Origin of the sequence: Candidatus Rhodoblastus alkanivorans, assembly GCF_022760755.1 — a bacterium.
GTDB lineage: Bacteria > Pseudomonadota > Alphaproteobacteria > Rhizobiales > Beijerinckiaceae > Rhodoblastus > Rhodoblastus alkanivorans.
Genome location: NZ_JAIVFP010000001.1, coordinates 2,752,464 through 2,808,813, shown reverse-complemented (window position 1 = coordinate 2,808,813; position 56,350 = coordinate 2,752,464). Strand labels below are relative to the sequence as shown.

Below are 56,350 nucleotides of genomic sequence, written 5' to 3'. Positions count from 1 at the left end.
CTTGCGCGCGCGCCTTGGAGATCGCGGCCTCGATCTCCTTCTCGTCATGGCCGTTGACGCGGATCGTGTTCCAGCCGCAAGCCGCGAAGCGCGCGACCTGGTCGGTCGAGGTCGAGAGATCGGTCGAGCCGTCGATCGAGATGTGGTTGTCGTCCCACAGCACGATCAGCTTGCCGAGCTTCAGATGGCCGGCGAGATCGATCGCCTCGTGGGAAAGGCCCTCCATCAGACAGCCGTCGCCGGCTATCGCATAGGTGTAATGATCGACGAGGTCGTCGCCATAGCGGGCGTTCATCATGCGCTCGGCGAGCGCCATGCCGACGGCGGTGGCGATGCCCTGGCCGAGCGGTCCGGTGGTGGTCTCGATGCCGAGCGCGTGGCCATATTCGGGATGGCCGGCGGTGTGGCTGCCGAGCTGTCGGAATTTCTGCAGCTGTTCGATCGGCATGTCGGCATAGCCGACGAGATAATGCAGAGCATATTGCAGCATCGAGCCGTGCCCGGCCGAGAGCACGAAACGGTCGCGGTCGGGCCAGGCGGGATCGGCAGGGTTGAGCTTCATGAAACGGGTGAACAGCACCGTCGCGACGTCGGCCATGCCCATGGGCATGCCGGGATGTCCCGATTTGGCCTTTTCCACCGCGTCCATGGCAAGCGCGCGGATGGCGTTGGCCATGTCGCCGAAGGAGGGGCCCGCCGCCGAAGCGCGTTCCGCGAGCATTGTCTCGTTCATCGCGAAATCCTTGTCTAGAGGGTTCACTTTGTGCGCCGGCTGCGCTCGGTCAGGCGCAGTATCATCGGCGTCAGGATGAGCTGCATGGCGATGTCCAGTTTGTCGCCGGGAATGACGATGGAATTGGCGCGGCTCATCCAGCTGTTATTGATCATAGACACCAGATAAGGGAAGTCGATTCCGCTCGGATTCCTGAAGCGGATCACCACCAGAGACTCGCCCGCCGTCGGGATCCAGCGCGCGATGAAGGGGTTGGAGGTGTCCACCACCGGCACGCGCTGGAAATTGATGTCGGTATGGGTGAATTGCGGGCAGATGACATGCACATAGGAGTGCATGCGCCGCAAAATCGTGTCGGTGACCGCTTCCGTCGTATAGCCGCGGGAGGCGCGGTCGCGGTGGATCTTCTGGATCCATTCGAGATTGATCACCGGCACGACGCCGATCTTGAGATCGGGGTAGCCCGCGACGTTGATGTTGTCGGTCTTCACCGCGCCGTGCAGGCCTTCGTAGAACAGCAGGTCGGAATTTTCTCCGATGTCGCGCCATTCGGTGAAATGGCCGGGAGGCACGCCATGGTGTTCGGCTTCCTCGGCGTCATGGACATAGGTGCGCGAGCGGCACTTGCCGGTGTCCGCATAGGACTTGAACGAGCTCTCCAGCTCCTCGAGCAGATTGGCGCTTTCGGAGAAATGGCTGAAGGTGTGGTCGTTGGCGTCGCGGTGTTTGGCCATTTCGGCCTTCATCTCGGCGCGGTCGAAGCGATGGAAGGCGTCGCCCTCGATCGAGGCCGCGACGATGCCCTCGCGGCGGAAAATCTGGTCAAAGGTGAACTTGACCGTGCTGGTGCCCGCGCCCGAGGAGCCGACGACGGAGATGATCGGATGTTTGATGGACATTCTTGCCGGTCCTCAGTTGTGGAACAGTCCGCGTTCGCCGAACAGCGGGGAGTGGGCGCGTTCGAAATGAGCGTCGGAGAAATAGCTGGCGATTCGCGCGACCTTTTCAATCGAGCCGAACACCAGCGGGGTGCGCTGATGCAGCTTGTCGAGCTTTTTCGACAGGATGCGCTCGACGCCGTCGGTGGCGCCGCCGCCCGCCTGCTCAACGAGCATGGCGACCGGGAAGGCCTCATACAGCAGCCGCAAGCGACCGCGCTGATAGCCGGGGCGATCGTCGCCGGGATAGAGGAACACGCCGCCGCGCGAGAAGATGCGGTGGGCGTCACCGATCATGCAGGCGAGCCAGCGCATATTGAAGTCCTTGCCGTGCGGGCCGCCTTCGCCCTCGACGCAATCATCGATGAAGGCGCGGATCGGATCCGGCCAATGGCGATAGTTGGAGGCGTTGATCGCATATTCGCGGGTCGAGGGCGCAATGCGCACGTTGCGCGAAACCAGTATGAAGCGATGGGTCGCCGGATCGAGGGTGAAGTGCGCGACGCCTTCGCCGAGGGTCAGCAGCAAGCCGGTCTGCGGCCCGTAGATGACATAGCCGGCCGCGACCTGCTCCTCTCCCTTGCGGAAGAAGGACGCCGTGGCGTCGCCGGGCGTCGCGCGGAAAACGCCGAAGATCGTGGCGATCGGCATGTTGCAGTCGATGTTCGACGAGCCGTCGAGCGGGTCGCAGGCGACAGCGTATTCGCCCGCCGGATCGAGGGTGAGGATCGCCTCTTCCTCTTCGGAGGCGTAATAGGCGGTCGGCGTCTTGCGCAGGGCGTCGATGATCAGGCCGTCGGCGATGACGTCGAGCTGACGCTGCTTGTCGCCGTCCGCGTTCTGGCCGCCGACTTCCGAGCCCAGCGCCCCGTTCAGCGGTCCGCCCGCGATAATCTGCGAAAGGGCGATCCCCGCCTGCGCCATTCCGGCGATCGTCCGCGCAAGATTGTCGCGTCCCTCGCCCGCGGCGGCCCAGGTCGTGAGAAAGGCGTCAAGGCTTTCGCCCCCGGCGGAAACCGCCGGCGATTCAATAGTTGTCATGGGCATTCCTCCGCGCCAGCTTTTTTCCGCCGGCTGAAAGCAGCTTTATCGGTTTGTGTCGAAAAAGAAATTTAAAAATTCAGAAGAGCCTGTTAGATTATCTAAATGACCGATCTCAAAGCACTGACCCGCAAGCAACTACGCGTCCTCGCCGCCACGGTCGAGCGTGGCTCGGTCAGCGGCGCCGCGACGGTGCTGCATGTTACGCCGCCAGCTGTGAGCGTCCAGTTGAAGTCTTTGGAGGAACTCGTCGGGGCGCCTTTGTTTCTCCGCTCGGGCGACGCGCCGTTCACGCCCACCGAAATCGGCCAGGAATTGCTGAGCATGGCGCATGATGTGGAGCGGATGGCGGCGCGCATCGGCGAACGGATCGCCGCGCTGAAAGCCGGGGCCTCGGGCTCGATCGTGTTCGGGGTGGTGAGCACGGCGAAATATCTCGCGCCCTCCATCGTCGCCGCCTTCCAGCGCGAATGTCCCGGCGTGCGGGTGACGCTCGCGGTTGGCAACCGCGGCGAAATTACGCGCGGGCTGGAGCGCAACGAATATGACCTGACCATCATGGGCCGTCCGCCGGCCCATATCGAGGCCGAATCGGCGACCCTCGGCGACCATCCCTATATTCTCATCGCCCCGCCGGACCATCGCCTCGCCGGCGATTCCGACATTCTCGCCGAGGACCTTTTGCGCGAGCGGTTCCTGGCGAGGGAGGAGGGGTCCGGCACGCGGGCCCTGATGGAGCGTTTTCTGGAGCGGATCGGGGGCGGGCGAGTCTTCGAGATCGTCGAAATGGGCACCAACGAAACGATCAAGCAATCGGTCATGGCGGGACTCGGGATCGCGATGATTTCGGCGCACACCTGCCTGACGGAAATCGCCGACGGTCATCTGGTCACGCTTCAGATCGCCGGCTTGCCGCTGGTGCGGCAATGGTTCCTGCTCCATCGCTCGGACCGCGAATTGAGCAAGGCGGCGCAGAAGTTCCGCGATTTCGTCATCGAAAGACGCGCGAAGCTGCTGCCGAAGCTTCCAGCCTTCTGCTTCTGAAATTCAAAAAAAAGCCCGGATCTCCCGTTGCGGGCCGGGGGCGGTCCCACGCGGGAAATCCGGGTTTCTAGCCTGTGTGGCGCAGGAGCGCCTATTTCGTGTCCTTCAGCCCCAACTTGCGGAAGGCGAAAGAGGGCGGGCAGAAGCCGGTGAAGGCCGACTGCACCAGATTGAGGCCGATGAAGGCGGTGAACAGCAGGAACCAGGGCGACACGTAATAGACGAGCGCGACGGAAAGAAGCACCATGGCCCCCGCCAGAGCCCGCACCGCGTCATTGATGGTCATCGTCGTAAGCCTCTATAAATGCGTATATGCGAATATACGCATTAACTGGCGCCTTTTCAAGCCGGATTCACCGGGTGAGGGGCATCTCGTGCCGGCGCCATTCGGAAATGCCGCCGCCGAGATGGCCGTCGGCTTGCCAGCCCATCTTCTTGGCGTGGCCCAGAGCAGTGCGCGAGCGCATGCCGGACGCGCAATAGAAAACGAGCTTCTTGTCCTTGGGGATGTCGGCGATCATCGACGCGAAGCGCGATAGGGGCGCATGGACGGCGCCCGGAATGCGGCCGCCGGCCCATTCGTTATGCTCCCGCACATCCACCAGGATGACGGCGCCCTTTTGCTCGCGCATCAGGTCGCGCAATTCCCCGGGCGTATAAGTCTTATGGTCCCCGCCCAATCCGAACCAACCGAACATTGCCAAATCTCCTTGAGCACTCAGGTTTCGGGCGCGCCGCGGCGCGCAACGCCACCTCTTCATATATTGTGATATTCGAAAATATTGAAAGTCAATGGCGATGTGAGACAAAAAGCCGCATCTTTCCCCCGGACAGGCCAATCGGAAACCGGCAAGGCTTCCAGAGCAGCTGCGCGTGTAGTGGGGGGAGCGCGCCGACGGGACCGGCGTGGAAAAAATTGCGGGCGTCAGGGAGCATGCGCGACGCGGCCGCGCTTCAAGGCCTTATGACCGATTGAATTTCACGCGCCGGCGCCCCTGAGGAGGTCGGTCCCGGGCCTTTCGCAAAAAACCGCGTGAATCGCAGTGAGAATGGTGCGTATGTCGCTGTTCGCCAGCCGGTAATAAACGTTCTTGCCTTCGCGGCGCGTCGTCACCAGCCCGTCGAGCCGCAACCGCGCGAGCTGCTGCGACACGGTCGATTGCCGTTGCGCCAAGATGGTTTCGAGATCGCCGACCGATTTCTCGCCCTCGGCCAGGATGCAAAGAATGAGCAGGCGCGCCTCATGGGCCAGCGCCTTCAAGAATTCGCTCGCTTCATGCGCATTTCGCGCCATGATCTCCAGATCCGTCGAGACCTCGAGATCCTTCAATGCAATCAAAACCATCGACGCCCTTTCAGCATCAATCATATCACGATTGATGAATAAACTCGAATGTCTCGATAGTAAAGTCTTATGAGTTGAATCTAAGATATATTGAAGTGGTGATATGTCGGCCGGGCAAAGTCGTTCAATCCCGCGTCCGACGACAATCTCGCGCAAGCTCTCGGGCTTAAAGCAGAATCCGCCTCGTTCAGACAGGCGACTTACGGAGGAGCAGCCAATGGCGTGGCGTGCATCTCGCCAGCATGAGGGCCGGCCGCCGACCTTGGCGGCGGTGGTGGCAATCCCGGTCTCGGCCGGCGAACTGATTGACAAGATTACCATTCTCACGCTGAAAACCCGACGCGTGCGCAACGCCCGGAAACGGCTGATGGCGGCGCAGGAACTGGCGATGCTGCGGCTGGCCGCCGGGCCTGTGTTCGGCTCCGGCGAAACGGGGGCGATCTCCACCCTGATCGCCAGCCTGAAAGAGGTGAACGGCGCGCTTTGGGATGTCGAGGACGCCTTGCGCGCCATGGAGCGCGATCAGGATTTTGGCCCCGCCTTCATCGAGGCGGCGCGAAAGGTCTATCGCCTGAACGACGAGCGCGCCCGTCTCAAGAACGAGGTCAACGCCCTTGCCGGCTGCGCGCTGCGCGAGGTCAAGGAACATCCCGAATATTGAGCGCGCCGGTGTCGCGCCGCGATCCGTGGCATAGTCGCGGCAAGAGATTCGCGAAAAAGCGATTTGCGGATGGCCTCGCCATGACTGACTGGATTTCACGCAATTTCGTCGCCGCCGCCGCGGCGCTCTATGCCTTCCTGGCGCTGACCGGCGCGGCGATGCTGGCGCGCTTTTACAGTCTGCACGTCTGGTCGATCCACCGCCTACTCGGCTTTGTCGCGGTCCCGGTCACTCTGGCTCTGGCCTGGCGCTATCGTCGCGCGCTGCGCGCCGAGGCCGGGCGGATCGTTCTGTTCGTCGCCTTGTTCGCCGCGGTGGGCCTTGGCGCGCGCCTGCTGCGCCGGCCACAGCCGGCGTCGCCGCCGATCGATTCCACCAATGCCGTCATCCATGCGCTGGCCACGACGCCGCTGGCCGATCTCGCGCCCATCTACCGCAGCGATCCGCAAAGCCTCGTCGCCCGCCTGCGCGAACTCGGCTTTTCCGTCGCGGGGCCGCGCCAGTCGCTGTCGCAGATCGCGCGCGCCAGCGGCCGCGACGATCGCGAGGCTCTCGGCGCGCTCACGGAATTCCTGCGCGGCGGCCGTTAGGCCGAGGCCGCCTCGTCCCTGGGCTGCTCTTCGCCCTGGTCCTGCGCCTCATGCCATTCGAGGGTGACGACGCGATTGTTCTCGACCGTCAAAGCGAGCCTGCCATGCTTGAGCTGCAGCGCCTTGGCGCCGAACAATTCTCGCCGCCAGCCCTTCAGCGCCGGAACGTCGGCCTTGTCGTCGGCGGCGAGCAGCTCCAATTCGTCGGTGGTGGCGATCATCTTGGCGGCCACGCCCTGCTTTTCCGCGACCTGACGCAGCAGAACCTTCAGCAGTTCAACCGTCGCGCCGCCTCCGCTGCGCCGCTCACGCTCCAGCTTGGGCAGGCTTTTCAGGTCGCGGGCAAGGCCGCGTTCGATCGCCGCGAGGATCTCGGCGCCGGCGCGCGACCTTTCCATTCCCCGCGGAAATGCGCGCAGATCGCCGAGCGCCTCGGCGCTGCGGGGGGCGGCCGAGGCCACCTCGAAGAGAATATCATCCTTGAGTACGCGCGAGCGCGGCACGTCGCGGGTCTGCGCCTCGTGTTCGCGCCAGGCGGTCAGCTCCATCAGCACGGCGAGGTCGCGCGGTTTGCGGGCGCGGTGGGCGTGGCGCTCCCAGGCGCGGTCGGGCCGCTGCTCATAGGTCTCGAAATTGCTCAGGCCCGCCATTTCATCGGTCAGCCAATGCAGCCGCCCCGAGCGCTCCAGCTTTTGCCGCAAAGCCTTGTAGATGTCGCGCAGATGGGTGACATCGGCGATGGCGTAGTCGATCTGGGCGTCGGAGAGCGGGCGGCGCGACCAGTCGGTGAAGCGCGAGGATTTGTCCAGCGTCACCTTGCAGATGCTCTGCGCCAGCTCGCCATAGGCGATCTGATCGCCGTAGCCGCAAACCATGGCCGCAACCTGGGTGTCGAACAAAGGCGCCGGAACCATTTTGGCCAGATTCCAGACGATTTCGATGTCCTGCCGCGCGGCGTGGAAGACCTTTACAACGTCCCTGTTGGCCATGAGGTCGAAAAAGGGCGCAAGATCCATATCCTCCGCCAGGGCATCGACGGCGATGGCCTGGTCCTCGCTGGCGAGCTGGATCACGCAGACCTTGGGCCAGAAGGTGGTCTCGCGCAGGAATTCGGTATCGACCGTAACATAGGGATATTTCGCAAAGGACTGGCAATAGGCCGCCAGTTCGCCGGAATCGGTTACAAGGCTCATGGAATGTTCATAATCCATGGCCAAGCGGCGGGCTAGTTACCACGTAGGATAATGTTTCAGCCGCGATCCGCCAGCAGGCGCACGGAATGGCGGCGAATTTCGCCCGATATTCCAGGGAGGACCAATCCGGCGAGTCGTCCTCGTCGATCCGGTCGGGCCCATGCGCGGCTTCTCCATTTCTTGCGCCATCATTTTTTCGCAAGGGCGCGCCTGCGCCGCGCCCCCTTCACGTGCGGGCAAAATTCCGCTAGGCAGCGGCCAGACTTTTTCGCCCGGATTCCCATGCACGCTTATCGCACCCATACTTGCGGAGACCTCCGCACCGACCACATCGGCCAGACCGTCCGTCTTTCCGGCTGGTGTCACCGCATCCGCGACCATGGCGGCGTGCTGTTCATCGACCTGCGCGACCATTACGGCCTCACCCAATGCGTGGTCGATCCGGATTCGCAAGCCTTCAAGCTGGCGGAAACCTTCCGCTCCGAATGGGTGGTGCGGCTCGACGGCGAGGTGCGCCGCCGCCCCGAAGGCACCGACAACGATGACATGGCGACCGGCCACATCGAGGTCTATGTCCGCGACGCGCAGGTGCTGGGGCAGGCGGCGGAACTGCCGCTTCCCGTTTTCGGCGAGCAGGACTATCCCGAGGAAACGCGCCTCAAATATCGCTTCCTCGACCTGCGCCGCGAGCGCATCCATAACAACATCATGCTGCGCGGGCAGGTGATCGAATCCATGCGCGCCCGGATGAAGGCGGCGGGCTTCAACGAATTCCAGACGCCGATCCTCACCGCCTCCTCGCCCGAAGGCGCGCGCGACTTCCTCGTTCCCTCGCGCATCCACCCGGGAAAATTCTACGCTTTGCCGCAGGCGCCGCAGCAATATAAGCAGCTCCTGATGATGGCCGGCTTCGACCGCTATTTCCAGATCGCCCCCTGTTTCCGCGACGAGGACCCGCGCGCCGACCGCCTGCCGGGCGAATTCTACCAGCTCGACTTAGAGATGAGTTTCGTCACCCAGGAAGACGTGTTCGAGACCATCGAGCCGGTCATTACCGGCATTTTCGAGCAGTTCGGCGGCGGCAAGCCGGTGACGAAGAACTGGCCGCGCATTCCCTATGCGGAAGCCATGCGCAAATATGGCTCCGACAAGCCCGACCTGCGCAACCCCCTGGTGATGCAGGACGTCTCGGAACATTTCCGCGGCTCGAACTTCAAGGTTTTCGCGCGCATGCTCGAATCCGAGAAGAACCAGGTCTGGGCCGTTCCGGCGCCGACGGGCGGCCAGCGCACTTTTTGCGACCGGATGAATTCCTGGGCGCAGAGCGAAGGCCAGCCGGGCCTGGGCTATATTTTCTGGCGCGAAGACGGAGGGGCCGGTCCGATCGCCAACAATATCGGCCCGGAGCGCACCGAGGCGATCCGCGCCCAACTCGGCCTCAAGGCGGGCGACGCGGCCTTTTTCGCGGCGGGCGACCCCGACAAATTCGCCAAATTCGCCGGCATGGCCCGCCTCAAGGTCGGCGAGGATCTGAACCTCGTGGACAGGGACCGGTTCGATCTGGCCTGGGTCGTCGATTTCCCGATGTACGAGTACAACGAGGATGAAAAGAAGATCGACTTCGGCCACAACCCCTTCTCGATGCCGCAAGGCGGGCTGGAGGCCCTGCAGACGCAAGACCCGCTGACGATAAAAGCCTTCCAGTACGACATTACCTGCAACGGTTTCGAGATCGCCTCGGGCGGCATTCGCAACCACAAGCCGGACGCCATGGTCAAGGCCTTCGAGATTGCCGGCTATGGCGAGGACACCGTGGTCGAGCGCTTCGGCGGCATGTATCGCGCCTTCCATTATGGCGCGCCGCCGCATGGCGGCATGGCGGCGGGCGTCGACCGCATCATCATGCTGCTCGCCGGCGAGCATAATCTGCGCGAGGTCGCTTTGTTCCCGATGAACCAGCGCGCGGAAGACATTCTGATGGACGCCCCCGCGCCGGCGACGCCGAAACAGCTGCGTGAGTTGCATCTGCGGGTGAATGCGCCGGAGAAGTGAGGGCGTTCGCCGGCGCCTCAGGTGAAAGCCGCCTCCAGCGCCTTCAGCCCCACTTTCGGGTCCATCAGGCCGTGATAGATCGGCGGAATCTCTTTCTTCACGCCGAAAGTTTCATAGACCGCGATCATCGCGCCGTGGACTGAATATTCGACGGTGAACACGGTGTCCTCGGGGATTTCGACGAACTGGCCGAGAAAGGCGAAGTTTCGCGCGCCCTCGGGGATGACGGGCGGACGGTCCTTGATGTCGCGGCGGCTGAAAAGAGCCGAGGCATAGGGCATTATCACCGTCGTCACGTTGGTCGTGGCGAGAACCTCATCGAAAATGTCGTCGAAGCCGAACTGGCGCAGCAATTCGGTCAGGATTTCCTTGCCGGTGCATTGCGCCATCGGCTTGCGCACGTAATCGCCCTGGCGGTCGATGAAGAGGCCGTAGCCCCACATCGTAAACGTCTCGGGCGGCATGTCCGGGAAATGCGGCTGGTAGGCATTGACCAGCGACATCAGCCAGCTCGACTCGAAAAAGGTCATCAACCCGCCCGTGCCCGGCTGGTTGCCAGTGAATTCGACGATGCGCTTGAGAAACGTTTCGCCATGAAGGGTCAGCGTAAAGCTCTCCCATTTGTTCTCGTCGATATTGCCGAAGAAGGTGTTGGGCCGGCCGAAATCCTTGCCTTTGTCCGCGATCCTTTCCCACAGCGCCCAGCCACCGTCGCGCCGGTCGCGGATCAGTTCGGGAACGGAGTCGTTGCCGCCATAGGCCGAATCCGAGGTGATCGACCCGAGGGTCACGAAGGTCGCGTCGTCCGGTCCCAGGTCGATGGTCGACTCGCCGGCTTTTTCGCGCAGGTGAAGCCGGATGGCGCGGCGATGACCTTCCGGCTTGTCGAAATCGACATCCACCACCCGCGCGCCGGAACGCACGTCCACGCCCTGCGCCGTCAGCCAGTTCCGCAGCGGGCGGATGATCGAGTCATATTGATTGTATTTGGTCCGCCTGATGCCCGACAGATCGTGCAGGCGCGGAAACTCCTGAATGAATCGCAGGCAATAGCGTTTCATCTCGATGGCGCTGTGCCAGGTCTGAAAGGCGAAAGTGGTGCGCCACATCTGCCAGAACAGCGTCTGGAAGAAATGCTCGGAAAACATGTCCTCGATCCGCCGCGCGCCGAGCAGGCGCTCCGGCAAAGCGAGCAACCGGGTCAACTCCAGCCGGTCGCGATTGTCGAGCCCATAGGCGGCGGCGTCCACGATTCTGTGGCTGCCGTCGATCAGCCGGGCGAAGGAGCGGCTTTTGACCTCTTCGTTGAACGCGACGATTTCGCGGTAGACCGAAACCTCCGCGTTTTCCAGCGACGGGATGGAATCGAGCAGGTTCCACAGGCACCGATAGGCCTCATATTCCAGCATGCGGCCGCCGCGCGTCACATAGCCGTCCTGGACGGGAGAGCGGGCGCCGTCCATGGCGCCCCCAACAAGGCCGGTCTCTTCGAGAATATGAACCCGCGCCGCCGGAACGCCGGCGTCGCGGACAAGGAACGCCGCCGCCGCGAGGGATGCGATTCCGCCGCCAACCAGCCAGACTTCAGCTTTCGTTGGGTCCAACATGACGCTGCTCCTTCAGGGCGCCTTCGCGCCTGGCTCCGGCCTCATCGTTCCGCTGGATTATGCGCGGCGTAGCCGCGCCCGCAATGCGCCAGATCAGCCGGCGGGCGAGTTCTGCTTGCAGGAACGCAACTTTCATTTCCCGCGGCGTCGATTGCCGCGGGCGCGGGAAGTCGTACATTGCGGCAAACCGGGCGTCTTCGTGGATGAAGGCGTCAGGCGAGGCGCATCGCGAAAAGGAGCTGGGGCATGGTCAAGGCGATCCGCGTGCATGAAGCCGGTGGGCCGGAGGTTCTGCGCTACGAGGATTTCGAGTTGGCGCCGCCCGGCCCGGGCGAGGTGCAGATCCGCCAGCATGCCGTCGGCGTGAATTATATCGACGTTTATTACCGCAAAGGGGCCTATCCCGTGCCGTCCAAGCCGTTCATTCTCGGCAATGAGGGGGCGGGCGAGATCGCGGCGCTGGGCGAGGGGGTGACGAAGTTCAAGATCGGCGACCGCGTCGCCTATGCCGGCCCGCTCGGCGGCTATGCGCAGGCGCGCAATATCGAGGCGAAATTCGTCGTCCCGCTGCCCGAGAACGTCTCCTATGAGACGGCGGCGGCGATGATGCTCAAGGGCCTCACCGCCGAATATCTGCTGTTCCGCTCCTATAAGGTCCAGCCCGGCGACACCATCCTCGTCCATGCGGCGGCGGGCGGCGTCGGCCTCATCCTGTGCCAATGGGCGAAGGCGCTCGGCGCGACGGTGATCGGGACGGTCGGCAGCGAGGAAAAGGCCAAACTGGCGCGCGAAGCCGGCGCCGATGAAACCATTCTCTACCGTCAGGAGGATTGGGTCGCGCGGGTCCGCGAAATCACCGGCGGCAAGCTGTGCCACGCCGTCTATGACAGCGTCGGCAAGACGACCTTCCCCGGTTCGCTCGACTGCCTCAGGCCGTTCGGCAGCTTCATCAGCTTCGGCTCGGCCTCGGGGCCGATCGAGGCCTTCGACATCGGCCTTCTCTCCCAGAAAGGCTCGCTCTACGCCCAAAGGCCGAGCCTGTTCACTTATATGGCGGACGAGGCGCGGCTGCGGGAAATGGCGGCGCGCCTGATGGAGGCGGTCGGCTCCGGCAAGGTGAAGATCGCGATCAACGCCCGCTATAAGCTTGAAGACGCCGCCCAAGCCCACCGCGCCCTCGAAGGCCGCGAGACGACCGGCGCGACGGTGCTGCTGCCCTGAACATCATTGGAAGGGCGGCGGCTTGGTCTAAACCGCCGTCCCGTGCAAATCGTAAGCCTCGGCGCGGTCGATCTTCACCGTGACGATATCGCCGACGCGCAAGGGACGGCGGGACGAGATGAAAATCTTGCCGTCGATCTCGGGGGCGTCGGCCTTGCCGCGGCCTTCGCCGCCGCCGGCAAAAGCCTTGTCGATGAGCACGGGAAGCCTCTTGCCGACCTTGGCCTTCTGGCGGGCGAAGGAAATCTTCTGCTGCTTTTCCATGAACCGCCGCCAGCGGCTCTGTTGAACCTCGGGCGGGACGGGCGCGAGGCCCAGGTCATTGGCCGCCGCGCCGGCGACCGGCTCATATTTGAAGGCGCCGACACGGTCGAGCTTCGCTTCGTCCAGCCAGTCGAGCAGAAACTGGAAATCCTCTTCCGTCTCGCCGGGGAAGCCGACGATGAAGGTCGAGCGCAGGGTGAGGTCGGGAACCAAGGCCCGCCAGGCCTTGATGCGCTCAAGCACTTTTTCGACATTGCCCGGCCGCTTCATCGCCCGCAAAACATTCGGCGCGGCGTGCTGGAAGGGAATGTCGAGATAGGGCAGAATTTTCCCTTCCGCCATCAGCGGCAGAACCTCGTCCACATGGGGATAGGGATAGACGTAATGCAACCGGGTCCACACCCCGAACCGCCCCAGCTCCGCGGCGAGATCGAAGAAGCGAGCGCGCACCTCCCGGCCGTCGTAAGCGCTTGAGGCGTAGCGCAGGTCCTGCCCATAGGCGGACGTGTCCTGCGACACGACGAGCAGTTCCTTCACCCCGGCCTTGACCAGCTTTTCCGCCTCGCGCAGCACGTCGGCCGCCGGGCGGGAAACGAGATCGCCGCGCAGTTTCGGGATGATGCAGAAGGTGCAGGAGTTATGGCAACCCTCTGAAATTTTTAGATAAGCATAATGACGGGGGGTGAGCTTCACGCCCTGCGGCGGCACAAGGTCCACGAAAGGATGGGGCGCCGGCGGGGCGGCGCGATGCACCGCCGCCATGACGCTCTCATAATCCTGCGGCCCGGTGATCGCGGAAATGTTTGGAAAAGCGTCGAGGATCGGTCCCGGCTCGGCGCCCATGCAGCCGGTGACGATGACCTTGCCGTTTTCCTTGAGCGCCTCGCCGATGGCCGCCAGCGACTCGGCCTTGGCGCTGTCGAGAAAGCCGCAAGTGTTGACGATGACCGCGTCGGCCCCATGATGATTGCGGCTGATCGCATAGCCCTCGGCGCGCAGCCGGGTGAGAATGCGCTCGGAATCGACCAGGGCCTTGGGGCAGCCGAGCGAGACGAAGGAAATCGTCCGGCTCTCCGTCGCGTTCGGGTCCATTTCCACGGCGCTGTCGTTCATTTCTGCGGCTTGATCCGATGTGTCGAAGGCGCTCTGTTAAAAGATTGGCGCGCAAATAGAAAGACGATGCGGCGTTAATGAGGCCACGCCGCGCCCAGGCTCTTGCCTTTCGCCGGCAAAGCGGCCAGAACGCGCGAGCGTTTTCGGAAGGGTGGCCGAGTGGTTTAAGGCAGCGGTCTTGAAAACCGCCGTGGGCGCCAGCCCACCGTGGGTTCGAATCCCACCCCTTCCGCCAGATGTACGTAATAACTTATTGAAATAAAACAATAAGCGGATTAGAGCAGAACTGCGGTCCTATGTCAGGTCCCACATTTGAAGCTGGGCCTTCATGGTCTTTGATGGACGGTCGTCCCTGTTTGCTACCGCTAATAGGATACCCTCCATTACGGCTCAAATCTCAGGGGATAGCCAACCCTACCACTCGAATGACGATCACCACGTGCTAGGCTTTGCAATGATTCGGCTGCGATGCATGCGGGGCGGAAACTTGGGCGGACGTTCGGAATTAAAAAGATCGGAGGCTGGAGCAGGGATTCGTGTTTTGAGCCTTTTTACGGGAGCCGGCGGCCTCGATCTTGGCTTTGAATTGCAAGGGTTTGAGACTGTATATGCCTCCGACATCGATCAGATATGCTGCGAGACACTCGAGCTTAACAAAGGCTCATTCATTTCGCCTACGTGTCGAATTCAACGAGCCGATATCCGCGAGCTAAGCCCAGAAACACTACCGGGTTCGATTGATCTCATAATCGGCGGCCCTCCCTGCCAGTCTTTTTCGGCGTCCGGTCGGCGAGCAGGAGGCGCACCTGGTCGGCTTGACTCCAGAGGAACACTGTTTGAAGCCTACTGTCGAATTGTCGGCGCAGTGAGGCCCAAGGCATTTCTATTTGAAAATGTCAGGGGGATCCTTGGGACCAGCAAGGGAGAGGATTGGGCCGCAATCGTCAAAACCTTCGGCCAGTTGGGCTACAGAATAAATTACCGGATTCTTGATGCGCTCGACTATGGCGCACCACAGCAAAGAGAGCGCCTCGTTCTCGTAGGGCATACCAGTTCCGAAGACTTTTTGTTCCCGCGGCCAATGTTCGGCCCCGATTCGACGGCGCAAAGCCCTCACGTTACGACTGAACAGGCATTGGACGGCCTCATCCATAGCGAGGAAGAGCTGGCGGAGCTTGCTATTTCAAGTGGGAAATATGCCCACCTGCTTCCGCTTGTTCCGCCTGGAAGCAATTATCTTCATTTCACCGCCAAACGTGGCTACCCGAGTCCAATATTCGCGTACCGCTCTCGGTTTTCTGACTTTCTCTATAAAGCCAACCCCAAAACCCCCATCAAGACACTGATTGCGCGACCAGGAAAATATACAGGACCGCTCCACTGGGAAAATCGATACTTCTCCCTAAACGAGTACAAACGACTGCAAGGTTTCCCCGACTGCTACAAGTTCTCAGGCTCACACGACGATGTTATTCGGCAAATTGGCAATTCTGTGTCGCCCAAGCTATCCGGTGCGCTCGCTCTTGCAATAGCCAAACAAATATTTCAGCGGACGAGCGACATTGAGCTTCTTCCTGCTCACGTTCAGTTATCGTTCGACACCAGAAAGGGATTGAAGGCCAAAAGAACCCGGTTATTGCATCAAAGCGTACAAGATCAGCGAAAAGAAACCAAGCTGTTCAAGCCCCGCTCTTACATAGCAAAGGTGGAGCCGTTTGCCGGTCTTCGGCCGAAGAATGGGAACGTTCGCACAACGAGCAAAGGCACCAAGTCGCGGATAGAAGTCCACGCGGACAATTCGGGCGTTCGTTTTGCGAGCATGCAGATTAAGCTGGGACGCTCAGAAGCGGAAATTGGCGGACATCAACTGCCGGAGGTGATACTTAACGTGGAGCTTTTCGGGCAGGCTGATCACGGGATCCAAACAATGTGGAACGCTGTTGATGACTGGGTTATCAGATCAAGCGGTTTTCACTCTCTTTTCGAGCTATACGGACACTTCACAGAACCTCATCCAATATTTGAGATCTCCGACTTCAAACTATTCAATACGTCACCCGTAGCTCGCTTTGCGCAACATGTTTCTCACTTTGCTAATTGTTCTACCTACTACCCTCGCTCGCACCTGGTTAAACTGTTCGGTAATCACTTTCACCAGAAACACTTTGTCCAGCTCACGAAAACGCTTCGGTCTCTTCGCTTTGATATCCGGTGCCACGAGACAAATGTGGCGATTGGCAAGGACGTGTACATGGTCGCGTATCCATTCACGCTGCCCATGAGGCGGCAAATGAATTTCTCAGTCGCACAACGTGAACAATTATCATTGGAAGGTGCCGAATAATGGCAAAATCATTGAAAAAGACCGGGGAGGCTAGTCAGGAAAAGAAGGAAAATGTCCGCATAGCACTTGAAGACGCACTCAAGTTAGTAGAGGTATACTTTATAAACGGCGCACCTCTCCCGCACGGACTATCGTCGCAGATGACATCATCATTAGATGTCTTGAATGCTAACGCAGACAAAGCAAGTTCTGGCTTCACCAATATAATCACATGCTTAGCAATTAAATCCGCGCAGCCTGATATAGATGTTAGATACCATCAGATGCAAATACAGAAGGATATTACCAATGGAGCGGGCTTTAATTTCAGAGGTGTAAGCGAAGACATCGTGTATCCATGGCTAGACAAGCAGTCGTTTTCGGGAGCCAAGTCCGGATGGCAGACTAGAACGTTTGAGCGCCCGAAGCCATATATGCTTAGCTACGAAGAGAACATCGGAGCGATCAAACATGACTTCCTGAACGTGTTCGACCGGCTTGAAACTCATGGTGAGCAAGCTAACGAGGCGCTCGCATACTTATTGTATCGACAATTGGAGGCGCGAGAAAAAAAGAAGCTGGCGCTCTTCATTCCGAAAACCAGAGATGTAGGCGTAATAACAGCGCTACTTCAGGATCACGTTTTCTATCAGTACAAGAATTCGAAAGGGGCCTCGCGCCTTCCTGTCCTTGCCATCTACGCTATTTACTTGGAGATGATGGATGAACTTTCGCGCTATAAGGGCAAGACACTCAAGCCGTTGATGGAACATTCCGCAGCCGATTCGCAAACAGGCGCGATAGGCGACATCGAGATTTCGTCCGCAGACACGATTTTCGAGGCAATTGAAATTAAACACGGCATCCCCCTGAGCGCGGGCCTGGTCCGTGATGCTTCAAAGAAGATCGGCGGATTGCATTCCTCTGTAGATCGTTACTACATTCTGACGACCAGCGCATCCTGCCAACCTGACGCTGAGACTTTGGCAGCTATTGAAAATGTTAAGGCGAGATTGTCTTGTGAAATAATTGCCAATGGCGTCATCCCCAGCATAAGATATTATCTGCGATTGCTGAAGGACCCGAGTAACGTGTTTTTACATTATGTAAGACTATTAGCCGAAGACAAGGCAATTGCCCATGTGTTGTAGCCCCTTAAGTTTCGGACAGACACTCTCCGGCTTCGGCGGCCAAGCGATCCGCGATGAACTCGCGGGGTGAACGATAGCCAAGCGCGCGATGCGGATGGCGTGTGTTGTAATGCTCGAACCACGACGGCAGCAAGCGGATCACGGTTTCGGCGTCCGGCAGTGGCGACACGCGCGCGTAATCGCGTTTGATCGTGCGGACGAAGGCTTCGGCCATTCCATTCGATTGGGGGCTTTCGACCGGCGTGGTCAGCGGCTCAAGGCCGATTTCGCGGGCAAAATGTTTCGTGTCGCCAGCGATGTAGCAAGACCCGTTGTCGGTCAGCCATTCGATCGGGCTGGGCAGGCGATTGACCGGGCCAAAGCGATATTCGACGGCGCTGACCATCAGGTCGCGGATGTCCTCGCCCTTGACGCCCGCCGTCGTGGCGACATGGCCGAGGGCTTCCCGGTCGCAGCAATCAAGCGCGAAGGCGACGCGGACTTTTTCGGCATTGTCGCAAGCGATCTCGAAGCCGTCGGAACACCAACGCAGGTTGGAGCGCAGAACGGCGATCTTGCCGTCATGCCGGCGGTTTTCGCCGCCGCCGGCATGACGTTGAAGCAACAGGCCGTGCGCCCTCATCACCCGATAAACCCGCTTGCGGTTGACCGGCGCCGCGCCCTCGGCGCGTCTTTTGCGGCGCAGGTCGGCCCACACGCGGGCGTAGCCCCAGGACGGCTGTTCGGCGATGATCCCCTTGATCTCGCAGAGCAGATCGTCTTCCGGCAGGGGCGGTCGGCCCATGCGTTTGGCCGCGCCGCCGGCAATGCGCGCGGCGACATTCGAGCGGGCGACGCCGAGGGTTTCGCAGACGGCCTTCATCGCGAACCGTCCCGTGGATTGAGCGTCGGCAGCGACAACGACCGCAACATCCGTTTTTTTGAGCCTACGGCGACTTCAAGCGCCTCTTTGAGGATTTCGGCCTCCATCGACTTCTTGCCGAGCAGGCGCTGCAGTTCGCGCACCTGGTCGACCAAAGCCCTGTAGGCGGACGCCGGAACGACGTCCTCCTCGGCCTGCGTCGCGGTCAGGGCGCCTTGGTTCGCCAGCCGCCGCCAGGTGAACAGCTGATTGGGGGCGATGCCGTGACGGCGCGCGACAAGGCTAACCGTCATGCCCGGCTCCATCGTCTCGGCAATGATCGCCAATTTCTCCGCCGACGTGCGCCGACGCCGTCGTTCTCGGCCCGGCAGGACCTCACTCTTCGGATTGTCACCAGTCATAAACACCACATTACTCCTACCTCTTAGCGAAGTGGGAGTGCCTGTCCGGCGACTTACGGGGCTATTTCACCATGAACACAGGGAGGTTTGGAACAAGTTAGCTACGACGTGAATAGGATGTGAAATGAAGCGGATTGGAAGCCTTTAGCTAGCGCTCGAACGAGCGAGCAGGCCCTAAGAACTCGATCAACCGTTCGATCAAAATTTTCGCGTCACGTAACTCGCATTCCCAAATTGTCATTATCAACCACCCCCCTAACAGCAACTCGGATCGGACTTTCTCGTCACGGATAACAGTGGCTTTAAGCTTTGATTCCCAATACTCTTTCCTAGTAGCCGGAACCTTGGCTGCCCCGCACGCTTGGTGCGAATGCCAAAAGCAGCCGTGCACGAATATAATCTTCTTTCTACGAGTGAACACGAAGTCAGGCTTACCGGGTAACGCAGGAACATTCCTCCTGAACCGATAGCCGAGTCTGTGCAATACGGAGCTCACCCGCCTTTCAGGCGCGGTGTTTGAGCCGCTGATAGCCCGCATCACTCGTCTGCGAGTCGGCGGCACATCTGCAAACAACTGCTTCCGAGGGATCACTTACGAACACCCTGCTTCGTCGCGCTGATCAAGATGGCAATCTCACGTTAATTTTCGCGTCCTATCGGCCTAGCGCTGCACAAATTAGCTGAACAACGCAGCGGTAGGGCTTTAGCGGCTTTTTTGAAGGCACTCCGTGGGGTCTATTTTAGAAAATGAGTTGCTGCCGGTTTCGTGGACAGGCGGTTAAGTTAATCCCACCCTGACAGGCAAGAGTTGGCGGCGATGCGTCATCGCTCCACGATGATTTTTGTGATCAGTTCCGCGACATTCTTCACCCCGAGCTTACGCATGATCGAGGCTCGGTGCACCTCGATGGTTCTCGGGGAAAGACCCAACTCGCGGCCAATCTCCTTGCTGGTGAGGCCGTTGACGATGCGACGCATCACCTCCCGTTCCCTAAGGGTCAGCGCCGACTCGGTCGGGCGGCGGTCCTTCACCAGTTCGAAGGTCCAGACCATGAGCTGAAACGGGTCCTGCGGCGTGAGCGTCCGACCCCGCGCGCGCATCCACAGGATCTCGCCGTTGCGGTGCTGCATGAAGCGCTCGTCTTCATAGCGCGGCCGGCTCTCGAGCCAACGATGCCAGCGCGCGCCGGTCTTCTCATAATCGAAATTCGACGGGTAAAGAACGCGGATCGACTGGCCTTCCAGCTCAGCCGCGCTCCAGCCGAACAACTCCTCGATCTCGGCGTTCACTTTCATGATCCGGCGATTGCTGAGAATCATGATCCCGATCGGCGCATCCATGAAGCCGCGAAGGCTCAATGCTTCGTCGGACACTTCCGCATAGTCCATTGCGAGCGCTCCTCGTCGTCTCCGCCGCCGCGGCGAGGGGAGCTTACTACGTAATTTATACGTAGAAAATTACGTGAATCAACGAATGCCGGCCGCCCGCCCTTTCCTCGAAGATCACGGCGGGAGGAAACACGAAAACCGAATTCCCGAACCCTTGCCAGGCGCGCTCGTCATTCCCCGACAGCTTTGTCGGACCGGGAACAAGGCGACCATTCCATATTAGCGCGGCGACATGAGCCCTCTTCAGGGAATGTTGCGTCCATGGCGCCTGCACAAGCCCGACGTTTCTTTCCGATATTGCGGCCAGGAGGCGCGACGTGTCGAAAAATGACATTTACATCATCGGGAGCGGCCACACGCCCTTCGGCCGTCTCTCGCAAACGCTCGAGGAACTGATCGTCGCCGCCGCGCGCGAGGCCGTCGCCGAGGCGCAGGTCAATCCCGGCGAAATTGACGCCCTTTGTCTGGGCCATTTCAATTCGGGACTCGTACCGGACGGCTTCGCGTCTTCGCTGATCCTGCAGGCCTTTCCCGAACTGCGCTTCAAGCCGGCCACGCGCTATGAGAACGCCTGCGCCTCAGGCGCCGCGGCCCTCCATGGCGGCCTGAACCTCATTCGCTCGGGAAGCGCGCGCCGCGTCCTGGTCGTCGGCGTGGAGAAAATGACGCACCGGGCGACCGAGGAGGTGACGAGCGCGCTCGCCGGCGCCGGCTACCAGAACGACGAAGCCGAGGCGCGTCTGAGCTTCCCGCAAGTCTTCGCGCTGGCCGCCGAGCTTTATGGGGCGCGTTACGGCGATCCGAGCGACGTCATGGCGCGCATCGCCTTCAAGAACCATGCGAATGCAATGCGCAATCCCTTGGCGCAGATGCGCAAACCGGTGACCTTCGAATTTTGCCGCGAGGTCAGCGAGAAAAATCCTCTGATCGCGCCGCCGCTGCGCCTCACGGATTGCTCGCTGGTGAGCGATGGCGCGGCGGCGGTCGTCCTCAGCTCCGCCGACGCGGCGGCCTCGGCGCGGCAAAGGGCGCGCGTCGCCGCCGCCGTCCATTGCTCGGATTTCCTGCCCATGAGCGGCAGGGATTTCGTCGCCTTCGAAGGGCCCGAGCGCGCCATCGCCGAGGCCTATCGAACGGCGGCAATCGGCCCGGATGAGCTTGATTTCGCCGAGGTGCATGACTGTTTCACCATCGCCGAACTGCTGATCTATGAGGCCATGGGGCTGGCGCCGAAAGGGCGCGGCGCGCGCGCCATCGAGGACGGAACCGTCATGGCGGAGGGAAAGACGCCGGTCAATCTCTCCGGCGGATTGAAGGCCAAGGGCCATCCCGTCGGCGCGACGGGCGTCTCGATGCACGCGCTCTCCTTCCGGCAGTTGACCGGTCAAGCGGGGGACATGCAGCGGGCGGGCGCCGAATGGGGGCTGATCTTCAACATGGGCGGGGCGGCGGTGGCCAATTACGCCACCCTCCTGCAAGCCGATCGAGCGTAGGCGGCCATGAATATCGCCAATTGGTTATATCAGACGGCCATGAGCCGCCCCGAGCGCGACGCCATCCTTGTCGGCGCCGAGTTGCGCCACAATTACGCGAGTCTCCTGCAAGCGATCTGCGCGCGGGCGGCGGAGCTTTCCGAACGCTATCGCGTCGCAAAGGGCGACAGGGTGGCGATCTTCGCCAAGAACTGCCCGGAATATATCGAGCTTCTGCACGCCTGCTGGTGGATCGGAGCGGTCGCGGTTCCGGTGAACTGCAAGCTTCATCCAAGCGAGGCGGAATGGATCCTGCGCCACGCGGGCGCGACCCTCGTCTATACCGATGGCGGCGGCGTGTTCGGGCCGAGCGAATATTTTCGCGAAGCGGCGATCGCCGCCAGGACCGAGACCGGAGCGGACGTGGTCCGCCCGATTGCGCTGGAAGATGGCGAACTGGCCTGGCTCTTTTACACGTCGGGGACGACGGGCAAGCCGAAGGGGGCGATGCTCAGCCACGGGAACCTGCGCAACATGGCGTTGTGCTACACGGCCGACGTCGACAACGCCTCCGCGGCGGACGCCGTCCTCTATGCCGCGCCGATGTCTCACGGGGCCGGCCTCTATATGTTCGCGCATCTGCGCGCGGGCGGAGCGCATCTCGTACCGCCGTCGCGCGGATTCGATTGCGACGAGATCATCGATCTGGCGATCACTCGCGGCGACCTAGTCTTTTTCGCGGCGCCGACGATGGTCAAACGGCTGATCGCGGCGTCGCGTTTGCGCGGATTCGACGGCGCGGGGATTCGCACCATCATCTATGGCGGCGGCCCCATGTATCTGGCCGACCTCGAAGAGGCGCTCGAACTCTTTGGCCCGCGCTTCGTCCAGATTTACGGCCAGGGCGAGACGCCCATGACGATCGCCGCTCTTTCGCGCGACCTGATCGCCGACGCCGATGAGTGCCGATCGCATCGACGGCGCGCTTCGGTCGGCGTCGCGCAAAGCTGCGTCGAGATCGCGATCGTCGATGGCGACGGAAACGCGCTTCCGCCCGGCCGAACGGGCGAGATCTGCGTGAAAAGTCCGACGGTAATGCTGGGCTATTGGCGCGACGACCGCGCCACCGCGGAAACCATCCGCGACGGCTGGCTCCATACCGGCGACCTTGGCCATATCAGCGGCGACGGCTTTATCTATCTGACCGATCGTTCCAAGGACGTCATCATCTCGGGTGGAACGAATATCTATCCCCGTGAAGTCGAGGAAGCGCTGCTCGCCCATCCCGCCGTGTTCGAAGTCGCTGTGGTGGGCGAGCCCGAGTCGGAATGGGGCGAGCAGGTCGTGGCGCATATCGTCCTCGCGCCCGACGAGAGGGCCAGCGAGGAGGAACTCGACAACTGGTGTCGGCAGCGCATGGCCGCGTTCAAGCGTCCCAAGAAATATGTCTTCGTCGTCGAGTTGCCCAAGAACAGCTATGGCAAGATCTTGAAAACAGCCTTGCGGGCGAACGCGCCAGCAGGTTGAACAACGGTCGCGGCCCGGCGTCGCCGCTTTTGCGCCTGTGCCGCTGAGAACTGGGAAACTCGCCATCACTCGGCACGAGGCGTTTACGAACTACAATGACATGATGCGAATTCCTGAAATCGAAGTGCCGAACACTGCATTGGCTATGCGGGCGACAAATGCTCTTTCCGCATGGCGCCGGCGCGCCTAAACTCAGGCTTGGGCGCTGCGATATTGCGCGATCGGAGACGATGGGGCGCGTGATGAGGCCAATGCCGACGATATTATTCGCTCTGGCGCTCTGCGCCGCTCAGGCAGTTCGCGCGGAAACCCTCGCCGCGCATTGCGCCTCGATAGGCGACGACGATCGGACCAGGCCGATTCCGGCCGAGACGGTTCCGGCGGCCCTGAAACTTTTCAAATTTCCCGCCGACGCCGCCGGGTTCGTCCAGGCGAGCACGGTTTACCGGTGCATGGGCGGCGCCGTCTGGCTGTGCAATCACGGCGCGAATCTGACTTGCGCCAAGGCGGACGTCAGCCGCGCATCCAAGGGCGCCGAGGCTTTCTGCCGTCAAAATCCCGGCGCGGCCGTCGTGCCGATGGTCGCGACGGGTCACAATACGATCTATTCGTGGAAATGCGTCGGGGGAAAGCCCCAAATCGCCAGCGCGGAAAAAGTCGATCGGCGCGGCTTCATCGCCAATCAATGGAAACGCCTGGATCGATGATCGGCTTGCCGCGACTTGCTTCCCCTTCAATAAAAACGCCCGCCAGTGCATCCGTGGCGGGCGTTTCATAAGGATTCAGTTCGTCAGACGAACTGAGCTGGAGTCAAGCTGCGACCCGATCTTGACGAATTTAGGGCGGCTCCACCCCTTTAACGCGCCTTCGCTTGGGTGAGGCGTTCGACGATTCTCTCGCGCGCATGCCGCGAGTCCGCCAGTCTGTTTTTTGCGGCGGCGAGGATTTCGGGGCGCGCGCCCTGCGGGAGGCCTGAATGGAAGGGCGGGGCGGGCGCATATTCCATCACGAGTTGGACGGTTTCCGCTTCGTCGCGGCCGAGAAGCTCGGCGATCACGGCAAGGCCGAAATCGATCCCGCTGGTGACGCCGCCGGCGGTGATCAGCGCGCCGTCGCGCACGATGCGGCCCACCGTCGGTATCGCGCCAAAATGTTTCAGGAGATCGAGCGCATTCCAATGGCTCGTGGCCTTGCGCCCTTCAAGCAGTCCCGCCGCGCCAAGGACCAGCGAGCCGGTGCAAACCGAGGTCAGAAGGCGGACTTCCGCCGCGCGCCGGCGCAGGAAATCGAGCGTCGCTGCGTCCTCCAGCAAGGGATTTACGCCCGTGCCGCCGGGGACGCACAAGACGTCGAGCGGCGGGCAATCGTCGAAGGTCGCGGTCGGCGTCAATTGCAGGCCGGTCGATGAGGCGAGCGGGCGGCGATCCTTCCAGACCAGATGCGCCTCGCATCCCCTGGCGGAGGCGAAAATTTCATAGGGCGCGGTCAGGTCGAGTTGCTGGACATTGGGAAAAACGAGAATCCCGAAGCGCATGACCATGGGCTTTTTCCAGACTCGCGGCGCCGGAGGGAAGCCTCCGGCGGTTCATTTCGTCCGCCAAATCGCGTCCGGCGATTCAGGTTTGGCTTTGATCGAACGGCAGGACGCGCAAGCGTTTTCCCGTCGCCTGAAAATAGGCGTTGGCCAGCGCCGGGCCAATCGGCGGCACACCCGGCTCGCCGACGCCTTTCGGATCCACGTCGGACTTGACGATATAAACCTCGACCTTGGGCATTTCGTTCAGCTGCAGCACTTCATAGCCGTCGTAATTGCCCTGGACCACCTTGCCATGGTCGAGCGTGATGCGCGATTTCATGATCGCGCCAAGCCCGAAGCCGATGGCGCCCTCCATCTGCGCCCTGATGATGTCGGGATTGATCGGGACGCCGCAATCCACCGTGCAGACCGCGCGCTCGACCTTGGGCGCGCCGGACTTGTCGAGCGAGATTTCGACGATCTGCGCCACATAGGTCCCGAAGGATTCCGCCAGGGCGACCCCGCGGAACCGCCCCGCCGTGGGGGGCTTGTCCCAGCCGGCCTTTTCGGCGGCAAGCTTCAGCACGCCGACATGGCGCGGCTGGTCGGCCAGCATCTCCAGGCGAAAGGCGACCGGATCCTTGCCGGCGGCATGGGCCAGCTCATCCACAATAGTTTCGAGCACAAAGGCGTTATGGGTCGAGCCGACCGAGCGCCACCACAGAACCGGGACGCCGACAGCGGTCGTGGTCAGATCGACCTTGAAATTGGGAATGGAATAGGGCTGGCTCGCCATGCCCTCGACCGAAGTGGGGTCAACGCCATTCTTGACCATCATCGGCTCGAAGGGCGTGCCCTTCATGATCGACTGGCCGACGATCGTGTCGCGCAAGGCGATCAGCTTGCCGTCGGCGTCGAGGCCGGCGGCGATCTTGTGGACATAGGCGGGGCGGTAGCGCCCGCCGCGCATGTCGTCCTCGCGCAGCCACTGCACCTTCACCGGCGCCTTCCAGCCGATCGCCTTGGCGGCCGAAACGGCCTCGACGATAATGTCGGCGTCCGGGCAGGCGCGCCGGCCGAAGCCGCCGCCGGTCTTCATCACATGGAGCTTGACCTTGTCGAGCGGCAGGCCGGCGATCTTGGCGGCGACCGCCTGATAGAGGTCGGGCATCTGGTGCCCGCCCCAGACTTCGAGCACGCCATCCGGATTCATCCAGGCGACCGCGTTGAGCGGTTCGAGCGCGGCATGGGCAAGATAGGGAAATTCATAGCGCGCCTCGATGACCTTGGCGGCCTTGCCCAGCGCCCCGGCCGCGTCGCCGCGCTCAGCCGCGACGACGTCGCCGCCCTTGTCGGCCATTGTGCGGTAGGCGGCGAAAATTTCGGAGGTTCCCCGCTTCTCGGCGCCGCTTTCGTCCCATTCCACGCTCACCGCGTCGCGGGCCTGCGCCGCTTCCCACACGCCATTGGCAAGCACCGCGACGCCGCGCGGCGTCGCCACCACATCGGCCACGCCCTTCATCGCCTTGGCCTTGGACGCGTCGAAACTTTTCAGCGTCGCGCCGAACAGGGGCGGGTGGATCATCGCCGCCGTCAGCATGCCGGGCAGCTTCACGTCGAAGGTGAACATCTGGCGGCCGGTGGTCTTTTCCGGCGTATCGAGCCGCGGCAGCGTTTCGGAGCCGATATATTTCCAGTCGTTGGGGCCTTTCAGCGCGACCTGCGCGGGAACCGGCTCCCGCGCGGCGAGCGCCGCCATTTCGCCATAGGTCGCCTTCTGGCCGGATTTCGCGGTCAGCACGCCGTTGGCGCCGGCGACGTCATCGGGCGAAACGCTCCATTTGCGCGCGGCGGCCGCGATCAGCATGGCCTTGGCGGTCGCGCCGGCGACGCGATAGCGCCGCCACGAGGAGGGGGTTCCGGAAGAGCCGCCGGTGAGCTGGAACTTGCCGCCCATGGCGAGATTGCCGTAGAGCGCCGGATCGCCGGAGGCGCCGGTGACCTGAATCTTCGACCAGTCGGCGTCGAGCTCCTCCTGAGCGAGTGTCGCAATGCCCTGATAGATGCCCTGGCCCATGTCCATCTGCGACGAATAGATCGTGACCTTGTTGTCCGGGTCGATCCGCACATAGCCGGCGAAAGGATTGGGCTCGCCGCCCGCGGGCGCGGCGGCTTCGGCGGAAACCGAATAGCCGATGACGAGGCTAGCCCCGGCGGCGCTCGCCCCGAGAATGAAATGACGGCGCGAAACCGGCGCCGTGGCGATGAAGCGGTTGGCGGAGAGATTGAACATGGATCAGGCTCCCAACAGGCGCGACGCTTCATGGACGGCGGCGCGTATGCGCGCATAAGTGCAGCAGCGGCACAGATTGCCGCTCATTGCGTCGTCGATCTCGGAATCGCTCGGTTTCTTGTTGGTCGAAAGCAGGCCGATCGCGGCCATGACCTGGCCGGACTGGCAATAGCCGCATTGCGGCACGTCGAGCTTGATCCAGCTTTTCTGGACGGCCTGAGCGACATCGCCCTTGACCCCCTCGATGGTGACCACGTTTTTCCCGGCGATGTCGCCGATCCGGGTCTGGCAGGAGCGCGTCGGCTCGCCGTCGACGTGGACGGTGCAGGCGCCGCACAAAGCCTCGCCGCAGCCGAATTTGGTCCCGACGAGGCCGATGTCGTCGCGCAAGACCCAAAGCAGCGGCTTTTGCGGATCGGCGTCGATTTCCTGGGGTTTTCCGTTGAGCGTGAAGACGATCATTCTGCGCCCTTTCTCATCGCGGCGATTCCCGGTCCGCGCGGATTATGGCGCCTGAACGCACGCGCGGACAGCAGGGTTGCGCCAATGGGCCATTTCGGAAATGCAAACCTGCGTGATCGGCCGCGCTCGCGAAGGCGGCGGCGCCTGTCAGGCGCCGAACGTCAGTCGCGTCCCGGTAAAGGCGCGCAAAACCTTGTCCGGCATTTCCGCCCGCGCCAAGTCGTAGAACGGCTCGCCGGTGCAATGCAGCGGGACGATGTAATCGACGTCGAGCTCCTTCAGGGCGGCGATGGTCTGGCGGACGTAATCCTCCTTATAGGGCGCGAGATGATAGCCGCCGATGACGGCGTGAACTTTCATGATCCCGGAAACCGCCTGCGCCTGTTTGACGGCGTTGACCACGCCGCGATGGCTGCATGAGGTCAGCACTACCAGGCCGCGGCCCTTGACGTTATAGGCGGTGGCGATTTCATGCCGGAACTTGTCGGGCGTCGAAGTCATCGCCCTTTCGTCTTCGGGCAATTTGTCGGCGTAACAGCCGAAGCCATTGGCGATTCCGATCTTCATCACGCTGGGCGACAGGATTTTTTCGAAGCTTTTCTCTCCGATCGGCCCGGTGGTGAAGCCATGGTCCGCGATCAGCGCCGGACCTTCGGTAAAGGTCGTCTTGACCTTCGCCATCGCCAGCGCGTTGCGGTCGATCGCGCCGAAATCGCCTTTGACCGGCGGCCCGGTCCATGTGCGCGAACAGAACGCTTCCTCGCCGCCGACGTAAAGCGGCAGGCCGGGCTTCAACGTGGCGCCGTGTTTCTGCAGGAAGCCGGCCATGCCGCCGAAATGGTCGTAATGGCCGTGGCTGAGCGCCATGGCGTCAAGCTCGGACGGATCGACGCCGAGCATGGCCATATTGTTGATCAGCGCCTCCGGGGTGAAGGCGAAATCCTGCAGCATGAGGCGCTTTTCCGACCCGCGCGTTGATTGCGCCAGCATGGCCAGCCCGAATTCGCTGACCAAAGTCCGCCCCGGCGCCTTGTCCGGCTGAATGCCCCAGCCGAACTGGTCGATTTCGACTGCGCCTTTCCTCTTATGGCCCGGCGCCACGGCGAATTGATAGGAATCGACGAGAATGCGGATGTCGAGCCTGTCCACTTCGGGCGGTGCGCCGGCGAGCGCCTCGGCGCGCGCCGGTCTGGCTCCGTCGCCAAGGACCGACAAAAGCGCCGCGAGTGCGCTGCTGGCCATAAACCTGCGGCGGTCGAGCCCGCAACAGAGGGGGAAATTTCCAGGAGCATTGCGAAGCATGGCGCGTCTCGTTTCTTTCCGCGCGAAACATTTGCCTGCAACGCCGCCCGCTTGTGGCTGTTCCACGAAAAAGAAATAAATTCAATAAATTGGCTGGAGCGTCGCGATAACGGGTCAGCGGCGGCGCCGCTCATGCCGTCGCCGCCGTTTCGCGTAGGCGTGGCGCCTCGCAAGCCGTGAATTGGGTGTAAGCCGCGCGCAGCGAGCGAACGCTCGTCGACTGCGTCGGGGCCGACAACGAGAACGCGCATGGGATCCGTCACGCCTCGCCGCCGCGCCGCGTTACGACCAGCTTCGCTGTCAGCACCTGCGCGACTTCGCCGCGCTGGTTGCGGGTTTCGCTGCGCACGACGACCATGCCGCGATCGGGCCGCGAGCGCGACGGCGCGATCTCCAGGACTTCGCTGTCCACGGTGAGAATGTCGCCGGGCCGGGTAGGGCGGGGCCAGGCGATCTCGCCGCCGGCGCCGATGAGCCCGTTGGCGATGAAGGCGCCGTCGCCGACCAGCAGTTTCATGGTGATCGCGGCGACATGCCAGCCGCTGGCGGCAAGGCCGCCGAAAAAAGTCCCTTCGGCTGCGGCGTCGTCGAGGTGGAAAGGCTGCGGATCGAATTGCCGGGCGAAGGTTTTGATCGCCTCGGCGGTCACCTCATGCGATCCGCTGACGAAATGCTGGCCGACGCGCAGGTCTTCGAGATAAGCGGGCGGCGGATGGGCGAGTGTGTCGGTCATGTCCGGCCTCGTTGGCGAGATAGCTTGCATGATGATAGTAATACGATAAGCTACCCCGCACGACGAGGCGCCGGCAAGTGCGGACCCCTTTCAAATGAAGCGAAAGAGTTTTGGCGAAATGCAATGTCCCGTCGCCCGCGGTCTCGAGCGGGTCGGCGAATGGTGGAGCATTCTGATCCTGCGCGACGCCCTGAACGGCGTCAAACGTTTCGACGATTTCCAGCGCAGCCTGGGCATCGCCCCCAACATGCTGACGCGCCGCCTGCGCGCTCTGGTCGAGGCCGGCCTCTTGGAGCGGCGGCGCTACAGCGACCGCCCCCCGCGCGACGAATATGTGCTCACCGCCTGCGGCCGCGATTTCCAGCCCGTGGTCATCGCGCTGATGGCCTGGGGCAACCGCCACTTCGCCCCCGAGGGCCGCGCCTTCACCCTGGTCAACCGCGAAACCGGCGCCGAGGCCGATCCGATCCTGATCGACGCCAAAAGCGGCCGCCCGATGAGCGCCCGCGTTTTCAAACTGGCGCGGATCGAAGCGGACTCGCGCTAGAACCGCTCCCGATCACACCGAACCATCCAGTTCCGTTCCCTCGTCGGGAGGGTGAGGTTGAGGGGCCAACTTCCTCCGCCGTGAAAGGCAGACCGTTCGCCTTTGCTCCGGCGGCGCCTTACGCCTTCAACGCGAGCGCAAAACCGTCCACGCCGGGCCAGCCGGAAAGCAGCCGGCCCTTGATAATGAAGGAGGGGGTGGTGGCGACGCCGATGCGGTCGAGGAAATGCATCTGGGCGATGATGCGGTCGCGGACTTCCTGGCTGTTCGCCACATCGGCCAGTTTATGGACGTCGAGGCCCATGGCCTGCGCCGCGGCGACGGCGACATCGCCGTCGATCCTGCCTTTGGTGGCGTAAAGCCGGCGATGGAAGGCGAAGGCCTTGTCGGGCCCATAGACGATCAGAACCGCCTGCCGCAGTTTCGCCGCCTGGACCGAGCCGGGGGACAGCATCGGGCTGTCCATCAGGCCGAGCCGCAGCTTCTTCTTCGTCACCAGCGCGTCGAGGCTGTGAAAGGCTTTTCGGCAATAGGGGCAATTGTAATCGAACACTTCGATCGCCGATGGGCCGGTCCCGTACCAGGACAGGCCGGGGACGGCGTTGGGGTCGGCGCCCGCCGGAAGCGGGGCCAGAGGCAGTTCGTCGGCCGTGACGGCGAGCGCCTGGCCAGCCGGCAGGAGCGCGAGGCCCGCGAGGAAAAGGCGTCGATCCAAGAAAATCTCCATCACATTCGAGGAGTGGAATGTATCGACGCCAGCATAGGGCGCCCGCGCGGAAGGGCAAGCGAAGCCCGGGTCACCAACCGTCATGCCTGGCCATGACCGGTATTACAGTGACTCTTTACTAAATCCCCTTTCTCTTCGCACGCCTCTTGGCCGGCCGGGATGCCGGTCCTGCGAAAAGGGGGCCGAAAAAAGGGGATTTGGTAAAGTGTCATGTCTGGACGACGCCCTTTCAGCAAGGGTTTTCTCGAAGTAGTGTGAATGTCTCGGGTGCGGTACTGTCTACGGCCTGTTTGCGCCGGGCTTTTCCGGCTGGCCTTGATGGATCGTCCGCTTGGCTCTTCGCCGCAATCACCGTAGCGCGCTCGCATTGGCGCCGACACGATATCTGGCTTCGAAGCCTTTCCATTTTTTCACATCACGTCGCTGTCACCCTCGATCCTTTTCCGGCGCGCGTCGCGCCGGCGGCCTCAGGCGGCGACTGGGCGGCCCTCGTAGACGCCGCCACGGCTCATCAGGGCGAAGATGAGGCGGGCGAGCTTGTTGGCGAGCGCGACCGCCGTCAGCTTGAAGCCGTATTTTTCCGGCCTGCGCGCCAGCAGCGCCTTGGCCCAGTTGCGCAGCGCGTCATTATGGCCCTGACGGTGGCAAAGGACCGAGGTCGCGCCGACCACCAGCAGTTTGCGCAAATAGCGGTCGCCCATTTTGGTGATGCGCCCGAGCCGCTGCTTGCCGCCGGTCGAATGCTGGCGCGGCGTCAGGCCGAGAAAGGCGGCGAATTCGCGCCCATTGGCGAAGGCGCTCATATCCGGCGCGGTGGCGACGATGGCCGAAGCGATGACTGGTCCGACGCCGGGGATGGTCATCAGCCGCCGCGTTGTCGCATCCCTCTCCGCCGCGTCCGCCAGTTCGTCGGTGATCGCGCCGATGGTTTCGTCGAGCGCGTCGATCTGCTTCGCCAAAGGCAAAAGCGCGGCGCGGACGCAATCGGGAACGACGATTTCGCCATGCGCGTCGCCGCCTTGGTCGAGAAGCTGTTTCAGCTCATAGGCGTGTTGCGCGCCCTGCGCGGCGATGACGCCGATTTCGGCCAGATGGCCGCGCAGCGCGTTGAGCAGCGCGGTGCGCTGGCCGGAAAGTTGCTCGCGCACGCGATGGCGCATCAACGCCGCCTGGTTCTCGACCGAGCGCACGGCGACGAAGCGCTGGCCCGGACGCAGAGACGCTTCGCAAATCGCCGCAGCGTCGGCCGCGTCGTTCTTGCCGCGCCGCACCTAAGGTTTGACATGCGCCGCCGGGATCAGCCGCACTTCATGGCCCTGCGCGACCAGAAGGCGGCCCCAATGGTGCGCCGACGAACAGGCCTCCATCGCCACCAGGCCGGGCGGCGGGCGCAAGAAAAACTCAAGCAGCCCGCCGCGCCGAACCTTGCGCGCGACCACGACCTCGCCGCGCGCGTCGACCGCATGAACCAGAAAGACATTTTTCGCGAGATCGAGGCCAACGCGCGTGACAGCAGCCAAATTGCCGATAGACTTGCCCATGGACGGCGCTCCATTCGATGGATGTTGCAACGACGACCATCTTGGCACATCGATGCCGCTGCGGGGCGCCGTCCACCCCATCACCGTAATTCTATTTGATGGGGAAAACGTCAATCAAAGTGATAGTTCACGCCGACGCGGATGACATCGCCGTCAAATTGCGCTCTGGACTGTACGTTGTTCACAAAAATCAACGCCCCGTGCGCATTATAGTGAGAAATACTGAAGTCGTTGCTTACGGTTCCCAGGTCGTAGTGGAGATACTCGACGCGGGCGCTCCAGTGCGGCATGAACATCCACTCGGCCCCCGCGCCCAGAGCCCAGCCAGCTTGGACGCTCGAAGAGTTCGCGGTTCCCCAGGGGACATTTCCAAAAGGCCGTGGCGTCCGGGCCTGAAAGACATCCGTCGTCAGACTGGGGTCGCCATAGGCCAGACCGCCCGTGCCGTAGAGAAGAAGCGCCGGTGTGACGAGGTAGCCTAGGCGGCCTCGAACTGTTCCGAGATAATCGAGCTTCCGCGTGGCCGTGTCTTGCGAGCTATTGGTTCCGATGCCGGGGATCGGCGTGAGAACCTGGACCATATTCGTCTGGCTGTTCTGAGCGAAGCCCGCGAAGTCCACCTCGAGACCGGCGACCCATGGGTTGATCTGATAATTGTAGCCGATCTGGCCGCCGCCGATGAAGCTGGTGGTCGACGCTGGGATGTTGGCCGTCGCGCCCAATGCCGAGACCGTCGCATTGGCCAGCGAGTCGGAATGGGCCGAATTGGTGTAGAGCGTCGATCCGGCGGTGTTGACGCCGTTGGCGCTCCAGCCCACGCCCGCATTCAGACCGCCATAGAACCCGGTCCAGTTGTAGACCGGCGCGGCGGGCGGCGGCGGCGCCGCGGGGGCCGGTTGTCCAAGATCCGCGGCCGAGGCGGCCTGCGCAAGGGCAATCGCGGATGCCACGGTGAAGACGGTAATCGACGAGCGCGGCATGGCGACCCCCTGATCAAATTATATGCAACGAGAATACATGGCGGCGCTTGTGGCGAACAGGGCGGGCAAGCCGGATCCGTCAATTTTCAGCGGCTCGTGACAATCCCGTCACATTTACCGGATGCCGGTTGGGGAAGGCCGGAATCATGAAAACGGCTGCGCCAGCCCGGCCTCACGCGCTGTATGCGAATGAAAAGCTGTGACTGCTGAACCGGCGCTGGTTGCGCAAATCATCAGTGACCCGCGGCGAAGCAGGCCATTGTGAGCCGGCAGGAACGATGATGAGCCGTCGCCAAAGCGTGGCGCCCTTCTCCCCTTGTGGAGTTACTGTGATGGGATACGAATTCCCCAATTGCGCCGGGCGTGAAACTCGGCGGCGGGATGGATTCGGGCCAGGGGCAGAGAAGTCGCCTGGGCTTTTGGATTACGGTGATGGGGTGGACGGTAATAGCTGCTTTCTCAGGTTGATTGGATCGACCGGCAGGAAGGGACGCGGCTTTGAGCTTTCCGGCGGCGTCCGAAGTCGATTTCGATCCTGTTTGATATTCGAGGGCGTCGGAGATCGACGAGTTTGACAAAGGCGGCGGTTGTGCGCGGAACAATGATAGCGGCCGTTGTCGCTTTGGGACTTTCGGGCTGCGGGAGCTCGGAAGGGTTTTTGGTTCCCGTCCCGTCCGACGCCAATGCGCCGGGGACCAGCCATGTCGAAATGGTGGTGGCGACGACGCGGGCCAAATCGGCGTCACGCGCCTTTCTGTTTGGCGGCGGCCGGGCGACGGAGGTCTCGTTCGCCGACATGGTCGTCTCGATTCCGCCCGACGCCAACCGCAAGATCGGCGAAGTCGAATGGCCCCGGCAGCCTCCCGGCAATCCTGAGACAGATTTCGTGACCCTCAAATCCGAGATCATCACGAAGCCGCAGGCCAAAGCCACGTTGTCCCGCCTGCTCGGCGTGTCGCGCGCGAAAGAGGCGCTGGTTTTCGTGCACGGCTTCAACAACCTTTATGAGGATGCGGTCTACCGTTTCGCGCAAATCCTCCATGATTCCGGCGCGGGCGCTGACGTCGCGCCGATCCTGTTCACCTGGCCGTCGAAGGGGAAGATCTACGCCTACAATTACGACCGCGACAGCGCCAATTATTCGCGTGACGCGCTCGAAAAGCTTTTGCGCTTTTTGCAGGACGATCCCAAGGTCAAGACGATCACCGTCCTGGCTCATTCGATGGGCAATTGGGTAACGCTTGAGGCGCTGCGGCAAATGGCGATCCGTGACGGCCGCGTCGCCCCGAAGATCAAGCTGGTCATGCTCGCGGACGCCGACGTCGACGTCGATGTCGCGCGGGAACAGATTGCGACGCTCGGTCCCGAGCGCCCGCATATCGTGCTGTTCGTGTCCGAGAACGATCGTGCGCTGGCGGCCTCGCGGGACCTTTGGGAGGCGCCGCGACTGGGGGCGATCGATCCCAATGTGGAGCCTTATCGGAGCATGCTCGAACAGGACGAGCTATCGGTCATCAACATGACCCGTTTGCCATCCCACGACTTTTTCAATCACGGCAAGTTCGCCGAGGACCCGAGAATTGTCGAATGGATCGGCCGCCGACTCGCTGCCGGACAGGTGCTGACCGACCAGCGCGTCGGCCTTGGCGACAAGATCATGGTGGGCACGGCGGGCGTCGCGGGTTCGGTTGGGAACGCCGCCGGTCTCGTGATTTCGGCCCCCATCTCAGTCGTCGATCCGGAAACGCGGAATCATTTCGGAGACCATATCGACCAGCTTAGCCAATCCGTGCGGCAGATCGGTTCGGACCAGCCCCGTTAAGCCGGAGACCTTCCGCGTTCACGCAGTCCAAGGCCCGTCCGTTATTCGACGTCAGGAGATTGCGGCCGAGAGACGCTAAATCCCTGAATTATTTCGGTCGGGAAACCTGCATCGGCGGGGACGCGGTGCGATGGGCGGCGTCATTGCCTGTCTTGCGCGCCTCGCCCCGACGGCCTGCGTTCATCTCTTCATGACCGACGAATATCCGCTCGCGCGGACGCCGGTTATGATAAAGCCGCTACTTCGAAACCGATTGGAGTCGGCCGGTGCAGCCCATTTACGATCCGCGCCTGGGCGATGTCGAAAGCGACGCCTCCAGCCCCAAGAAACATTCTTTGCTGGCGCTGGCCGGTTCGCTGCTGGTCGAGGTCAGTCTGCCGAAACTGGCGCTGGCCTTTCTGCTGCTGATCGGCTTTCCCGCGCTTCTCCTCGGCGCGGCGCCGATCGCGGCTTCGATCTGGCTGGGAGAGATCTTCGGCAAGGTCATGGTCTTTCAGGCGGAGATCTGGTCGGTTCTCGTATTGGCCGCGCTCGTCGCGGCGGCCCTGTTCTCGTCGCGGCGCCTGTTCCGGCTGGCGGAACATAATTTCTGGTCGTTGAACGCGCTCGCCGTCCAGCCGCTTTACGCGGCCTGCCGCGAGGCGTTGCGACAATTGGCCGAGCGCAAGATCGCGCCCGGGACCGGCCGCTTCGCGGCGATGCGCGCGGCGGCCGCGCTGTTGGCGGGCTTGGTGATTTGCGGCGTCGCGCTGCTCGTGCTGGCCTGGGTCTGGCCGGCGACCCTGTTCGTCGCCGATATTGCGATCCTCGATGCGCCGCGGCGTTTCGTCGGGGCCGCCTTCGCCAACAGCGCGGCGCTGGTCAGCGCCTATGTCGCCGTCGCCGCGCTCGCCTGGGGGGTCGCCGACGCGACCATGGCCCAGCCGCGCGACCTCGAAAGCTTCGACCCGCCGCAGCAGGGCGAGGAATGGCGCGTCGTCCATCTTTCCGACATTCACGTCGTTGGCGAGCGTTACGGCTTCCGCATCGAAAGCGGGCGGCACGGCCCGCGCGGCAACGAAAGGCTGCGGCAGGTTTTCGAAATGCTCGAAGCCCTGCATGCGCGGGAGCCCCTGTACGCCATCCTGATCACCGGCGACGTGACCGACGCCGGACTATCCACCGAATGGGCGGAATTTTTCGACATGCTCGAACGCCATCCCGCGCTCGCGCCGCTCATCGCCTTCGCGCCGGGCAACCACGACCTCAACATCGTCGATCGCGGCAATCCGGCGCGGCTCGATCTGCCGACGAGCCCGGTGAAGCGCCTGCGCAAATTGCGCGTCCTTTCAGCGATGGACGCGATACAGGGCGCACGCGCCCGCCTCGTCGATCGCGCCGGCGGTGGATTGAGCAAAAGCCTTTCCGTCGCGCTCGCACCGCATCTGGGCGAAATCGGCTCGTTCATGGACGCGGGCAGGCCGATGTTCTCGCGGGAGCTTTCGGAGCTGTGGACCAAGGCCTTTCCGCTGGCGCTGGCGCCGGATCGCGAGGACGGGCTCGGGATCGTCCTGCTGAATTCCAACGCCGACACCCATTTTTCCTTCACCAACGCGCTGGGGATGATCTCGCTGGAGCAGGCCCGCGCGATCGATTCCGTCATGGCGCATTATCCCCGGGCGCATTGGATCGTCGGTCTTCACCACCATCTCGTCGAATATCCGCGGCCGGCGAAGGCGCTGTCGGAGCGGATCGGTACGGCTTTGATCAACGGCGCCTGGTTCGTGCGCCGAATGCAGTCGCTCGCCGGGCGCGTTGTCGTGATGCATGGCCACAGGCATATCGACTGGTTCGGCGAATGCGGCGGTCTGCGCATTGTTTCGGCGCCGTCGCCGGTGATGACGCGGCCGGACGGCGGACCGCCCCATTTTTATGTCCATCGGCTCGCCGTCGGCGCGGACCGCCGCCTCAAGCTGCTGGCGCCGGAGCGGATCGAATTACCCCTTGCCGGCGCCGCCTGACATCAGGACCGCCAGCCATTTCGACGAATTGTGTTCGGCGCAGATGGTGAGGATCGCGATCAGGATGGGGACGCCGATGAAGGCGCCGGCGATGCCCCATAAGAAGCTCCAGAAAAACACCGCGAACAGGACGATGAACGGCGACATCGACAGCCGCGCGCCGGCGATGCGGGGCTCCAGATAGCTGCCGATGAAGAACTGGATGAAGTTCAGGCAGGCGAAGACGACGATGGCGAGCTTCCACGATTCGAATTGCGCCAGCGCGAACAGCGAGGGGAATATCGTGGCGATCAGCGGCCCGATGAAGGGAATGTAATTCAGCACGAAGGCGATCACGCCCCAGGCGGTGGCGAGTTCGATCCCCGCGACCAGCGCGAAGGCCCAGACCACGGCGCCGGTCAGCGCGCTCATGGTGCTGCGGACCATCATATATTGCTGGAATTTGGTGGAAATCTCCTGCGCCGGGGTCAGCAGGGCGTCGCGCAGCCGGGGATTGTCGAGCCGCTCGATATTGCCGCGCGCGATATCGACTTCGAGCAGGCCTAAAACGGTAAAAGCGAAGGCGATGATGACGAAGGAAACCAGGCCGTAGCCCTGTCCGCCGAGTCCGCGCAAGGCGCCGGTGATCCATGCCGGGCTGAAGCTGGTCGCCATCAGCGATTTCACCGGAACGCCGTGGACGTCGAGCCAGTCGGCGGCCTGGGCGTAAAGCGCCTGAAAACGCGCGGTATTGCTCACCAGCCATTGCCCGACATGGCCGAAGGCCCAGATCACCAGGAAGCCGAGGAGGGCGATCGTCGCGAGGGTCGCGAGGAGGGTGACGACCAGCGCGAGCAGTTTGGGGATGCGCCGCTGCATCGCGTCCTGGATCGGCCAGACTATGGCGACGGTGAACAGGGCGAAGGTCACCGGCGCGAGGATCGGCCGCGCGAAATAAGCGGCGGCGAGGGCGATCAGCAACGTGCTCAAAACGAGCGACGCCTTCACGGCGCGGTCCTCTTCCATGGGCGGCGTTCCCGCTTCACGCCCGATTCGCGAGCGCCGGCCGAGTTAAGCCGTCTTTTACCCCAAGCACAATCGCGGGCGTGGGGGCGAGGGCGCCGTCAGGCGAGCTGGGCGATTCTTTCCCAGGTTCCGGGATGGCTGTGGAGCGCCCGCATCGTTGGATCGTGGCGCAGATGCGCGTCGAAAGGCGTGAGGCCGGTGTGGAAATATTCCAGCTTGCACAGGGCCGCGACCAGGGCCCTGGGATGTTCGATCAGGTCGATGGCGCGGGCGTCGGCCGCCAGTTCGCGCGCTCGCGACAGGGCGGAGATCAGCAACTGGGCCATGGCCGGCGCCGCCGCGAGCAGGAGCGCCTGCGGGCCGATCCGGGCGAGATCCTGGCTGCGAGTCATCAGATCCTTGACGCCCCGCATCGCCAGATCAGCGATTTCCCGCTGTATGGCGACGGCCCAGTTCATTGCGGAGCTGTCGCAATGGAGGATATGGGCGACCTCATGGGCGAAAATGCCCGCGATTTCGTCGCGCGACAGACCGCTGAGCAAGCCCCTGGTGACCGAGATGCAGGCGTTGTCGCGGCCGCCGAGGGCATAGGCGTTCATGCCGGGACAGGGGAGCAGGAATAGTTCGGGCACGCGCGTCAGGCCGGCGCGCAGGCAGATGTCCAGCAGGATGGCGTAAAGGGCGGGCGCGTCGGCGCAGCGCAGGGGCTTGGCCCCGAAGGCGCGCAGGGCGTCATGCGGCCGGCGTTCAGTCGCACGCATGCTGTGCCGGATGTCCGAAGGCGACCATTCGGGCTTGCGCGTCTTGTCGGCGGCTTTGGCGCAGAGCGCGTGCAGGCCGATCAGGCCGGCCATGACGCGTTCCGAACTCTGGGAATGAAGGTCGTGCTGTAGGCTGCGCTTGAGCCGGGCCAGAGATTCGGGGCGCCGCCGCGGCCGGTCGGCGTGGGGATGATGATGAAAATGATCGTTCCGGCCGTGTCCGCCGTTACGCCCGTCCGCCGGCGGCGCGACGCCGTCGGAAAAACAGCCGGGAAGTCCCAGGGACAGCAACACGAATCACCCTCCGACCGCAGCGCCTGAGGCGACACTCTAGCCGGAGGACCAGCAAACGCCATGCCACTTTTAGGTAGGGCGTTGAAATTTCGAATGAATTTTGCGCCGCAATAAATTCGCTGCGATCGCGAAGCGGTCCCGCCCGCGGCGCTTAAGCTTCGCGCCGCGGTTGGCCCTTTCTCAAGGAAGCACAATGTCTCAGTGCGGCGTCCCGTCGTCGCGCGCGTTCGCCGGGCGGGCGGCGTCCATCACGACGGAGACCGAACTCGGCGATGGAATCTCGGGGTCTTCCATCCGCATCAGGGCGATGGCCCGATAGGCGTCGAAAATATGGGTGAAGGCCTGCGCATAATCGCGCGCCGAAAGCGCCCGCGCCGCGGCGGCGACAACCGGCGCGCAATTTTCCAGCCCCTCGTGTTTTCCGGCGTTGGCGTCGAGAAATGCGGTCAGGCGGCGCAGGCTGTCCGCGCCCAGGTCGGTGACCAGCGCGACAGCAGCCAGCGATTCGACCGACATTTGACCGAAAAGGCCCAGGGCGGCGGCATGCGGGTTGCGGCTCTGGATGCGGTTGAGAACGGGCATGATGTCGTGCAGGACCGAAGACACCGTGCGAAGATCGTCGCTCGCGCTTTCCGCGCCGCGCTCCGCCTTATGGCCGGTATGGGCGCCATGGTGGGATTGAGCCATTTTTTGCTCCTCAATTATGCAAATCGGTCAATTTGAAAGCGGAGGCGGACGGGAAGGATCCCGTCCGCGAAATGTCTTCAGATCGTGCGCTGCTGGCCGATGTTCTGGCTGAAGGCGATGGTCTCGGAGACCTGGCGCGCGATTTCCTGGACGTCGAGCGGCGTCATCTGACGCTGCTGAACATTGTTCTGCCAGTGTGTCTGCTGGAAGGGATTTTGCTGCGCCCCATAGGCGCCGAGGCCGGGCCAGCCGGATCCCTGCTGGCCGAATCCTTGCTGGCCATAGCCCATCTGGGCGAGGGGGTTCTGCTGCTGCGCCGATTGCAGGACATGCGGGATCATCGGTAGAATCTGCCGCACCACCTCATTGACGTCCTGCGGCGACAGGTTGCGCTGATAGCCATACTGGCCTCCGCCATAGGCGGCCATCGGCTGATATTGCTGCTGCTGCGCCTGGGCGACGATCTGGGGAAGGATCGGCGCGATCTGCTGGAGAATGTTGCTGACGTCCAGCGGGCTCAACTGGCGCTGGGGGCCCCAATTGGCGTTGCCGAACTGACCGCCATGGACGCCCTGTCCAAAGACGCCCTGTCCAAAGACGCCCTGTCCAAAGACGCCCTGTCCGACCGCGCCCAGACCCGGGACTTGCTGCGCCTGCTGGTTCTGAGCCTGCTGCAGCAGAGCCTGCGCGAGGAACTGCAGGTTTTGCGCATGAAGCTGCTGCGGGTTCTGGAAGGCGTTCGGTTGCGAGGTTTCGGAATGTATCATGATGATCTTCCTCTTTTCGCTTTCTCGGTCATTTGACCCTGTGCGATGCAGGGACCGCTTTGCTAAGCACGAAAAGTGGTCGATTCGTGAATCTGTCACGGTAACACGATCACATTGTTTTTATAATATTCATATTGATCTTCAGCTTTGCGTTACAAAATAAATTTCTACTTATTTAGGCGGAATGCGCGCATCCATCTGACGTTTCATTGACTTTTCAGGGATTCGCGAAACGCCGGCCGCCTGTGTCGCGCCGCGCGGCGGCGTCGCCCCGTCGCCGTTCCGCGCCAATATCTTCAGCGGCGCCGCGCGTCCTCATCCCGCCAATGCCGCAAAATCGCGCTTTCCTTCGCTTCCGCGATCGCAATGTCGCGCTGGCCCAGCGAGATTTCGCCGGTGGTTCCGTCGAGCGCGATCCAGTCGCCCTGGCGCAGGCGCTTTTCACCGAGCGCAGCGGCGCGGTCGTCCGGGTCGATGGAAAGCGTCGCGCAGCCGACGAGGCAGGCCTTGCCCATCTGGCGGGCGACGACGGCCGCGTGGGACGTGCGCCCGCCGATCGCGGTGAGAATGCCGTCGGCGGCGGCGAAGCCCGCGACATCTTCCGTGGAGGTGTCGCGGCGGATCAGGATGGCTTTCTCCCCGCGCCGCGCGACCTCTTCGGCCTGGGCGCTGGTGAAACAGGCGCGGCCGCAGGCGACGCCGGGCGCGGCGACGGTCGCCCTGGCGACCGCCGGCGCCGCCTGGACGAAAGCGGCGCGGCCCGCTTTCGTCAGATCGACGTCGGTGACCCGGCGCAGGGCCTCACTTTTGTCGATCAGGCCTTCGGTCGCCAGATCGACCGCGATTTTCAGCGCCGCGCGCGGGGTGCGCTTGGCGGAGCGGGTCTGGAGGAAGAAGAGCTTGCCATTCTCGACGGTGAATTCAACGTCCTGCACGTCGCGCCGGTCTTTTTCGAGGGTTTCGGCGCCGGCCGCGAGCTGGGCCGCGACCTCGGGAAGCCGTCGCTTGAGCGCTCCGGCGTCAACCGGCGTGCGCCGGCCCGAGACCACGTCTTCTCCCTGGGCGTCGAACAGGAAATCGGCATAGAGCTGTTTGGCGCCGGTCGCGGGATCGCGGGAAAAGGCGACGCCGGAGCCGGACGCTCCGCCCGAATTGCCGAAAACCATGGTCTGGATAGTGACGGCGGTGCCGAGCAGATTTTCGAGCCCGTTCATCTTGCGATAGAGGATGGCGCGCGGGCTTTGCCAGGACAGATAGACCGCGCGCGCCGCGAAAAAGAGCTGCGCAACAGGGTCGGGCGGCGGCGCGGCCTCTTCGGCGGCGGCCAGCGCCAGGAATTCGCCGGCCAGCCGCTCCAGTGCCTCGGGATCGAGCTCGCCTTCATGCGCGGCGTCTTCCGCGCGCATCATGCGCGCCAAGGCCTCCTCGAATGGCTGGGCCACCATGCCGCCGACCACTTGGGCATAGATCTGGATGAAACGGCGATGGGAATCAAAGGCGAGGCGGGGGTTGCCGGTCGCGCGAATGAGGCCATGCGCGCTCGTCGGGTTCATCCCGACGTCGAGAATGGTCTCCAGCATGCCGGGCATGGATTTTTCCGCGCCCGAGCGCACCGACACGAACAAAGGCTCGCGCGCGTCGCCGAGGCGGCGCCCGGTCGCGCTCTCCAGAAGCCCGACGCCTTCGGCGAGCCCCGCGCGCAGGAGGTCGAACGCCTGCTTCTCGCCCGCGAGTATGGGCGCGCACAGGTTGGCGGACAGGGCGAAGGCTGGCGGAACCGGAAGCCCGAGCGCGCTCATGCGCGCAAGCTCGGCGGCTTTCGAGCCGTAAAGCGCCGGCGGCAGCTCATGGTTGCCGCCGAGGCCGATCAGGCCCAGCTCCGGTGTTTCGCCTTTCATGCCGAAAGCTCCTGCAACAGCCGCGCCCGCAGCGAAAAGGCGGCATGGGCGAGGCGGTCGGTCGCATCCTCCAGAGCGCGGGCGATTTCGAGGCCGAGCACCAGCACGCGTGCTTCCATCGCCGCCGGCGCCGGGGCGAGCACGGCTGCGAAGGCAGTGCGCTCGGCGTCATCCGCCGCGCGCTCGCAATCGGCGACGGCGGCGATGCATTGCAGGGCGAAGGCGGCGTCGAGCCTTTTGCCCTTGGGGACGACCAGGGCGCCTTCAACCGCGCGGGTCATCTGCGCGGCGGATTCGGTCACGATGCGCGAGAGTTCGCCGAGCGGGGCGGCGAAGACGCCGTCGCTCTCGGCGAGGCTGATCAGGAAGGCGGCTTCGTCCAATGCATCGATGGCGGATTCGATCTCGTCCACGAAGGGCAGGAGATCGTCGGCGTCGCGCAACCGCGCGAAAATCTTTCGCGCCTCCAGGGTCAGGCGGTCGGCCTTGGCTTCGAGCGCCTTGGCGCGGCGGGCGAGGTTTTTCCGCTCGTCGGCGCTCGCCGCCGCGCCGGTCGAAAGAACCGTCTCGATCATGCCCGCCAGCATGCGGGTCAGGCCGAGATGGCGCAGCGCGACGGTGAGCAATTCGCGTTCGGCGGCGCCAAGCCGCTGCGACAGGTCGGCCTGGATTTCGTCGCGGATCAGCCGGGTCGAGAGCCCGTCCTTTAGCCCCGCGCAGGCGACATGGAGCACATGGCGCAAGAAGCCTCGGCACTCCTCGTCGCCGAGCGCCTGCTCCAGCGGGACGCCATAAGCGATGCGCCCGGACGCGGCATTGCGGATCGCCTCATAAACCAGCTCTGCGCCGCCGAGTTCGAGAAAGGCGCGATGGCCGTCGTCGCCGCGGGCGGCGTCGAGCAGGATGGCGATGGCGGCGCCCTTGCCGGTGAAAAGCTGGAGCGCCTTGCGCGCCTTGTTCCAGTCGATCAGAAAGACGATGCGCGAGCCGAGAAAGGTGAGGAAACGGTCGAGGTCGGCCTCGTCGCGCGCCTTGTAAACGCCATTGAGCAGATAGAAGACCTCGCCTTCCGCGAGGTTGCGCTGACGCTTTTCGCCGAGCGGGCTCCACTCCACGCCCTGGCCGTCGAAAAGCGCGATGAAGAATTTCGCGCGCGGGCGGTGGACGTCGGTATAGGTCGTCGTCGCGCTCAAGCCCTCGACATGGACGACCAGGACATGGGCGTCGGTCGTGCCGATGTCGTTCTGGATCGTCAGCCGCGCGCCGACCCGCCCGGCGGTGGTTGCGAGGCCGGGATGGCCGAAGGCGAGGCCTGCCGTCCGGTTCAAGCCGCGCATGAAAGCCTTTACGCGGGCGCGAGAGCCTTCATCGAGGCCCGCCGCACGGGCGCCGTCGATGTCCTCGACCGCGGTTTCGGCGGCGAGGCGGTTGATGGCGCGATGCAGGTCCATGACCAGGAGATGCAGGCTGTCGCCCGCCTCGCGGCTCGCCGAGGCGAGGGCCAGGACCTGGGCGTGGGCGACGCGATCGTCCTTGAGGTCGGGCAGGGCGGCCACGACGGCGTCGAGCCGCGCTTTCAGGGCGCCGGCCGCCGCGCCGCGCGCGACGTCGATCGGCGCGTACATGGCGTCGAGATCGGCGGCGAAGCCGCTCGCGAGCAGCGCCGCGCCCGGCGCCGAGAAATGCGCGGCGTCGAGCGGCCGGGCGCCGGAAACGGTGGCGGCAAGAGCGGCGTCGTCGAGGCCGACGGAGCGGCGCTCGTTCTCCAGCGTCAACGCGGTCCGCCCCGGCTCTGCCGCGTGGGCGGAAGCCTCCTGCAACAGGCTGAGGCGGATCTTGAGCCTGTCATTGGCCGCCAGCGCCTCGGCGATCAGGGCAGGCAGCAGCACGGCGCGCTCGCCGAGCGATTCCACTATTGCGACTTTGCCTACCATCAGGCGGTCCCGAACGTTCGATCCGTTTTCGCGCCATCCGTGACGGTTGCCGATCCGTCCGAAAATGCGTCCTGAGCCAGTTTCCGTCAATTTCATGACAAAAACGAAACAGGGCGGCAAAAAAAATTAAGACAGTTTGAAAATGGGGTTTTCAATTCCTGGGGATTGAACCAGAATTTTGGGGCTGAATACAGGGAATCGTTATGCAGTTCCAAGTCGAGCCGCTTCGAGAACGTTTGCTGACGTTTAAAGTTTCACATTTGCGCTTCATGACCCAGAACGCGCTTTTTCTGGCGAGCCTGATCGGGCTGATTGCGGGCGGCGTGTGGGTCTGGGCGCCCTTCGTGGCGACAAATGTGCTGATCAATGTCGTCGACGATTTCGGCGGGGCGGACAGGACCTTGGACGAGGCTCCTCCTGTCGCGATGCATGCGCGGAACCTCTATCTGACCGTCGTGCTTCTGGTTTTGAACGCGACCTTTTTCGCCTATCATTTCGGAAGCGGCGATCCTTTGGGTTTGGCGGCCCTGCTTCATCATGTGGGGATCGATTTGGAGGCGTCGAGAAAATCGACGTCAAGCCTGGACCTGATTCTGGCCCTGTTCGCCCAGGGCTTCAATTATTCGGTTGCGATCAGCAGCGCGCATGAACTCATGCATTGCGCCGATTCGCGGATCAAAATGGCGCTGTCGAACTGGATCGGCGCATTGGTTCTCAATCCATGGTTCATGACGCACCATGTCGCGCGTCATCATCGCTATGTCGGTCTCCCCTGCGACGTGGGCACGGCGCGGCGCGGAATGAGCGTCTATGGCTATATTGCGCGGTCGGTTCCCGGGAATTACGCCTTCGCGGCTCGATATGAGAAGGAGCGGATGGCGCGGCGCGGCCTGCCCCAATGGTCCTTGCAGAACCGGTTCGTCTCGGGCTGGATTATTCTGATCGCGATCGCGGGTTTTTTCCTGTTCATCGGCGGGCCGCTGGGCCTGCTCGCTTTTGTCGCGAGCGGCGTGGTCGGCCGGGTCATGGTCGAGTCGATCGATTACGTCCAGCATTATGGATTGTTGAGGGTTGAAGACGAGCCGGTCACGCCGCGCTTGTCCTGGGACGTCTATCGTCCCGGGACCAATGCGATCTTGAACAACCTCGGACGGCACGCCGATCACCATGAACATCCAGCGCGTCCCTCGGTCGAATTGCATGTGAATGCCGACGCCCCGGAACTGCCTATTGGATATTTGAAGCTCGTCACCATCACTCTCGTTCCGCCGCTGTTTTTCAAGATCATGCAGCCGCGTCTCGACGCGTGGGATCGCGACTATGCGACGGGCGCCGATATCGCTTTCATGAAGGCGAACGGCATCAGGTGTTTCGAGCGCTGATCGGCAGGCGGCCAGAATCCCGATCCGCCCGATCTGCGTCGCGACGGCGCCGCGTCAGCTCCGCGGGCGCGTGTGATTGACGAGCCGGCCCTCGATCCTTTCGAGATGGCGGGCCTGATGCTTGGCCCGGTTTTCGAGCAGGCGGTAGGTTCCGATTTTGACCAGACTTCCGATGCCGAACAAGATCAAAGCATAGGCCCAGACCATCAGCGCCGGCTTCCAGCCCGTCGGGGCCATGAACCAGCCGTAGACCACGGCGAGCGCGCCGAGGATTTGGGTCGTCTCGCAGAGAACGACGAGCTTCCAACTCGGCCACGGGCCCGCCCAGACCGGCCCCCGGTTTCGGGTCAGATAGATCGTCATATGGCCGGCGACCAGAGGTTTCAGGAAGATCAGAGGCTGGATTTCCGGCTGCGGCAAGCCGAGATAATTGCGCAGGATCAGATAGAGGCCGAAACTTCCAAACACGCCATAAATGCCGAGGACGGAGGCGACGGTGAGCACCCGCGTCATGTTCCAGCGCACCGGTTTTTCCGCGATCGGCGCGTTGTCATAAGCGATCATCATGATCGGCAGGTCGTTGAGCAGGGCGAGCAGCACGACCATGATCGCGGTGACGGGATAGAAATTGAAGACCAGAATGCTGACCGTCATGAACAGCAGGATGCGCGACGTCTCGGCGATGCGATAGATGGCGTAGCCGGTCATGCGCTCGAAAATCTGGCGCGCCTCCTCGATGGCGCGGGTGATGACCGAGAGGCCGGGGGCGGTCAATACGACGTCGGCGGCGGCGCGCGCGGCGTCGGTCGCGCCGCTGACCGCAATGCCGACATCGGCGTGTTTGAGCGCCGGGCGTGGTTTACGCCGTCGCCGGTCGTGCCGACGATATGGCCGGCGTCCTGCAGGGCCTTGACGATGGCGAACTTGTGCTCGGGAAAGACGCGGGCGAAGCCGTCGGCGGCGACGATGGCCGGCAGCCGATCGGCGGGCGCGTCTTTTCCGATGACATTTTCCGCGACCACGATATTGGTCCCGAGCGCGAGTTGGCCCGCGATCTGGCGGGCGATCGCCTCGTGGTCGCCGGTCACCATCTTGATTTCCACCCCCATCGCCTTTGTGGCGGCGATGGTCGACTTGCTGTCGTCGCGCGGCGGGTCGAACAGGGCGAGCAATCCGAGGAAGCGCCAGTTCCCGTCGGCGTCGGTCCGCGCCACGCCAAGGGTGCGGAAGCCCTTGGCGGCGTCGGCGTCGACCTGGGTGGCGATGGCGCGGCGTTCTTCATCCGTGGGATTGCAGAGATCGATGATAACCTGCGGCGCGCCCTTGGCCACGCGGAACTTGCTGTCGGCGGTTTCGATTTCCGCCTCGGCGCGCTTGGCGACCGGGTCGAAAGGCTTGAAAGACAGCAGCTTGTAGGGCGCGAAGGCGTTCTCGTCCGTGACGCCGGCGAGGATCGCGGCGTCGATGGCGTCGGGCGCGTCGCGGCGCGAGGCGAGGGCGGCGGCGAGAAGGAGGGCTTCGGGCGCGACGTTCGCCGCGGGGCTCGGCGCGCCCAAGGTCAGTTCGTTCTTGGTCAGCGTGCCGGTCTTGTCGGTGCACAGCATGTCCATGCCGGCCATTTCCTCGATCGACACCAGCCGGGAGACGATCGCCTTCATGCGAGCGAGCTTTTGGCGCCCACCGCCATGGTGACGGAGAGCACCGCGGGCAGGGCGACGGGAATCGAGGCGACGGTGAGGATGAGGGCGAACTGGACCGTTTCGATCAGCGGATCGTGGCGGAACAAAGCGGCGAGCCCGATGACCACGACCAAGCCGATGGTGATGAGGATCAGGAAATTGCCGATTTTCAGCACGGCGCGCTGGAAATGGGAGGCGCTCTTGGCCTGTTGGACCAGATGGGCGGTCTTGCCAAAAAAGGTGTTCATGCCGGTGGCGGTGACCACGGCGGTCATCTCGCCCTGTTTGGCGATGGAGCAGGAATAGGCCTCGTCGCCCGGCTTCTTGTCGACCGGCAGGGATTCGCCGGTCAAAGCCGATTGATCGACGCCCAGATAATCGCCGTCGAGCAAAGTGACGTCCGCCGGCACGATGCCGCCGAGTTTGATCGAGATGACGTCGCCGGGGACGAGTTCGCTCGCGGCGACGTCCTGCCATTGGCCGTCGCGCAGCACGCGCGCCTGGAGGGCGAGGCGGCGCTTCAACAGTTCGATGGCGTTGTCGGCCTTGAATTCCTGCCAGAAGCCCACCGCCGCATTGAGCACCAGCATGACCATGATGACCACGAAATCGGGCCAATGGCGCACCACCGCCGAGAGGACGGCGGCGACTTCGATCATCCACGGGATGGGGCCCCAGAAGAAATGCGCCAGACGGGCGAGAGCGCTGACGCGATGCTCGATCAGGGCGTTGGGGCCATATTGCGCGAGGCGGCGGGCGGCCTCGGCCTCGGTCAGGCCCTTGGCGGCGGCCTCGTCGAGCGGCGTGACGCGCTGGCCAGATACGGCCGGGCTTTTTGCGTCCGTGGCGCTCATGGGAATCCTCACGATTTTGCGGATTTCGCCGGCGGGACGGCGGGGGAGAGCGACGTCCCGCGTCAATCTGATTTCCCGATTTTCACATTGGAGTGGCAATTTAAGGGTCGGGGCAGGTTCCGCCACTTCGTTTCTGTTCAGCCTGTGCGTCGAAAAGCGCTGAACTGGAATTTCTGTATCGAGCCCCAGGGCGTATGATGTTCGTGACGGCGCTCGTCGAGCAATTCGAAGCCAGGCCCGAGCGCTTCGGCGAGCGATTTCGAGTCATGACGGACCACTGACAGGCCACTGCATTTTTGCGGCCCGTCGGGCGCGAATGTGCCGATGATCGCGGCGCCGCCCACGCGTAGGGCGCGGCGCAGGCGCTCCATATAGGCCTCGCGCTCGGCTGGTTCGGTCAGGAAATGGAAGGCGGCGCGGTCGTGCCAGAAGTCATAGGCTTTGGGAGGGGCCCATTCAGCGGCGTCGCCCACGATCCAATGTACGCGCCCGGCGGCCTCGCCCAGCCGCGCCCTGGCTTTTGCCAGCGCAGCTTCAGATAGATCGAGCACTGTCAGATCGCTAAAACCTTCGGCGAGCAGATGATCGACCAGCAGCGAGGCGCCGCCGCCAATGTCGATGATGGCGGATTGACGATCCGCGCCCGCAAGGCGCAGCAACTCAAGCGACGGCGACGGCGTGGCCTGGAACCAGCTTACCTCCGTCTCGGCCTTGGCCGTATAGACGCCCTGCCAATGGCTCTTTCGGTCCTCGTTCATGGCTGACCCCCTACGCTCGATATGGGCGCGGATCGCGCCGGGTTCAACCGGGCGGGGCGGCGTTCAGTGCAGCTGGAATTCCGCCGTCACCAGCTTCAATTCCGCCGGCTTGATCAGGCCGCAATGCCCAACGATGACGCGGTGGATGGGGCCCTCGATCTTTTCCTTCCAGAATTGCAGGAATTTGCGCAGCTCGGGGAATTCCGGCTGCAGGTCATATTGCTGCCAGATGAAGGATTGGATGATCGACGGATGGTCCGGCATTCGGTAAAGAATATTGGCCGTCGTCATCCCATAGCCTTCAAGTTGACGTTTAAAGTCCGGTGATGCCATTGGGCGACTCCTTGCTTGAAGGAGAATTACGCGACCAAATCAATTTTATGTCAATAGAATCAAATTGTTAGCAGCGGTTTGCTGTGAGTGCTGCCAAGCGCGCCATCGGGCGCGCAGTTCGACCGTCAAGCGCGCCATCGGGCGCGCAGTTCGACCGTCAAGCGCGCCGTCAGGCCCTTTGCTCGAATGTCAGCCGCGCCGCGAACAGACCGATCAGCCAGCCGATCAGGCCTCCGGCGAGCACGTCGCTGACCCAATGATAATCGGCGCCGAGGAGGCCGACGCCGACAGCGAGAACCGCGACGACGCAGAGCGGCCGCAGCTGCGGCGTCAGCGTCCACAGGCAGCCGGCGACCGCGCAGACGACGGCTTCATGGCCGGAAGGAAAGGAACTCCAGCCGGCGCCGCCGTGAAAGGGCGTGAAACCGAAGGCGCCGTCGCGGATGAAGGAGGGATTGCCGCAGGTCCAGGTCTCCGGCCAGGTCCGCCCGAAGGCGTATTTGGCGAGTTGTTTGACGCCGATCGCCAGGAACAGCGCGAGCGTCGCCCGTAGCGCAATGAGCCCGTTCGGCCCCATGCGCCGGCCGCCGGCGACGATGAAGCCCGCCCAGATCAGGCCGAACACCGCGCCGACCTCCAGCAGATCGACAAGGTCGGTCAGCGCGACGAAGGGCGCGCGCGCATGGTGGAAATGCGCGTAGGAAAAGAGAGCGAAAGAGCGATCAAGGAAGAAACAGGCTGCCGCCGTCGCGACGACGATTCCGGCGATGAGGACGATAGCGGGGGCATTCCGGGGGCGCATGCGAACCTCTGTTGATCCGCCTGGACCTGAGCCTGAAGAAGCGAAAATCGTCAAGCCTTGGCCGCGCTCTCAGCAAGTCTTAACGTCGTTCTGCCTAACTTGCGGCATGTCCGAACAAGCTCGCCAATCCCACAGCTTTTCCGCCGCCGCGCCCCCCGCGGGCCGCCTCTCTTCGCTCTGGGAGACGCCCGAGGGCGCGACGCTCATTTTCGGCGGCCTGTGTTTTACGGCCTTCGCGCTATCCGTGCTGGTTCCGGTCGACAATCTGGCGATGATCTTTCTCTTCAAGCAGGACCGCTGGCTGCTGCTGGCCGGCATCGTGTCGCTGCTTGCGGCGGGTTTCCGGCTCGGCGCGCGGACCGCGCCCTTGCGGCTCAGCGGCGCGGCGCTCGTCGCCATGGTCGCGGGCGTGGCGGCTTTCTGCTATTTCGGCCATTATTTCATCCTGAGCGGCTATGATTTGAGCCGCGACGAGCAGATGGCGGATTTCGACGCCGCGATCTTCGCCAAGGGCCTGCTGGCCCAGCCGCTCCCGCCGTTCTGGCAGGCACATGCCGGCGCCCTCAACACCATGTTCATGCTTCCGGTTGCGAAGCCAACGGCCTGGGTCTCGGCTTATTTGCCGATGAACGCCCTGCTTCGGACGCTGGCCGGCTTCGCTGGCGACCCGGCGCTCGCCGGGCCGGTGCTCACCGCCCTCGGCGCGTTCGCGATCTGGAAATGCGCCCGCTTGCTGTGGCCGAAGGAGCCGGAGCCGGCCATCGTCGCCGCGCTGCTCTATTGCACCTCCGGCCAGATTCTCTTCGCCGGCATGACCGCCTATGCCATGCCGGCGCATCTGACTTTGAACCTATTGTGGTTGTGGCTGTTCCTGCTCAACCGGCGCGCGGCCGACGCCGGCGCGCTCGTCCTGGCCTTCGTCTCCACCGGCCTGCATCAGCCTTTGTTTCATCCGCTTTTTGCAGCGCCGTTTCTGTTCGGGCTGCTGCGCGACCGCGCCTGGCCTCGCGCCGCCCTCTTTGCGGCGGGCTATGCGGCGATCTGCGCCTTCTGGCTGGCCTGGCCCCTGTACATGCACGGATTGGTGACGGGGCCGGCGTCGGTCACGGCGCCGATGGGGACCGATTTCGGCACGCGCCTGATCGAAATATTGTCGCTCGACGGTTCGGAGCGCTGGACGATGATGGCCGCCAATCTCCTGCGCTTCGCCGCATGGCAGCCGGTTCTGCTCCTGCCTTTGGCGGCGGCCGCGCTGATTTTTTCGCGCAGGGCGCGTTATACGCTGCCCCTGGCGGCCAGCGCCGTCCTTCCTGTTCTGGTCGCCTTGGTGATTTTGCCGTACCAGGGGCATGGATTCGGCTACCGCTATCTCCATCCCGTTCTGGGGCCAGCGATCCTGCTGGCGGCGCAAGGCTGGCGAAGCCTCGCCGACCGGCTCTGGCTGCGCCCGCTGACCCTGCGCACGACATTCATCTCTCTTTTGACTGTCTTGCCGCTTCAGCTCTGGTTCTCATATGGTCTTTATGCGGCCACCGCGCAGGCGAACGCCCGGATTGCGGCGAGTAAGGCCGATTTCGTCGTCATCGGTTCGAAAGACGAACCCTTCGCGGCCGATCTTGTCCACAACCGCCCCGACCTCTCCAGCCGCCCGTTGCGAATCCTTGCGGATTTCCTGGATGACGACCTGATCGCGGCCTTGTGCCGCGACGGCGCGACGGCGGCGCTGCCGGAGGACAGCCTGTATCGGTCGATCGACGTTTATTTCCAATCGGCCCCCGATGAGGGGACGCAAAAACGCATCGCGACGCTCTCGCCGCGCATTGAAGCCGCCGGCTGCAAGGTGGAGCGCCTTGGCGCCCTTCATTTTGCCGCGGGCGTTAACCGTTATTCAGGTCAAGCCGGGCGATGATCGCGCAAATTGGCGCGACGGACGCTCGCGCCGGGAGCGATGGAATCCATGCCTCAGCCGTTGCATTACACACCTCTTGAAAAGATCATCGTTTCGAAGCCGGCGGATCGTATCCGCTGGATCAGCCGGCGTTGCTCGGGCAAGCAGGTTCTCGATCTGGGCGCGATGGATGAAACGGCGTTCGCGCAGAAGCGGAACAGCGGGAATTGGCTCCACGAAGAGATCGCCAAATGCGCGAAACGCGTCGTCGGCCTCGATTCCTCGTCCATGCTTCCCGACGATGGCCTCAAGACCGCCGACAACGCCTGCATCCGACGCGGCGATATTTTTGATCTCGCCGCTTTTCTCGAGCGCGAGAAATTCACGCCAGACACGGTCGTCGCGGGCGAATTGATCGAACATATCGATAATCCGCTCGCTTTCCTGCGGCTGTTCCGCTCGCTCGATATTCTGAGAGGCGCGGAGTTTGTCTTTTCAACCCCGAACGCGACCGCGCTTCACAATGCCTTGATCGGCCTCTTCGGACGCGAGTCGACGCACCAGGACCATCTTTGCATTTTTTCCTTCAAGACTCTCTCGACCCTGATGCGGCGCGCCGGTTACGACGACTGGACGATCACGCCCTATCATTCCGATTTCGTTGAAATGAAAAGCCGGAATAGGGGACTGCGGGGGCAGTTGGTAACTGGAGGGGAAGCCGCGATCCGGGCCGCGGAACGGGCGTTTCCACTGTTGAGTTTCGGCTACATCGTCGTGACGCGCATTTGACCGCGGCCCAAAACGCACGCCGGAGTCCAGCTCCGGCCGGGTCGCTGCCGAAACGGACCAGCGCGCAAAGCCGTTCTTGCAAACGCCATGCAGGCGCCTACTCATTCGTCGGAGAGGAGTTATTATGCCGATGCGTCAGTTCGCGCGCAACCAATTTGCGACGAAGCTCGCGCCGGCGCGCCGTGCCGCCGCGCGTGCACGCTGAATCACGCCAGGTGGCATAGCGCGCAACGCCCAATGGGTCGCGGCAAAATTCCAGAAGAACAGGAGGATGGTCACGACAGGGGCCGCGATGGCCGCCGAGAGTCCGAAGCCGGAAATGAACAGGACGGTCAGGATGAAGGAGATTTGCGCGCCCGCAGCATTTGCGCCGGCGTAGCGCCACAGGCCGTGCCAGTTCGGACTGGTTTTGAACGTGTGGCGAACGTGGAGGCTGTAACCCAGCGGCGTCACGATAAGGTAGGAAATAGCGAAGTCGAGCGCAAAGGAGGCGTGGAGGAAATCGCCGCCGATCATGATCGCGTTATGCGTCACGGCGCAAACGACGCCGACGCTCAAATAGCGGCCGATATGGGCGCCATATCTGCCCGCGCGCGTCATCCGCGAACCATGAAGGCGAGATTGTTGTTCCAGGGCGCGACGCGCGCCACAGCTTCGATCGCCGCCGCGCCAAACACCGAGTCGAGCCTTTCGCGCATCTCCGTCGCCGACATGAAACGGATCCGGTCGCCGGTCAGCAAGCGGTCGGAGGCGTAGCACATGCCGTGAATCGGCGTGAAGTCGCGCTCCCCGTCCTTGAAGACGAACAGACCGCCGGCGGCCAGCGCGGCCTTGGCGGAAGCCAACAATTCGTCGTGCAGGCTTGGCGGCGCGTGGTGAAGCACATCGGCGAGCACGATGAGATCGAACTGCCCAGGACGCTTGCGCGCGACGTCCTGCACCGCGACCTGCTCGAAGGAAACCTTGCCGGCGGGACCGCGATAAAGGCGGCCGACGCGCGGGGTGATGTCAATCGCCAAAATCTCCGCTTGCGGATAGGCTGCCGCTAGCCGTTCCGTTACTGCGCCTTCGCCGCAGCCGATCTCGAGAATGCGGTGCGCCTCGGGCTGCGATTCCCTGATCCCGGCGACGAAATCGTCGAGATGGACATAAATGGAACGGTAGGCTTCGCTGACGCGATGCTCGTACGGGCCGCAAATGCGGCGCAGGAACGCGCCGATCGCCATCACATGCCGCCTCTCATCTTGGCGCGGACGCGGGCGCTGACGCGCTCGCCGAGGCGGGAATGGCGCAAATAGGTCGCGACGCCGCGCGGGCCGAGCTTCATCGTCGCGGCGGTGGCGCGCAGCAGGGCGCTCGCGTCGCCGCGCGACGCGCGCGCGACCGCCTCGTTAACCAGAATGGACGCCGCGCAGACCGGCGCGATCTCCCGGCGGCGGTTTTCCGGCAGCAAGGTGATGTGACGGTCCAGCACCACCCGCATCTGATCGACGAAATCAGCGATGTCGCGGCTGCCGGTCACCGTCAGCGAGGAGCCGTGGACGCGGAAGGCGGTCGCGACCTCCTTGTGGAAACGGGCGCCGCCCTGCGCCGTGAGTTTCAGCCAGATGTCCCAGTCGGCGGTGTACCACAGGGTTTCGTCCAGCCCGCCGCAGCGTAGCCAGGCGTCCTTGCGGAACACCGGGGCGGGGGCGGCGATGTAATTCTGCACCAGCAGGCCGCGCAGGAATGTTTCGCGCGGCTGTGGGCCCTCTTCATCGATCGGGCAGTTCCATTCGCCCAGAACCGTGCCGGCGGCATCGACGAACACGCTCGGCGCGAAGTGGAACGGCGCTTCGGGCGCCGCGGCGATCCAGGATTCGACCGCCTTCATCCGTCCGGGCAGCCAGAGATCGTCGTGATGCAACCAGCACAAATGGTCGGCGCGCGCTTCCTGAACCGCGAAATTGGTTTTGGCGTGCCACATGGGGAAATCGGGACGATCATAGGGGCGCAGATTCAGCCGGTCCTCGAAGCGGCGGACGACATTCATGGTCGCGTCGTCGGGGCTCGAATCGATGACCAGGATTTCGACCTTGCCGCGCGCCTCGGGCGGAACCTCGGTCGCGACCGATTCGAGGGCTTCGCCGATCAACTCCTCGCCGCGAAAGACCGGCATGATGATGGAGAGGAGCGGTTTGCCGTCGCTTGATGGGCCAGTCATGGATTGCGCCGGCGAGCCGGCCCCCTTGCTTGTTTGGTCGTGGCGTCAGGCGACGCGGCTCTGGGACTCGGGCTGGGCCGGCTGGGGCGCCGCCACGGGGGCGCTTTCGCGCGGGGCCTTGACGAATTCGGTTTCGTGGCCGTTGACGACGGCGAGCAGGATACCGCCGAGGGCGTTCTGCGCGCCGATCACGATCAGGGTCGTGCCGACCACGGCGGGAAGGACGCTGCCGATCGCCTGGAAATGATGCTGCGACCAATAGCCGAACACCAGGGTCAGGATGGCGAGTCCGGCGGCGGCGACCACGCCTCCGCCGATCAGCATGGTTTCGAGATTGGTCCATTTGGCGATGCGGTCGGCGTGGCCCGTTGCGCGCCGGAAGCCAGCGCGGCGTCCGTATATATGGGCGGAAGCGGCGAACAAGGCCGCGATATGGGACAGGCCGAGCAGGGCGCCGGCAAGGACGACCCAATAATTGCCGAAAGCCGATTCCTCCCAGCGTCCGCGCGCGAAGGCGAGGCCGGCGGCGGCCCAGATCGTGAGCGACATGGCGGCCGCGAGCAGCGCCGGAACCGCGAAAGCCCAGACCGGGCTCAGCATGAACAGATAGCGCAGATGGCGCCAGCCGTCGCGCCAGGGGCGCAGATGCGGCGGGCGGTCGCGCAGGTCGGGCAGCAGTTTGGCCGGCGCCTCGGCGATCTTCTCGCCCTTGAGCGCCGCCTTGACCACCATTTCGCTGGCGAATTCCATGCCCGAGCCGCGGAGGTCCAGGCGCTCGAAACAATCCCTGGTCAGCGCGCGCAGGCCACAATGGGCGTCGCTGACGCCGGCGTGGAAAAACAGGTTCAGCACGCCGGTGAGGACCGGATTGCCGATATAACGGTTCTTCCACGGCATGGCGCCGGGCGCGATGCCGGCCTTGAAGCGCGAGCCCATGCAGAGGTCGGCGCCTTGCGCCAGACGCTCCACCATCGCCACCGCGTCGCGGAAATCATAGGAGCCGTCGGCGTCGCCCATGACCAGGAAGCGGCCGTTTGCGGAGCGCATGCCGTGGATCACCGCCGCCCCATAGCCGCGCCGCGGGCAATGGGTCACCGTCGCGCCGAGCGCGCGGGCGACCATCTGGCTGCCGTCTTCGCTGCCATTGTCGGAAATCACGATCTCGCCGGAGAGCCCGAGTCCGTCGCGCATCTGCGCCAAAGCTTCGCGGGCGTTGGCGATGCAATGCGGCAGGCTGAGCGCCTCGTCGAGGCAGGGCATGACAATGGAGACGTCGATGGCCGAGGGCCAGGCTTCGTCCACAGCCGCAAGTTTCAACATGGTTCGAGCGCTCCGCGCCGGCGCCGGAGGTTCCGGGCTCCGGAGCAGACCATAGGTCAGCGCGCTTAAGATTTGCCTACCGGAATGCTCTGCTTAACCGCCGGCGAACGCCTCCAACTCGGCGGAAAGCTCCAGCCATTCCTCCT

52 protein-coding genes, 1 tRNA gene and 1 pseudogene (2 of these 54 only partly in view) are annotated in these 56,350 nt (G+C 63.3%); 17 read left to right on the top strand and 37 right to left on the bottom strand.

What is annotated here, in order from left to right; all coding sequences use genetic code 11:
* The 3 genes in view from tkt to K2U94_RS12940 are tightly spaced (at most 23 nt apart) and all read right to left on the bottom strand, a layout consistent with a single transcriptional unit that may run on beyond the window.
* Positions 1 to 733 carry the beginning of a transketolase gene (tkt, locus tag K2U94_RS12950; protein WP_243067609.1) on the bottom strand. It extends 1,283 nt beyond the left edge of the window, so only the first 733 of its 2,016 coding nucleotides appear in the window; it begins with the start codon at positions 731 to 733; the stop codon falls past the left edge of the window.
* Between the two features lie 23 nt (positions 734 to 756).
* Positions 757 to 1,632: a phosphoribulokinase gene (locus K2U94_RS12945; RefSeq protein WP_243067608.1), complete on the bottom strand. Its 876-nt coding sequence runs from the start codon at positions 1,630 to 1,632 to the stop codon at positions 757 to 759.
* Positions 1,633 to 1,644: 12 nt separating this feature from the next.
* Positions 1,645 to 2,712, bottom strand: coding sequence for a class 1 fructose-bisphosphatase (locus tag K2U94_RS12940; protein ID WP_243067607.1), 1,068 nt, complete (start codon positions 2,710 to 2,712; stop codon positions 1,645 to 1,647).
* Between the two features lie 105 nt (positions 2,713 to 2,817).
* Here K2U94_RS12940 and K2U94_RS12935 point away from each other — a divergent pair, with 105 nt between their 5' ends.
* Complete coding sequence (locus tag K2U94_RS12935; RefSeq protein WP_243067606.1) at positions 2,818 to 3,756, top strand: LysR substrate-binding domain-containing protein; 939 nt, start codon at positions 2,818 to 2,820, stop codon at positions 3,754 to 3,756.
* Positions 3,757 to 3,847: 91 nt separating this feature from the next.
* Here K2U94_RS12935 and K2U94_RS12930 read toward each other — a convergent pair whose 3' ends face one another.
* The 3 genes from K2U94_RS12930 to K2U94_RS12920 all read right to left on the bottom strand — a co-directional run bounded on the left by K2U94_RS12930 (position 3,848) and on the right by K2U94_RS12920 (position 5,101).
* Complete coding sequence (locus K2U94_RS12930; protein WP_243067605.1) at positions 3,848 to 4,042, bottom strand: YgaP family membrane protein; 195 nt, start codon at positions 4,040 to 4,042, stop codon at positions 3,848 to 3,850.
* A 67-nt stretch (positions 4,043 to 4,109) separates the two neighbouring features.
* Positions 4,110 to 4,454, bottom strand: a complete 345-nt coding sequence (locus K2U94_RS12925) for a rhodanese-like domain-containing protein (protein ID WP_243067604.1) — start codon at positions 4,452 to 4,454, stop codon at positions 4,110 to 4,112.
* A 281-nt stretch (positions 4,455 to 4,735) separates the two neighbouring features.
* Entirely contained in the window at positions 4,736 to 5,101 is a 366-nt protein-coding gene (locus tag K2U94_RS12920) for an ArsR/SmtB family transcription factor (protein ID WP_243068869.1), read from the bottom strand.
* A 217-nt stretch (positions 5,102 to 5,318) separates the two neighbouring features.
* On the opposite strand from K2U94_RS12920, the gene K2U94_RS12915 reads away from it, so the two are divergent.
* Together K2U94_RS12915 and K2U94_RS12910 are read left to right on the top strand one after the other, a co-directional pair.
* Positions 5,319 to 5,762 carry a DUF6165 family protein gene (locus K2U94_RS12915; RefSeq protein ID WP_243067603.1) on the top strand — a complete coding sequence of 148 codons (444 nt, stop codon included), beginning with the start codon at positions 5,319 to 5,321 and terminating at the stop codon, positions 5,760 to 5,762.
* A gap of 80 nt (positions 5,763 to 5,842) precedes the next feature.
* A complete protein-coding gene (locus K2U94_RS12910; RefSeq protein ID WP_243067602.1) occupies positions 5,843 to 6,352 on the top strand; it encodes a hypothetical protein in 510 nt (169 codons plus the stop codon).
* On the opposite strand, the gene rnd is transcribed toward K2U94_RS12910, so the two are convergent.
* Positions 6,349 to 7,545, bottom strand: a complete 1,197-nt coding sequence (rnd, locus tag K2U94_RS12905) for a ribonuclease D (RefSeq protein ID WP_243067601.1) — start codon at positions 7,543 to 7,545, stop codon at positions 6,349 to 6,351. The genes K2U94_RS12910 and rnd overlap by 4 nt on opposite strands.
* Before the next feature lie 282 nt (positions 7,546 to 7,827).
* Here rnd and aspS point away from each other — a divergent pair, with 282 nt between their 5' ends.
* Positions 7,828 to 9,597, top strand: a complete 1,770-nt coding sequence (gene aspS / locus K2U94_RS12900) for an aspartate--tRNA ligase (protein WP_243067600.1) — start codon at positions 7,828 to 7,830, stop codon at positions 9,595 to 9,597.
* 17 nt (positions 9,598 to 9,614) lie between these two features.
* Here the strand turns inward: aspS and K2U94_RS12895 are convergent, their stop codons facing one another.
* Positions 9,615 to 11,204, bottom strand: a complete 1,590-nt coding sequence (locus tag K2U94_RS12895) for an oleate hydratase (RefSeq protein WP_243067599.1) — start codon at positions 11,202 to 11,204, stop codon at positions 9,615 to 9,617.
* Positions 11,205 to 11,450: 246 nt separating this feature from the next.
* Between K2U94_RS12895 and K2U94_RS12890 the strand changes: the two genes are divergently transcribed.
* Entirely contained in the window at positions 11,451 to 12,425 is a 975-nt protein-coding gene (locus tag K2U94_RS12890; protein ID WP_243067598.1) for a quinone oxidoreductase family protein, read from the top strand.
* A gap of 27 nt (positions 12,426 to 12,452) precedes the next feature.
* On the opposite strand, the gene rimO is transcribed toward K2U94_RS12890, so the two are convergent.
* Positions 12,453 to 13,781, bottom strand: coding sequence for a 30S ribosomal protein S12 methylthiotransferase RimO (rimO, locus tag K2U94_RS12885; RefSeq protein ID WP_243068868.1), 1,329 nt, complete (start codon positions 13,779 to 13,781; stop codon positions 12,453 to 12,455).
* A 166-nt stretch (positions 13,782 to 13,947) separates the two neighbouring features.
* On the opposite strand from rimO, the gene K2U94_RS12880 reads away from it, so the two are divergent.
* From K2U94_RS12880 to K2U94_RS12870, 3 genes are all read left to right on the top strand, one after another.
* Positions 13,948 to 14,037, top strand: a tRNA-Ser gene (locus K2U94_RS12880).
* Between the two features lie 252 nt (positions 14,038 to 14,289).
* Positions 14,290 to 16,146 carry a DNA cytosine methyltransferase gene (locus tag K2U94_RS12875; RefSeq protein WP_243067597.1) on the top strand — a complete coding sequence of 619 codons (1,857 nt, stop codon included), beginning with the start codon at positions 14,290 to 14,292 and terminating at the stop codon, positions 16,144 to 16,146.
* Positions 16,146 to 17,276 (top strand): hypothetical protein, encoded by a 1,131-nt coding sequence (locus tag K2U94_RS12870; protein WP_243067596.1) that lies wholly within the window; start codon positions 16,146 to 16,148, stop codon positions 17,274 to 17,276. The genes K2U94_RS12875 and K2U94_RS12870 overlap by 1 nt, the downstream gene beginning before the upstream one ends.
* 4 nt (positions 17,277 to 17,280) lie before the next feature.
* Here the strand turns inward: K2U94_RS12870 and K2U94_RS12865 are convergent.
* From K2U94_RS12865 to K2U94_RS12855, 3 genes are all read right to left on the bottom strand, one after another.
* Positions 17,281 to 18,539, bottom strand: a protein-coding gene (locus K2U94_RS12865) for an IS3 family transposase (protein WP_243065398.1) whose coding sequence is annotated in 2 segments (ribosomal slippage) — positions 17,281 to 18,200 and positions 18,200 to 18,539 — 1,260 coding nt in all. Because the reading frame shifts where the segments join, the coding sequence is not laid out codon by codon here.
* A 148-nt stretch (positions 18,540 to 18,687) separates the two neighbouring features.
* On the bottom strand, positions 18,688 to 19,101 hold the full coding sequence (locus K2U94_RS12860) for a very short patch repair endonuclease (RefSeq protein ID WP_336606182.1): 414 nt from the start codon (positions 19,099 to 19,101) through the stop codon (positions 18,688 to 18,690).
* A gap of 260 nt (positions 19,102 to 19,361) precedes the next feature.
* Entirely contained in the window at positions 19,362 to 19,880 is a 519-nt protein-coding gene (locus K2U94_RS12855) for a LuxR C-terminal-related transcriptional regulator (RefSeq protein WP_243067595.1), read from the bottom strand.
* Between the two features lie 365 nt (positions 19,881 to 20,245).
* Here K2U94_RS12855 and K2U94_RS12850 point away from each other — a divergent pair, with 365 nt between their 5' ends.
* From K2U94_RS12850 to K2U94_RS12840, 3 genes are all read left to right on the top strand, one after another.
* Positions 20,246 to 21,421: a thiolase domain-containing protein gene (locus K2U94_RS12850; RefSeq protein WP_243067594.1), complete on the top strand. Its 1,176-nt coding sequence runs from the start codon at positions 20,246 to 20,248 to the stop codon at positions 21,419 to 21,421.
* A gap of 6 nt (positions 21,422 to 21,427) precedes the next feature.
* Entirely contained in the window at positions 21,428 to 22,927 is a 1,500-nt protein-coding gene (locus tag K2U94_RS12845; protein ID WP_243067593.1) for a class I adenylate-forming enzyme family protein, read from the top strand.
* A gap of 251 nt (positions 22,928 to 23,178) precedes the next feature.
* Positions 23,179 to 23,634 carry a hypothetical protein gene (locus K2U94_RS12840; protein ID WP_243067592.1) on the top strand — a complete coding sequence of 152 codons (456 nt, stop codon included), beginning with the start codon at positions 23,179 to 23,181 and terminating at the stop codon, positions 23,632 to 23,634.
* 149 nt (positions 23,635 to 23,783) lie between these two features.
* Here the strand turns inward: K2U94_RS12840 and K2U94_RS12835 are convergent, their stop codons facing one another.
* The 5 genes from K2U94_RS12835 to K2U94_RS12815 all read right to left on the bottom strand — a co-directional run bounded on the left by K2U94_RS12835 (position 23,784) and on the right by K2U94_RS12815 (position 29,233).
* Entirely contained in the window at positions 23,784 to 24,467 is a 684-nt protein-coding gene (locus tag K2U94_RS12835) for a DJ-1/PfpI family protein (protein WP_243067591.1), read from the bottom strand.
* 76 nt (positions 24,468 to 24,543) lie between these two features.
* A complete protein-coding gene (locus K2U94_RS12830; protein WP_243067590.1) occupies positions 24,544 to 26,736 on the bottom strand; it encodes a xanthine dehydrogenase family protein molybdopterin-binding subunit in 2,193 nt (730 codons plus the stop codon).
* Positions 26,737 to 26,739: 3 nt separating this feature from the next.
* Positions 26,740 to 27,198, bottom strand: a complete 459-nt coding sequence (locus K2U94_RS12825) for a (2Fe-2S)-binding protein (RefSeq protein ID WP_243067589.1) — start codon at positions 27,196 to 27,198, stop codon at positions 26,740 to 26,742.
* Between the two features lie 147 nt (positions 27,199 to 27,345).
* A complete protein-coding gene (locus tag K2U94_RS12820) occupies positions 27,346 to 28,440 on the bottom strand; it encodes an MBL fold metallo-hydrolase (RefSeq protein ID WP_243067588.1) in 1,095 nt (364 codons plus the stop codon).
* Between the two features lie 319 nt (positions 28,441 to 28,759).
* Positions 28,760 to 29,233, bottom strand: a complete 474-nt coding sequence (locus K2U94_RS12815) for a MaoC family dehydratase (RefSeq protein WP_243067587.1) — start codon at positions 29,231 to 29,233, stop codon at positions 28,760 to 28,762.
* A 94-nt stretch (positions 29,234 to 29,327) separates the two neighbouring features.
* Between K2U94_RS12815 and K2U94_RS12810 the strand changes: the two genes are divergently transcribed.
* Positions 29,328 to 29,780: a winged helix-turn-helix transcriptional regulator gene (locus K2U94_RS12810; protein WP_243067586.1), complete on the top strand. Its 453-nt coding sequence runs from the start codon at positions 29,328 to 29,330 to the stop codon at positions 29,778 to 29,780.
* Between the two features lie 118 nt (positions 29,781 to 29,898).
* Here the strand turns inward: K2U94_RS12810 and K2U94_RS12805 are convergent, their stop codons facing one another.
* From K2U94_RS12805 to K2U94_RS12795, 3 genes and pseudogenes are all read right to left on the bottom strand, one after another.
* Entirely contained in the window at positions 29,899 to 30,495 is a 597-nt protein-coding gene (locus tag K2U94_RS12805; RefSeq protein ID WP_243067585.1) for a DsbA family protein, read from the bottom strand.
* Between the two features lie 479 nt (positions 30,496 to 30,974).
* Positions 30,975 to 32,027, bottom strand: a pseudogene (locus K2U94_RS12800) (IS110 family RNA-guided transposase).
* A gap of 131 nt (positions 32,028 to 32,158) precedes the next feature.
* Positions 32,159 to 33,028: an outer membrane protein gene (locus tag K2U94_RS12795; RefSeq protein ID WP_243067584.1), complete on the bottom strand. Its 870-nt coding sequence runs from the start codon at positions 33,026 to 33,028 to the stop codon at positions 32,159 to 32,161.
* 658 nt (positions 33,029 to 33,686) lie between these two features.
* Between K2U94_RS12795 and K2U94_RS12790 the strand changes: the two genes are divergently transcribed.
* Positions 33,687 to 34,850 carry an alpha/beta hydrolase gene (locus K2U94_RS12790; RefSeq protein ID WP_243067583.1) on the top strand — a complete coding sequence of 388 codons (1,164 nt, stop codon included), beginning with the start codon at positions 33,687 to 33,689 and terminating at the stop codon, positions 34,848 to 34,850.
* Positions 34,851 to 35,116: 266 nt separating this feature from the next.
* On the top strand, positions 35,117 to 36,850 hold the full coding sequence (locus tag K2U94_RS12785; RefSeq protein ID WP_243067582.1) for a metallophosphoesterase family protein: 1,734 nt from the start codon (positions 35,117 to 35,119) through the stop codon (positions 36,848 to 36,850).
* On the opposite strand, the gene K2U94_RS12780 is transcribed toward K2U94_RS12785, so the two are convergent.
* From K2U94_RS12780 to K2U94_RS12755, 6 genes are all read right to left on the bottom strand, one after another.
* A complete protein-coding gene (locus K2U94_RS12780; RefSeq protein WP_243067581.1) occupies positions 36,827 to 37,855 on the bottom strand; it encodes an AI-2E family transporter in 1,029 nt (342 codons plus the stop codon). The genes K2U94_RS12785 and K2U94_RS12780 overlap by 24 nt on opposite strands.
* Before the next feature lie 98 nt (positions 37,856 to 37,953).
* Positions 37,954 to 38,910 (bottom strand): M48 family metalloprotease, encoded by a 957-nt coding sequence (locus K2U94_RS12775; RefSeq protein ID WP_243067580.1) that lies wholly within the window; start codon positions 38,908 to 38,910, stop codon positions 37,954 to 37,956.
* Between the two features lie 198 nt (positions 38,911 to 39,108).
* A complete protein-coding gene (locus K2U94_RS12770) occupies positions 39,109 to 39,597 on the bottom strand; it encodes a hypothetical protein (protein ID WP_243067579.1) in 489 nt (162 codons plus the stop codon).
* 77 nt (positions 39,598 to 39,674) lie between these two features.
* Positions 39,675 to 40,364, bottom strand: coding sequence for a hypothetical protein (locus K2U94_RS12765; protein ID WP_243067578.1), 690 nt, complete (start codon positions 40,362 to 40,364; stop codon positions 39,675 to 39,677).
* A gap of 296 nt (positions 40,365 to 40,660) precedes the next feature.
* The gene (locus K2U94_RS12760; RefSeq protein ID WP_243067577.1) at positions 40,661 to 42,262 is read right to left on the bottom strand and encodes a pyruvate, phosphate dikinase; all 1,602 of its coding nucleotides are present in this window, start codon (positions 42,260 to 42,262) and stop codon (positions 40,661 to 40,663) included.
* Positions 42,259 to 44,196, bottom strand: coding sequence for a hypothetical protein (locus K2U94_RS12755; protein WP_243067576.1), 1,938 nt, complete (start codon positions 44,194 to 44,196; stop codon positions 42,259 to 42,261). The genes K2U94_RS12760 and K2U94_RS12755 overlap by 4 nt, the downstream gene beginning before the upstream one ends.
* Positions 44,197 to 44,465: 269 nt before the next feature.
* Here K2U94_RS12755 and K2U94_RS12750 point away from each other — a divergent pair, with 269 nt between their 5' ends.
* Positions 44,466 to 45,578, top strand: coding sequence for a fatty acid desaturase (locus tag K2U94_RS12750; RefSeq protein ID WP_243067575.1), 1,113 nt, complete (start codon positions 44,466 to 44,468; stop codon positions 45,576 to 45,578).
* Between the two features lie 54 nt (positions 45,579 to 45,632).
* Here the strand turns inward: K2U94_RS12750 and K2U94_RS12745 are convergent, their stop codons facing one another.
* From K2U94_RS12745 to K2U94_RS12720, 6 genes are all read right to left on the bottom strand, one after another.
* Positions 45,633 to 46,352, bottom strand: a complete 720-nt coding sequence (locus tag K2U94_RS12745) for an HAD family hydrolase (protein ID WP_243067574.1) — start codon at positions 46,350 to 46,352, stop codon at positions 45,633 to 45,635.
* Positions 46,349 to 47,236, bottom strand: coding sequence for an HAD-IC family P-type ATPase (locus K2U94_RS12740; protein ID WP_243067573.1), 888 nt, complete (start codon positions 47,234 to 47,236; stop codon positions 46,349 to 46,351). The genes K2U94_RS12745 and K2U94_RS12740 overlap by 4 nt, the downstream gene beginning before the upstream one ends.
* Positions 47,233 to 48,111: an HAD-IC family P-type ATPase gene (locus tag K2U94_RS12735; RefSeq protein ID WP_243067572.1), complete on the bottom strand. Its 879-nt coding sequence runs from the start codon at positions 48,109 to 48,111 to the stop codon at positions 47,233 to 47,235. Before K2U94_RS12735 ends, K2U94_RS12740 begins: the two co-directional genes overlap by 4 nt.
* A gap of 137 nt (positions 48,112 to 48,248) precedes the next feature.
* A complete protein-coding gene (locus tag K2U94_RS12730; RefSeq protein WP_243067571.1) occupies positions 48,249 to 48,869 on the bottom strand; it encodes a class I SAM-dependent methyltransferase in 621 nt (206 codons plus the stop codon).
* A 63-nt stretch (positions 48,870 to 48,932) separates the two neighbouring features.
* The gene (locus tag K2U94_RS12725; RefSeq protein WP_243067570.1) at positions 48,933 to 49,202 is read right to left on the bottom strand and encodes an usg protein; all 270 of its coding nucleotides are present in this window, start codon (positions 49,200 to 49,202) and stop codon (positions 48,933 to 48,935) included.
* Between the two features lie 169 nt (positions 49,203 to 49,371).
* Positions 49,372 to 50,004, bottom strand: a complete 633-nt coding sequence (locus K2U94_RS12720; protein ID WP_243067569.1) for a phosphatase PAP2 family protein — start codon at positions 50,002 to 50,004, stop codon at positions 49,372 to 49,374.
* A gap of 106 nt (positions 50,005 to 50,110) precedes the next feature.
* Here K2U94_RS12720 and K2U94_RS12715 point away from each other — a divergent pair, with 106 nt between their 5' ends.
* Complete coding sequence (locus K2U94_RS12715) at positions 50,111 to 51,913, top strand: hypothetical protein (protein ID WP_243067568.1); 1,803 nt, start codon at positions 50,111 to 50,113, stop codon at positions 51,911 to 51,913.
* A gap of 48 nt (positions 51,914 to 51,961) precedes the next feature.
* Entirely contained in the window at positions 51,962 to 52,681 is a 720-nt protein-coding gene (locus tag K2U94_RS12710; protein WP_243067567.1) for a class I SAM-dependent methyltransferase, read from the top strand.
* Positions 52,682 to 52,816: 135 nt separating this feature from the next.
* On the opposite strand, the gene K2U94_RS12705 is transcribed toward K2U94_RS12710, so the two are convergent.
* The 5 genes from K2U94_RS12705 to K2U94_RS12685 form a co-directional block, all read right to left on the bottom strand.
* Positions 52,817 to 53,281: a GtrA family protein gene (locus K2U94_RS12705; RefSeq protein ID WP_243080186.1), complete on the bottom strand. Its 465-nt coding sequence runs from the start codon at positions 53,279 to 53,281 to the stop codon at positions 52,817 to 52,819.
* Positions 53,278 to 53,907: a class I SAM-dependent methyltransferase gene (locus K2U94_RS12700; protein WP_243067565.1), complete on the bottom strand. Its 630-nt coding sequence runs from the start codon at positions 53,905 to 53,907 to the stop codon at positions 53,278 to 53,280. Before K2U94_RS12700 ends, K2U94_RS12705 begins: the two co-directional genes overlap by 4 nt.
* Positions 53,907 to 54,884, bottom strand: a complete 978-nt coding sequence (locus tag K2U94_RS12695) for a glycosyltransferase (protein ID WP_243067564.1) — start codon at positions 54,882 to 54,884, stop codon at positions 53,907 to 53,909. The genes K2U94_RS12700 and K2U94_RS12695 overlap by 1 nt, the downstream gene beginning before the upstream one ends.
* Positions 54,885 to 54,929: 45 nt before the next feature.
* Positions 54,930 to 56,204 (bottom strand): glycosyltransferase family 2 protein, encoded by a 1,275-nt coding sequence (locus K2U94_RS12690; RefSeq protein WP_243067563.1) that lies wholly within the window; start codon positions 56,202 to 56,204, stop codon positions 54,930 to 54,932.
* Positions 56,205 to 56,297: 93 nt separating this feature from the next.
* On the bottom strand, positions 56,298 to 56,350 hold the end of the coding sequence (locus K2U94_RS12685) for an ABC-F family ATP-binding cassette domain-containing protein (protein ID WP_243067562.1). 1,825 nt of this gene lie beyond the right edge of the window; 53 of the gene's 1,878 nt are visible here — the last part of the coding sequence; its start codon lies beyond the right edge, outside the window; the stop codon is at positions 56,298 to 56,300.

Bases quoted from the DNA above. Each gene is read 5' to 3' on its own strand.
- K2U94_RS12945 (WP_243067608.1), bottom strand. From the start codon at position 1,632: ATGTCCATCAAACATCCGATCATCTCCGTCGTCGGCTCCTCGGGCGCG.
- K2U94_RS12940 (WP_243067607.1), bottom strand. From the start codon at position 2,712: ATGACAACTATTGAATCGCCGGCGGTTTCCGCCGGGGGCGAAAGCCTT.
- K2U94_RS12935 (WP_243067606.1), top strand. From the start codon at position 2,818: ATGACCGATCTCAAAGCACTGACCCGCAAGCAACTACGCGTCCTCGCC.
- K2U94_RS12930 (WP_243067605.1), bottom strand. From the start codon at position 4,042: ATGACCATCAATGACGCGGTGCGGGCTCTGGCGGGGGCCATGGTGCTT.
- K2U94_RS12925 (WP_243067604.1), bottom strand. From the start codon at position 4,454: ATGTTCGGTTGGTTCGGATTGGGCGGGGACCATAAGACTTATACGCCC.
- K2U94_RS12920 (WP_243068869.1), bottom strand. From the start codon at position 5,101: ATGGTTTTGATTGCATTGAAGGATCTCGAGGTCTCGACGGATCTGGAG.
- K2U94_RS12915 (WP_243067603.1), top strand. From the start codon at position 5,319: ATGGCGTGGCGTGCATCTCGCCAGCATGAGGGCCGGCCGCCGACCTTG.
- K2U94_RS12910 (WP_243067602.1), top strand. From the start codon at position 5,843: ATGACTGACTGGATTTCACGCAATTTCGTCGCCGCCGCCGCGGCGCTC.
- rnd (WP_243067601.1), bottom strand. From the start codon at position 7,545: ATGAGCCTTGTAACCGATTCCGGCGAACTGGCGGCCTATTGCCAGTCC.
- aspS (WP_243067600.1), top strand. From the start codon at position 7,828: ATGCACGCTTATCGCACCCATACTTGCGGAGACCTCCGCACCGACCAC.
- K2U94_RS12895 (WP_243067599.1), bottom strand. From the start codon at position 11,204: ATGTTGGACCCAACGAAAGCTGAAGTCTGGCTGGTTGGCGGCGGAATC.
- K2U94_RS12890 (WP_243067598.1), top strand. From the start codon at position 11,451: ATGGTCAAGGCGATCCGCGTGCATGAAGCCGGTGGGCCGGAGGTTCTG.
- rimO (WP_243068868.1), bottom strand. From the start codon at position 13,781: ATGGACCCGAACGCGACGGAGAGCCGGACGATTTCCTTCGTCTCGCTC.
- K2U94_RS12870 (WP_243067596.1), top strand. From the start codon at position 16,146: ATGGCAAAATCATTGAAAAAGACCGGGGAGGCTAGTCAGGAAAAGAAG.
- K2U94_RS12855 (WP_243067595.1), bottom strand. From the start codon at position 19,880: ATGGATGCGCCGATCGGGATCATGATTCTCAGCAATCGCCGGATCATG.
- K2U94_RS12845 (WP_243067593.1), top strand. From the start codon at position 21,428: ATGAATATCGCCAATTGGTTATATCAGACGGCCATGAGCCGCCCCGAG.
- K2U94_RS12840 (WP_243067592.1), top strand. From the start codon at position 23,179: ATGCCGACGATATTATTCGCTCTGGCGCTCTGCGCCGCTCAGGCAGTT.
- K2U94_RS12835 (WP_243067591.1), bottom strand. From the start codon at position 24,467: ATGGTCATGCGCTTCGGGATTCTCGTTTTTCCCAATGTCCAGCAACTC.
- K2U94_RS12830 (WP_243067590.1), bottom strand. From the start codon at position 26,736: ATGTTCAATCTCTCCGCCAACCGCTTCATCGCCACGGCGCCGGTTTCG.
- K2U94_RS12825 (WP_243067589.1), bottom strand. From the start codon at position 27,198: ATGATCGTCTTCACGCTCAACGGAAAACCCCAGGAAATCGACGCCGAT.
- K2U94_RS12820 (WP_243067588.1), bottom strand. From the start codon at position 28,440: ATGGCCAGCAGCGCACTCGCGGCGCTTTTGTCGGTCCTTGGCGACGGA.
- K2U94_RS12815 (WP_243067587.1), bottom strand. From the start codon at position 29,233: ATGACCGACACACTCGCCCATCCGCCGCCCGCTTATCTCGAAGACCTG.
- K2U94_RS12810 (WP_243067586.1), top strand. From the start codon at position 29,328: ATGAAGCGAAAGAGTTTTGGCGAAATGCAATGTCCCGTCGCCCGCGGT.
- K2U94_RS12795 (WP_243067584.1), bottom strand. From the start codon at position 33,028: ATGCCGCGCTCGTCGATTACCGTCTTCACCGTGGCATCCGCGATTGCC.
- K2U94_RS12780 (WP_243067581.1), bottom strand. From the start codon at position 37,855: ATGGAAGAGGACCGCGCCGTGAAGGCGTCGCTCGTTTTGAGCACGTTG.
- K2U94_RS12770 (WP_243067579.1), bottom strand. From the start codon at position 39,597: ATGGCTCAATCCCACCATGGCGCCCATACCGGCCATAAGGCGGAGCGC.
- K2U94_RS12765 (WP_243067578.1), bottom strand. From the start codon at position 40,364: ATGATACATTCCGAAACCTCGCAACCGAACGCCTTCCAGAACCCGCAG.
- K2U94_RS12760 (WP_243067577.1), bottom strand. From the start codon at position 42,262: ATGAAAGGCGAAACACCGGAGCTGGGCCTGATCGGCCTCGGCGGCAAC.
- K2U94_RS12755 (WP_243067576.1), bottom strand. From the start codon at position 44,196: ATGGTAGGCAAAGTCGCAATAGTGGAATCGCTCGGCGAGCGCGCCGTG.
- K2U94_RS12750 (WP_243067575.1), top strand. From the start codon at position 44,466: ATGACCCAGAACGCGCTTTTTCTGGCGAGCCTGATCGGGCTGATTGCG.
- K2U94_RS12740 (WP_243067573.1), bottom strand. From the start codon at position 47,236: ATGAAGGCGATCGTCTCCCGGCTGGTGTCGATCGAGGAAATGGCCGGC.
- K2U94_RS12735 (WP_243067572.1), bottom strand. From the start codon at position 48,111: ATGAGCGCCACGGACGCAAAAAGCCCGGCCGTATCTGGCCAGCGCGTC.
- K2U94_RS12730 (WP_243067571.1), bottom strand. From the start codon at position 48,869: ATGAACGAGGACCGAAAGAGCCATTGGCAGGGCGTCTATACGGCCAAG.
- K2U94_RS12725 (WP_243067570.1), bottom strand. From the start codon at position 49,202: ATGGCATCACCGGACTTTAAACGTCAACTTGAAGGCTATGGGATGACG.
- K2U94_RS12720 (WP_243067569.1), bottom strand. From the start codon at position 50,004: ATGCGCCCCCGGAATGCCCCCGCTATCGTCCTCATCGCCGGAATCGTC.
- K2U94_RS12715 (WP_243067568.1), top strand. From the start codon at position 50,111: ATGTCCGAACAAGCTCGCCAATCCCACAGCTTTTCCGCCGCCGCGCCC.
- K2U94_RS12710 (WP_243067567.1), top strand. From the start codon at position 51,962: ATGCCTCAGCCGTTGCATTACACACCTCTTGAAAAGATCATCGTTTCG.
- K2U94_RS12705 (WP_243080186.1), bottom strand. From the start codon at position 53,281: ATGACGCGCGCGGGCAGATATGGCGCCCATATCGGCCGCTATTTGAGC.
- K2U94_RS12700 (WP_243067565.1), bottom strand. From the start codon at position 53,907: ATGGCGATCGGCGCGTTCCTGCGCCGCATTTGCGGCCCGTACGAGCAT.
- K2U94_RS12695 (WP_243067564.1), bottom strand. From the start codon at position 54,884: ATGACTGGCCCATCAAGCGACGGCAAACCGCTCCTCTCCATCATCATG.
- K2U94_RS12690 (WP_243067563.1), bottom strand. From the start codon at position 56,204: ATGTTGAAACTTGCGGCTGTGGACGAAGCCTGGCCCTCGGCCATCGAC.